The 52,699-nt window shown below is 32.1% G+C and carries 37 protein-coding genes and 2 pseudogenes (1 of these 39 only partly in view); 30 read left to right on the top strand and 9 right to left on the bottom strand.

Annotated elements, in window-relative coordinates:
* Positions 1 to 330: 330 nt before the first annotated feature.
* From QDN89_RS19505 to tnpB, 12 genes and pseudogenes are all read left to right on the top strand, one after another.
* A complete protein-coding gene (locus QDN89_RS19505; protein WP_280771847.1) occupies positions 331 to 675 on the top strand; it encodes an ASCH domain-containing protein in 345 nt (114 codons plus the stop codon).
* An 81-nt stretch (positions 676 to 756) separates the two neighbouring features.
* Entirely contained in the window at positions 757 to 1,185 is a 429-nt protein-coding gene (locus QDN89_RS19500) for an NUDIX hydrolase (protein ID WP_280771846.1), read from the top strand.
* A 102-nt stretch (positions 1,186 to 1,287) separates the two neighbouring features.
* Positions 1,288 to 1,749: a hypothetical protein gene (locus QDN89_RS19495; RefSeq protein WP_280771845.1), complete on the top strand. Its 462-nt coding sequence runs from the start codon at positions 1,288 to 1,290 to the stop codon at positions 1,747 to 1,749.
* A 50-nt stretch (positions 1,750 to 1,799) separates the two neighbouring features.
* Positions 1,800 to 3,144: pseudogene (locus QDN89_RS19490) on the top strand (amidase family protein).
* Positions 3,145 to 3,360: 216 nt separating this feature from the next.
* The gene (locus QDN89_RS19485; RefSeq protein ID WP_280771844.1) at positions 3,361 to 4,077 is read left to right on the top strand and encodes a hypothetical protein; all 717 of its coding nucleotides are present in this window, start codon (positions 3,361 to 3,363) and stop codon (positions 4,075 to 4,077) included.
* 283 nt (positions 4,078 to 4,360) lie between these two features.
* Positions 4,361 to 4,834: a VanZ family protein gene (locus tag QDN89_RS19480; protein ID WP_280771843.1), complete on the top strand. Its 474-nt coding sequence runs from the start codon at positions 4,361 to 4,363 to the stop codon at positions 4,832 to 4,834.
* Positions 4,835 to 5,323: 489 nt separating this feature from the next.
* On the top strand, positions 5,324 to 5,608 hold the full coding sequence (locus tag QDN89_RS19475) for a DUF1871 family protein (RefSeq protein ID WP_280771842.1): 285 nt from the start codon (positions 5,324 to 5,326) through the stop codon (positions 5,606 to 5,608).
* A gap of 420 nt (positions 5,609 to 6,028) precedes the next feature.
* Complete coding sequence (locus QDN89_RS19470) at positions 6,029 to 6,223, top strand: hypothetical protein (RefSeq protein ID WP_280771841.1); 195 nt, start codon at positions 6,029 to 6,031, stop codon at positions 6,221 to 6,223.
* A 290-nt stretch (positions 6,224 to 6,513) separates the two neighbouring features.
* Entirely contained in the window at positions 6,514 to 6,645 is a 132-nt protein-coding gene (locus QDN89_RS19465) for a hypothetical protein (protein WP_280771840.1), read from the top strand.
* Positions 6,646 to 7,899: 1,254 nt separating this feature from the next.
* Positions 7,900 to 9,552: a PIN-like domain-containing protein gene (locus tag QDN89_RS19460; protein WP_280771839.1), complete on the top strand. Its 1,653-nt coding sequence runs from the start codon at positions 7,900 to 7,902 to the stop codon at positions 9,550 to 9,552.
* A 365-nt stretch (positions 9,553 to 9,917) separates the two neighbouring features.
* On the top strand, positions 9,918 to 10,217 hold the full coding sequence (tnpA, locus tag QDN89_RS19455; RefSeq protein ID WP_280771838.1) for an IS66 family insertion sequence element accessory protein TnpA: 300 nt from the start codon (positions 9,918 to 9,920) through the stop codon (positions 10,215 to 10,217).
* Complete coding sequence (tnpB, locus tag QDN89_RS22020; protein ID WP_425335428.1) at positions 10,214 to 10,660, top strand: IS66 family insertion sequence element accessory protein TnpB; 447 nt, start codon at positions 10,214 to 10,216, stop codon at positions 10,658 to 10,660. The genes tnpA and tnpB overlap by 4 nt, the downstream gene beginning before the upstream one ends.
* Here tnpB and QDN89_RS19450 read toward each other — a convergent pair.
* Positions 10,635 to 11,474, bottom strand: coding sequence for a DUF5677 domain-containing protein (locus QDN89_RS19450; RefSeq protein WP_280771837.1), 840 nt, complete (start codon positions 11,472 to 11,474; stop codon positions 10,635 to 10,637). The two genes, tnpB and QDN89_RS19450, sit on opposite strands and share 26 nt — an antisense overlap.
* Before the next feature lie 469 nt (positions 11,475 to 11,943).
* On the opposite strand from QDN89_RS19450, the pseudogene QDN89_RS19445 reads away from it, so the two are divergent.
* The 12 genes and pseudogenes from QDN89_RS19445 to dptH form a co-directional block, all read left to right on the top strand.
* Positions 11,944 to 12,183: pseudogene (locus QDN89_RS19445) on the top strand (IS3 family transposase); the annotation flags it as partial.
* 229 nt (positions 12,184 to 12,412) lie between these two features.
* Positions 12,413 to 12,958: a hypothetical protein gene (locus tag QDN89_RS19440; protein WP_280771836.1), complete on the top strand. Its 546-nt coding sequence runs from the start codon at positions 12,413 to 12,415 to the stop codon at positions 12,956 to 12,958.
* A gap of 190 nt (positions 12,959 to 13,148) precedes the next feature.
* A complete protein-coding gene (locus tag QDN89_RS19435) occupies positions 13,149 to 14,213 on the top strand; it encodes a hypothetical protein (protein ID WP_280771835.1) in 1,065 nt (354 codons plus the stop codon).
* 303 nt (positions 14,214 to 14,516) lie between these two features.
* Positions 14,517 to 14,705 carry a hypothetical protein gene (locus QDN89_RS19430; protein WP_280771834.1) on the top strand — a complete coding sequence of 63 codons (189 nt, stop codon included), beginning with the start codon at positions 14,517 to 14,519 and terminating at the stop codon, positions 14,703 to 14,705.
* 531 nt (positions 14,706 to 15,236) lie between these two features.
* Positions 15,237 to 20,066 (top strand): AAA domain-containing protein, encoded by a 4,830-nt coding sequence (locus tag QDN89_RS19425; RefSeq protein WP_280771833.1) that lies wholly within the window; start codon positions 15,237 to 15,239, stop codon positions 20,064 to 20,066.
* A gap of 133 nt (positions 20,067 to 20,199) precedes the next feature.
* The gene (locus QDN89_RS19420; RefSeq protein WP_280771832.1) at positions 20,200 to 21,600 is read left to right on the top strand and encodes an HNH endonuclease; all 1,401 of its coding nucleotides are present in this window, start codon (positions 20,200 to 20,202) and stop codon (positions 21,598 to 21,600) included.
* A 775-nt stretch (positions 21,601 to 22,375) separates the two neighbouring features.
* Positions 22,376 to 23,710 carry a reverse transcriptase/maturase family protein gene (locus QDN89_RS19415; protein WP_280771831.1) on the top strand — a complete coding sequence of 445 codons (1,335 nt, stop codon included), beginning with the start codon at positions 22,376 to 22,378 and terminating at the stop codon, positions 23,708 to 23,710.
* 459 nt (positions 23,711 to 24,169) lie between these two features.
* Positions 24,170 to 25,105: an NERD domain-containing protein gene (locus QDN89_RS19410; protein WP_280771830.1), complete on the top strand. Its 936-nt coding sequence runs from the start codon at positions 24,170 to 24,172 to the stop codon at positions 25,103 to 25,105.
* Positions 25,106 to 26,104: a hypothetical protein gene (locus tag QDN89_RS19405; protein WP_280771829.1), complete on the top strand. Its 999-nt coding sequence runs from the start codon at positions 25,106 to 25,108 to the stop codon at positions 26,102 to 26,104.
* 992 nt (positions 26,105 to 27,096) lie between these two features.
* Entirely contained in the window at positions 27,097 to 29,472 is a 2,376-nt protein-coding gene (gene dptF / locus QDN89_RS19400; RefSeq protein ID WP_280771828.1) for a DNA phosphorothioation-dependent restriction protein DptF, read from the top strand.
* Between the two features lie 5 nt (positions 29,473 to 29,477).
* Entirely contained in the window at positions 29,478 to 30,899 is a 1,422-nt protein-coding gene (dptG, locus tag QDN89_RS19395; RefSeq protein ID WP_280771827.1) for a DNA phosphorothioation-dependent restriction protein DptG, read from the top strand.
* Positions 30,880 to 36,033, top strand: coding sequence for a DNA phosphorothioation-dependent restriction protein DptH (gene dptH / locus QDN89_RS19390; RefSeq protein ID WP_280771826.1), 5,154 nt, complete (start codon positions 30,880 to 30,882; stop codon positions 36,031 to 36,033). Before dptG ends, dptH begins: the two co-directional genes overlap by 20 nt.
* Before the next feature lie 37 nt (positions 36,034 to 36,070).
* Here dptH and QDN89_RS19385 read toward each other — a convergent pair whose 3' ends face one another.
* From QDN89_RS19385 to QDN89_RS19375, 3 genes are read right to left on the bottom strand one after another with little or no spacing between them, the layout of a single operon-like run.
* Positions 36,071 to 36,445 carry a hypothetical protein gene (locus QDN89_RS19385; RefSeq protein WP_280771825.1) on the bottom strand — a complete coding sequence of 125 codons (375 nt, stop codon included), beginning with the start codon at positions 36,443 to 36,445 and terminating at the stop codon, positions 36,071 to 36,073.
* A 14-nt stretch (positions 36,446 to 36,459) separates the two neighbouring features.
* Positions 36,460 to 38,466: a DNA sulfur modification protein DndD gene (dndD, locus tag QDN89_RS19380; protein WP_280771824.1), complete on the bottom strand. Its 2,007-nt coding sequence runs from the start codon at positions 38,464 to 38,466 to the stop codon at positions 36,460 to 36,462.
* A gap of 7 nt (positions 38,467 to 38,473) precedes the next feature.
* Entirely contained in the window at positions 38,474 to 38,665 is a 192-nt protein-coding gene (locus tag QDN89_RS19375; RefSeq protein ID WP_280771823.1) for a DNA modification system-associated small protein, read from the bottom strand.
* A gap of 97 nt (positions 38,666 to 38,762) precedes the next feature.
* On the opposite strand from QDN89_RS19375, the gene QDN89_RS19370 reads away from it, so the two are divergent.
* From QDN89_RS19370 to QDN89_RS19350, 5 genes are read left to right on the top strand one after another with little or no spacing between them, the layout of a single operon-like run.
* The gene (locus QDN89_RS19370) at positions 38,763 to 40,166 is read left to right on the top strand and encodes a DEAD/DEAH box helicase family protein (RefSeq protein ID WP_280771822.1); all 1,404 of its coding nucleotides are present in this window, start codon (positions 38,763 to 38,765) and stop codon (positions 40,164 to 40,166) included.
* Between the two features lie 23 nt (positions 40,167 to 40,189).
* Positions 40,190 to 40,375, top strand: a complete 186-nt coding sequence (locus tag QDN89_RS19365; RefSeq protein WP_280771821.1) for a hypothetical protein — start codon at positions 40,190 to 40,192, stop codon at positions 40,373 to 40,375.
* Positions 40,365 to 42,368: an AAA family ATPase gene (locus QDN89_RS19360; protein WP_280771820.1), complete on the top strand. Its 2,004-nt coding sequence runs from the start codon at positions 40,365 to 40,367 to the stop codon at positions 42,366 to 42,368. Before QDN89_RS19365 ends, QDN89_RS19360 begins: the two co-directional genes overlap by 11 nt.
* Complete coding sequence (locus QDN89_RS19355) at positions 42,355 to 42,801, top strand: DNA phosphorothioation-associated protein 4 (RefSeq protein WP_280771819.1); 447 nt, start codon at positions 42,355 to 42,357, stop codon at positions 42,799 to 42,801. Before QDN89_RS19360 ends, QDN89_RS19355 begins: the two co-directional genes overlap by 14 nt.
* 14 nt (positions 42,802 to 42,815) lie before the next feature.
* Positions 42,816 to 44,102 (top strand): hypothetical protein, encoded by a 1,287-nt coding sequence (locus QDN89_RS19350; RefSeq protein WP_280771818.1) that lies wholly within the window; start codon positions 42,816 to 42,818, stop codon positions 44,100 to 44,102.
* A 278-nt stretch (positions 44,103 to 44,380) separates the two neighbouring features.
* On the opposite strand, the gene QDN89_RS19345 is transcribed toward QDN89_RS19350, so the two are convergent.
* The 5 genes from QDN89_RS19345 to dndB are packed head-to-tail and all read right to left on the bottom strand — an operon-like array spanning position 44,381 to position 50,519.
* Positions 44,381 to 45,508 (bottom strand): cysteine desulfurase family protein, encoded by a 1,128-nt coding sequence (locus tag QDN89_RS19345; RefSeq protein WP_280771817.1) that lies wholly within the window; start codon positions 45,506 to 45,508, stop codon positions 44,381 to 44,383.
* Positions 45,509 to 45,522: 14 nt separating this feature from the next.
* The gene (gene dndE, locus QDN89_RS19340) at positions 45,523 to 45,897 is read right to left on the bottom strand and encodes a DNA sulfur modification protein DndE (RefSeq protein WP_280771816.1); all 375 of its coding nucleotides are present in this window, start codon (positions 45,895 to 45,897) and stop codon (positions 45,523 to 45,525) included.
* Positions 45,894 to 47,903: a DNA sulfur modification protein DndD gene (dndD, locus tag QDN89_RS19335; RefSeq protein ID WP_280771815.1), complete on the bottom strand. Its 2,010-nt coding sequence runs from the start codon at positions 47,901 to 47,903 to the stop codon at positions 45,894 to 45,896. The genes dndE and dndD (QDN89_RS19335) overlap by 4 nt, the downstream gene beginning before the upstream one ends.
* Before the next feature lie 19 nt (positions 47,904 to 47,922).
* The gene (gene dndC, locus QDN89_RS19330) at positions 47,923 to 49,422 is read right to left on the bottom strand and encodes a DNA phosphorothioation system sulfurtransferase DndC (RefSeq protein WP_280771814.1); all 1,500 of its coding nucleotides are present in this window, start codon (positions 49,420 to 49,422) and stop codon (positions 47,923 to 47,925) included.
* Positions 49,422 to 50,519 (bottom strand): DNA sulfur modification protein DndB, encoded by a 1,098-nt coding sequence (gene dndB / locus QDN89_RS19325; RefSeq protein ID WP_280771813.1) that lies wholly within the window; start codon positions 50,517 to 50,519, stop codon positions 49,422 to 49,424. The genes dndC and dndB overlap by 1 nt, the downstream gene beginning before the upstream one ends.
* A 608-nt stretch (positions 50,520 to 51,127) precedes the next feature.
* Between dndB and QDN89_RS19320 the strand changes: the two genes are divergently transcribed.
* Positions 51,128 to 52,699, top strand: the start of a protein-coding gene (locus QDN89_RS19320; RefSeq protein ID WP_280771812.1) for a DUF3427 domain-containing protein. The gene runs 1,602 nt beyond the window's last position; the window shows 1,572 of its 3,174 coding nt (coding positions 1–1,572); its start codon is at positions 51,128 to 51,130; the stop codon falls past the right edge of the window.

The following is a 52,699-nucleotide window of genomic DNA, read 5'->3' as shown; positions in this document are numbered from 1 at the left end:
GGGGTTGGGTGTTTTTAGCACACCACTGTGTCAACTCCACTAGCGGTTAATCGTCATCTTGAAAGTCGATACCCTAGAAACCCCCACTTCAAATTTCGTTAGAAATTAAGTGGCGGGAGTATTCATAAAGAGTCCATTATTGGACGATCGCATAACGTCACTTACTTTTTGGATCGTTTTCATTTGGTCTATTTATTCCGTGTTCTCTCCATTTGTAAAAGGTGAAATTTAAAGTATTGCACAAGAAGCTGCCGCTGCTCATGTTCCAGTAAAAAGGAGGTTTGCATAAGAATAAGATTAATTGGGGAGTGTAGCAGAGGTGAAATCAGAGTGATACATCAAATGGGGTTGTATGGAGAATATTTCAAATCAATTGAAGAGGGGAAGAAAAAGATTGAAGTACGTTTGAATGATGAAAAAAGAAAAAAGATAAAAGTTGGAGATACGATTGAATTCATTAAGGTGCCTGAACAAGATGAAACATTACAAGTAGAAGTAACAAACCTAAAAATATACGATACATTTCAAGCAATGTATGAGGATATTCCTTTTCAGGATTTTGATTGTGAAGGTTGGACAATGGAAGAAATGATAGATGGAACATATGAAATATACACTCCAGAACAAGAAAAAAATTGGGGAACATTAGCGATTACTATTAAACATTTATGCTGACGCAATATCAATAATGAGGTAGCAATAGATGAGGAGCTGTTGTAATTGCAGTCTTATTGTTATTGAAAGGAGAGATAACAATTGGCACCAATTAAAAAAGCCTATGGTTATGTAACAAGAATAAAAGATGGTAAAACACAGGTATTAGTATTTCAGCATCCAATTGCTGAAGCAGGTATTCAAATACCAAAGGGCACTGTACAACCTGGAGAAGAGACTCACTATGCAGTAAATAGAGAAATTGAAGAAGAGACGGGATTAAGGGATTTTCATGTTGAGCATCTACTTGCTGAAGATTTATGGGAGAATGATGATGATGTAATACATAACAGATTCTTTTATAAAATAGTTGTCTCAAATGTTGAAGAAGAATGGGATTACAAACCAACAGGTGGTGGAGATGAAGATGGGCTAATCTTTCATTTCTTTTGGATTTCATCTGCAAATGAGGTTGAACTTATAAGAGGACATGGAGATTATTTGAACCATATTTTCAAACAATCTAATTAAGTTAACGAGAATCCTTCAATAAGGAGATGCTATTTATGGAAATACCGTTACATATTAAACTAACTGGCAGAAGAACTGAATAAGAGAGAGGGGAGATTATTGATGAATAAATCAGTTCGTGATGAAGAGCTAAAGCGATTAGATTTTTTTATAGGTAAATGGGAAATCGAAGTAATTCTCCCAGATTTCCAAACAAATTTGATTTATGGACAAACGATATTTGATTGGATAGAAAAGGAGAAATTTATGGTTCAACGAACTATAATGAAACAACCCGAATTCCCAAGTAGTACGATTATTTATGACTACGATTCTATTACTGGTAGTTATTTACAACATTATTTTGATTCGCGAGGTATAAATCGTCTATATAACATGAGTTTAGAGAACAGTGTTTGGAAATTGTGGAGGGATACATCTGATTTTTCACAATTAGATTTTTGCCAGCGATTTGTTAGGAATATTAATGAGTCAAGAGATACAATACATAGTTCATGGCAAAATTCAGGTGACGGTTTAAAATGGGAGCACGATTTTAAACTCATATTTAGAAAAATCATTTAGATATAAGACAAAATAAACATAGTAATACGATTAATGATATACAAGTAGCTATGGAAAATGGCGAAGTTAGCTCAAAAGAATTAGTTATGTATTACCTACATAGAATTGCAAAGTATGACCAAGAAGGTCCTAAAATAAATTCTATACTTGAAATAAATCCAGATGCAATTTTCATTGCTGAAGCATTGGATTATGAAAGAAATACAAGAAGTGCTAGGGGACCTTTACACGGTATTCCTGTTTTGATAAAAGACAACATTGAAACATGTGATTCAATGCATACTAGTGCTGGAACTATTGCACTTGAGAATTATAATAGCAGTAGTGATGCCTTTATTGTTGAAAGACTCCGTGAAGCAGGTGCAATAATCTTAGGTAAAACGAATATGACAGAGTTAGCTAATGGGATGTCGAGTGAAATGTGGTCTGGTTATAGTTCTAGAGGGGGGCAAGTACTAAATCCATATGGAGATCCTAACCTATTTGTTGGTGGTTCAAGTTCAGGGTCGGCTGTGGCAGTTGCTGCAAATTTTACGGTTTTATCAGTAGGTACGGAAACCGATGCCTCAATTCTTAGTCCAGCTGTTCAAAATTCAGTAGTTGGAATTAAGCCTACTGTTGGTTTAATTAGCCGTACAGGTATTATTCCTTTTACGTATTCTCAAGATACGCCAGGACCATTTGCAAGAACTGTTACAGATGCATCACTTTTATTAGGAGCTCTCACTGGTGTTGATAAACTTGACCCAGCGACCTATAAAAGTGAAGGAAGGTCAGAGCGGGATTATTCTAAGTATTTAGATTCTAAGGGTTTAAGAGGAGCTAGAATTGGTGTTTTTAGTAATGCTTCTAACGAATTCCTGCAATCTGAGGAGTACGATGAAGGATTATTTAAAGAAGCTATTCAAACCATAAGTTATGAAGGAGCTTGTGTTATAGAGGACATTGACATCCCTTCTTTTCATAGAAAATGGAGTTTGGGAGTGACATTATATGATTTGAAATAAGTTGGAATTAAGAGAAGGACTCACTAATACATTAAGAAATCCTGAATATATTAACGCAAGGTTAGAAGACTTGCATTTTTCCCAGGAACAAGGTATTGATTTTGCTTTGAAAAAATATAACCTTGACGCAATTCTTTTCCCTTCCTATATAGGGTCAACGATTTGTGCTAAAGCTGGGTATCCTTCTATTGCACTACCTGCTGGATATATGAAAAATGGAAGACCCTTTGGCGTAACTTTTGTAGGTGGTGCTTTCAGCGAAGGTGTCTTAATAAAACTAGCTTATGCTTTTGAGCAGGCAACTAAGCATCGACAAAGCCCCAACTTCATGATAAATAAATTTACTTCAATTGATCGAGATATCAAGTTTGTGAAAAGATGTACTTAAACAAACGGGGAGCATTTTGTCCAAAAAGAAATCTCAAAAGGAATAACTATTTACTGTAAAATAAGATTAGATGTATTAATGTTCTATCAATAAGGTTATGAATAAATCGAGGTGTTTCACATAAATAGAAAAAGTAACTTATGAACGATGCAACAATTTGGTAAATAATAATAAATGAATTTTTTACATTATTTAAAGATGAAGGGGCTAATAAAAATGGAAAGTGTAGAGATATTGAAACCTATTGAGAAAAAAATTCAGCAGTGGATATATTACGATAAGAATGAGCCTAAAGTAGTGCCATATAGAGGAAATGAGAAACTGCATGATAGTTATAGAAGAGAAAACGATTTGGATTGTCAATTAACAGATGGCAAGTTAGAAGCAGACACTATAATTTCTTTGTGGTTACCATTAAGACTTTCATTGGTAAGAATTAATGGCTATGCACCTTTAAATAAAATAGGCTTGCGTAATAAAAAAAATAAGATACCTTTTTTAAAAGAATTAATTAAACATGATTTAGAAAAATTTCTCCCAGTTAATAACCCAATAGTTGTAAAGCTATCTGAATTATTTGTACGAGGGATGAAAAGAGAAAATGTTATGATTTTGCCCTATAGAGCAATAAATCGTGAACGCAGTTCAGCACCATATTATGATTATGTTCCACATTTTCTTCATGAGTGTTTCCAAGGTGGTAAATTTGCTGAGTATTTTAGTAATGATAATGGATTGGAAAAATGGATAAAAGATGAAGATTTGGAAATGTTTTTTGAGAATGAAAAAATAAGTAAATTCACTATTAAGGATTTATCTGGAAGTGGAAGTGCGAAGGTAAATGTACCAGGGAACTTAGAGACGATGTTGGATAATTATATTTGTATACTTAAAGCAAGAGAACGTTCACGTAAAGCAAATTCCATTTTGTAGAGATGTGCAATATAATTCAACTTGAGTTATGTTACGTTTTCTTATATAATCTCATTTAACTTTAAAAGCGAGTTTGTGAAACAATGCACTTAAACTATAGGGAGCGATAGTTGAAAAAGCTTTTGTTGCTGTTGTGGCGCTCCCTCAGTTAGATTCATATAGCATAACAAGCTCTTGTTACTGTAATGGTTCTATGGAAAGAATCCGTTAACATAGTATGCAGTTTTCTTATTGAATATTTACTAATAATGGGACATACCCTCGTTCTAAGGGGGTGTGTTAAGTGAGAGTATTTTATTTTAATTTGAAATCAAGGAAATACGTAACAACTGTCTGTTTCTTAATTTACATTTATTTATTATTGTCCGTTAGCTTTCTGGGAGAAAGTATATTCTTCCCTACAAGGCTTTATGGGCATTATGTTGATATATCACATAACCTTATACCGTTTGCAACTATCGGAAATTACTTATTAAATTTTCAGAGTTATAATTTCGATACTTGGTTTTATAATACTTTTGGCAATATAGTAGCGTTTATACCACTAGGAATTTTATTACCACTTATTTTCGATAAAATAAGGAGAATCACTCAAGTCATTTTTATTTCATTTATGGTTAGTCTTATTATTGAAATTACTCAGTATGTTAGTCATCTGGGTGTTTCTGATGTCGATGATATTATTTTAAATACAATGGGTGGTATTTTAGGTTTTATGATTCTATGTTTAATTAAAAGGGAAGCGTTGTTCAACTAAAGGGTGGCGTTAGTTGAAGAAGCCTTAGCTTCTGCTATGGCGCTGACGTGGAGTTTACTTTAACAATTTGAAATGAGTTTCCGCAATCGGATTTTATTGCGGAATGAAATGTGTAAAGCACAAATATGAAGAGATTTAAAATTGGACTAAATTGATAACAGTCATCGACAGAACAAGGGAAGGAGAGTAGATAAGCTTGGTAATTTTTGCAGAAGCCTTGCGTACAATCTCTATTGTAATTCTTATTTTTAGTTCCGCTTTCTATTTACGGCATCTGGAGAAAACTAAAAAGCAAAATAAACTTTCAACTTTTGAATTTACAATGTACATAATCATTCAAATCGCATATATTTTATTTGCAATTAGTTTATTGATTTTTGTATTTGTTGAGTGAATGTTGTTTTAGTAATTAAATCAGTATTAAACAAACGGAGAGCGTTAGTTCAAAAAGGAATTAGTTGTTGTGCAAACTAAAGGAGAGATTTTTTATTGTCAAATAAACATCTTAAAGAAATATATAATGAGACATTTAAAATAGTAAAAAAGATAGTTAATGAATGGGACCCTCTTGAATTACTGCCTTCTGCACCTGACGATGAATATGAGTTTGAAATAGCAAGGATTGTTTCTTTACTAAGTAATGCTGACTCTGTAAATACTCTTTCAGATGGCATTGCACAGATTTTTACTAAAGCTTTTGATTGGAGCTTTTCAGAGGAAGAGTGTTTGCCAGTTGCCCGAAAAATATGGGCAGAAACTAAACAGAAAAAGTAATTTCTTCTTAAACAAACGGAAGCAATACTTTAAGAAGCCTTTGGTGCGTTTGTGGCGCGAAAGGGGAGGTTTGTTAAAATAAGTAATATATGGAACGAAGACCAAAAAAGTACTCATACAGAATTGTAAGTTGAAGTTAGAACAAAAAATGATGGATAAAAATGGTAATGAAAAGGACATATTTCGATCAATAAGTTAGCAGGAGGCAGATGATTTGAACCAAACTGAAAACGCTTCTGAATGAAAAAGATGTTAAATAGTTACAAAAGTGTGTTATTTTGATGAATGGATAAAAAGATAGATGATTCGTAGTATAATAGTCATTGATAGTATGTGTGATAGGCGTTTGAATAAAGAGATAAGATGTAGATGAACCAAAAGCAATGAATGACGAAAATACTTTATTAAAGGATGATTATCATGTATGGACGAAAACGAGGGCTTCTTTACAGCTTTACATGTCAATTCAAATCGTCAGGTGAAAAACCTAATCAAATCAATCAAGAATTCATTAACCAGCTATTGGAAGAGGAAAAAAATAGAGATTTCATGTTAGATGATAATAAAATAAACTTCGATATAAACGATTCTTTGGATGAGGACTTGGATAGATAGCTATTCCTTTTTACATAGAGCGAACAGTTTTTGGCGCTGTTCTTAGTAGGTGTTTATTAGTATATACTGTGTCCAAATAAATAGAAAGATATTTAGAATTGTTCGAACAAACTTGTTAAATAGGCAGATCGTATAATGAAGATATTCGGTTACGCCAAAATTATTTAGAAATCCAGGTTCTATCTCGACAGATTAGGAACTTGCGAAATATGATTGTGAACGTATTTTTCATTAATAACAATTAAGGTTAGTTTTTGATAGACCGAGGATCGGAGGGGGATCATTTGGAAATGTCTATTGAAATGATATCTGATGAGAAAGGCTACTTAGATCGAGAATGCCCACATGAAGAATGTGAGTTCGTTTTTAAGATTCAAATAACCATCGATCTTCTTGCACCAGTTTCTCCTTTAATCGATTAGGAGTTATGGCGCAGGAGAGAAAATTGTTGAATATATATTCGATAGACTAAACATAATTGATAAAAGTCTAGTTCGAAATTTATATATTGATCATGGATCACTTAATAATGAGCTAGAGTTCTTTAGCACTTGGGTAACTACCAGAGCGCATTTGGAGCATAGCAAAATTGACACAAGATACTTAAAGTTGGAGGAATTAATATTTTTAAGTTATCTGGAAAATGAATATATATCTTTAAAGTCTTTAGGCCAAACAATTAGTGTATCTTCAGAACGAGCAAGGTAAATTCTGGCTAATGGAAGAATTAAGGTGAAACATTATACTATCAAGTTCTTTCCAAGATTGGCTGATGAGTTTTAAAGTCATCCTGTCTTAACAATAAGTAACAAAATGTTGAGTAATGATGATTTAGTAATTTATATACTCTATAAGAGCTTTAATAATCTAAGTAGAAAATTATTGATGTATATGTCAGCCGAAAGAGCATATCTTACCGTATCGGATTCGTTAGGCTGACGGTATATAGTCGTATGCGTAATAAAGTCCGTAGCTTTAAATATAGATTCGAATTTACTTTACTGATCTCATATCTTATTAAGTTATCGAATCTGGTTGTGAACTTTATGTAGATTTTATTGATAATTTTATTGAAGTGTTACACCAATAGCTGTGAAGGTGATTTACAGAGAAGATTGGTAGACTTGGATATTGAGGGATTCCCAAAAATATTTATCAAAAAGAATGCTCTTCAGAGGACCTGGAGGGTTTTTGTGGTTAAAGGGCTGTATATTTTTCCACAAAAAGGTTGTTTTAATAAGGTTATTATACGGAAACTGTGATGAATAGTCGTGATAAATTATAGATAATAAATACTTGAAGATGTTTTCCGAATTTCACCAAAAATAGCATACGATCATCAGTCAGGTTTGTTATAATTGATTTAGCATTTACTATATAAAAGCAAGTGTGTAGTGGAAGTACAATACATATATCAAACGATTCCCGATCAGAAAGGCGAGCTGAACTTTGCAAAAGTGGCTGATTCCAAGTATCCCAAATAAGAACAATTATTTGAAAATTAAATAAGTGTGTAACCTTAGATTACGTGGATCGCTATATATTAAATTAAAAAGTGGTTAATTTGCTATTATGTAATATTTAGAGGTTAATTCATCATATGAATTGAGCAGATTTTATTGATTGGTACTTGTATATCATTAGTACAAATTTTTCAAGCTGAAAGAAGGTTTATTATGAGTTACTTGTCTGCATTGAACTACAAATATAAGCACGAAGATTCAGAGGAAACTTTATTTGTCATTGATACTAATTATTTCTTATATGCTTATCAAAGTTACTCCAATGGAGATAGTTATATAAAAGCATTAGAGAATAAAAAGAAGGATATATATATTCCTTTTATAACGTATATAGAGTTCCTATCCAATATAAATTCTGTAACCAATTCCTTAAAAAATGATATTAAGATTCTAGAGAACTATGTTAATTCAGCTGCAGAAGAAGTAGAAATATTTGATATTTCATCAATTAAGCAAAAACTAAAATCTGAGAGTTTTAGTAGCAAATCGAAGAATTATGATCAATTAAATAATTTACTCAAAAAGGATATTGAAGAAATTATTAATAAATATGTTGAAAGTTCTGTAATGGAAATTAAAAATAAGTGTATTGAAATAGAGAATATACTTAATAAAAAATTAAAAGAATTTTCAATTTCAGAAAATAATTTACCTAAGATAGCAGAGTATGAAGAAAAAGTAAGAAAACTTACAGATCGAATTGATGAGTTGTTTGAAACTACAAGTGTTGTTGGCGAAATGTATACTCAAGAAAATATTAATGAATATATATCGGATATGGATGATAGGTATAAAAAGAATATCCCCCCAGGGTTTTGTGATGCAAGTAAAGAAGAAGAAAAGATATTTGGAGACCTAGTTATTCCTGATAAAGCAGGAGATCTTATCTTATGGAAAGATTTAATAAATTTGTTACAAGTTGATGAAGAAAAAATGGAGAAATTCTCTAGAGTTGTAATTGTAACAAATGACGGTTTGTCTGATGAAAAGTCAGATTGGAGAATAAAGTTAGGAAAAGAAAGAGTAGTTCATGATCAATTAAAGTTAGAGTTCTACCAAAAAACAGGGAAATTATTAGATTTAATGAAGGTTGAAGACTTTATTGAATACTTTAGTCTGGAAGACGAAAATATTAAAGTACGCATAGTAAATGAGATTAAAACATTTAATGATGAAAATTTTTCAAACGAAGAAAAAATTGTATTTACTTTGTTTGGTAATGTTCATGCTTTAAATAAACAGAAAGAAATGATGGAAAAAATATTTATTACATTAATTAATATGAAAGGTTTAAGATATAAGGATTTGAGAAACTTGCCATGTATATCAACTAGACATGAAGAACTAAACACAACTTTTGATTCATATAAAGAATTGTTCTTAGATGATGAAACTGAGGTATTATTGGGAACTAGATTAAATAGGAATGATAAATTAAGGTATATTTATAAATTATTTAAAATTGCGGGGCTAGATCCAAGAGAATTAATATTTAATAGTAGAGAGTTTCAAAAAATATGGCAAAATTTTTTCCAAAATAAAGATGGATTATTATTTTCAGATGAAATAATAGTCTCATTAGAGAGACCTGAAAATCTATTTGGAATTTCTGTTATTGGAGATGTAAAATTTTATAATTTAGGAGAGCAAATCGAAAATAATCTAACTAGAAAAATACGAGATAAGTTAATAAATTGTGAATTTCATGATGAGTCAAGAGAGCCAAAAGAACTTGAATTTAAAGATATTATGTGGAACTTAGGATATAATGTTGAGAATCATTTAGTTGATTTTGATGATTTTTAATGTAAATTGTATTCAACTAGCGTCTACCATGCTTCAAATGCTATCTTCAAGAGTCCATTTTTATCCGTCTTAGTCCATAGTGAAAGCCATTAGAATGTTGATAAAAAAGGATTCATATATATTAGCTCTCTTAAAAAACAATAATTCCAGTTCTCAAAGCGTTAATTATCAATACTTCAAAGGCTCTCAACCAATTTTGGTTGGGGGTCTTTTTTGTGCTTAGACCACTAATCATACATCAACGAACTTCTGAAATATTTCTGCGGTCTTCTCTTTCATGTGTAAGCGTCAAATACTACATACGTATGCAACTCAGCAACCAGATGAGATAATCTTCATAGATTAATTCTCGAAGGAGGCTTTTCATGTCAGATAAACAATTAGAATGGCATACAAGAATGGATCAGTGGGGCGAAAGCGGCCTTAGTATGGCTGCTTGGTGTCGTCAGGAAAACATTAATATTCATCAAATGTATTATTGGAAACGTAAGTTTGATCAACAAACAGATAATTCTACTATAGATTGGTTAGACATTAGTCAATCATCTTACATCGGTGATAGTTCATCCATTATTATCAAGATTGATAAGCTATTAGTGGAAGTAAACCCCCAAGTTGATCGCCAACTTTTATCTGATGTACTACATTTACTGAAGTATCAATGATTCATCCATACTATGAGCGGGTTTATTTAGCTTGTGGTCCTACGGACCTTAGAAAGTCAATTGATGGCTTAGCGGTTATAGTAAAAGAAGCGTTTGAACTTGATCCATTCTCACCAGCACTCTTTGTATTCTGTAATCGCAACAAAGATAAACTTAAAATCTTACAGTGGGATAATAATGATTTTTGGTTATATTATAAACGTTTAGAAACGAGCAAGTTGTCTTGGCCTGGTGAGTCATCTAAACAAACAAAAGCCATCTCTCCACGCCAACTTCGCTGGTTACTTGATGGGCTGGGTTCTTTAAACATTTATAAAATTTATGGTAGGTACCGATACGTGGGATTATGTAAACTTAATATTCAAAAGCTATTAAATATGTGCTTCCACCAAAAAATATATCAATTTTTTCTACTCTTTATTCTTTTCCATCAAAAATTCTAATATCAATTTCTGTTGCATTATTAACTAATTCCTTTTGCATCATTTCTTTAAATTTATCAGCTTCATATATTAAATTATTCCATCTATAGTAAGAAATTACGGTTTCCATAATAAAATTACTTATTAAATTTAAACTTATCCCTGATTTTATAAAGAAAAATTCATTAAATTCTTCCTCTGTAAAATCAAAAGTTTCAATTACATCCGAGGAATGAATTTCTTTTGAAAAAGCACGATAGAAATGTTCATATTCTGACTCAAAGTCCATATAAAAACATAGCTGTTCAAAACTCTTTTTATTTTGCTCATCAATATCATACCATTTATCTTTTTCACTTCTTAAAGATAATATATCTTTAAAATTCTCCCTTAATTCTTCTTTGTCTCTCAAGGCTTCCTCTTCAGAATAATTATGCTCTAATTCTTCTATAGTTATATCAGAAAAAAGCCTTCTTAATTTTTCTCCTTTATTGTTCTTAGCTATTCTTGATAAATGTGTTTCAATTTCTCTCATCTTAGATTTAAATAGATAAGATCTCGAAGCCAAGTAATTTTTTTCTTCTTGACTATCTCTATTTAAAATGTATTTTAAATAGAGATAGTTTTCTATAATAGGTCTAGTAATACAATCTAAGCTAACTAAATGATTATTGTTATATAAATGAAAAAAAGTACTTGATTTTTCCAATAACCCATTAAATAAGCCTAGCGTAACCAACTTTTCTTCTTTGAATTCTTTTATTAACTCTTCACTTATATTGACATAGGCTAGCGTGCCCTCTTTTAAACATTTCTCTAAAAATTCATTATTCATTTAAAATCCTCCAAGTATAAATTTATTCTTAATAGAAGTATTTATGCACATTACACTATTTAGTCTATTTATTGTATAAGGTTTTCGATCATAAAAGTACAAATTTAATTTTTGGTCAATTCTTTTATTTAGATATCATCCTATCTTTTCAATTATTTTAAGTATTATGGAATTCATAAAAAATTATTAGCGTTGGTAAAAGTACACCTTTATAAACAAATAAGTGAGAAAATTCATTAATTTATAATCGTTGGCTTTGTATTGAAAAAATTTACATTTACTAGATATATGAGTTAGTAGTGCCGAAATTTGGACGAATGAAAAAAGCAGGTGAAACACACAACTTGTCGAACTTACATATATAGAGGGAATATAATGTCTAAAATTTCTCAACTTTGTATCGGGCTTCATGGCAAAACAAGGAATTGTCTCGAAATATACTGTCGGCACAATTCAAATCATCTAAAACGTCGACACCTTTGGCATTGAAAGATCCTTAAGTGATAAAGGAAAGCCATATGTTGCGGAAGCCACAATTAATTATCAATAAAACAGAATTCGTTCGAGGTGCGGTATTCGCTAACAAACACGAGTTTGACCTTGAACTTTTTGACTATGTTCATTGGTTCAACCATATTTGGACCATGGCTCACTATATTACTTAACACCTACTGAATACATCTATCTAGTGTTGACAAACCACTTTTAGTAATTCTTTATAAGATCTAGGCTAAGATTGTTTAATAAGTTTAGCATCTCGTATACTAACAATTTGAAAAGTTCTTCAATAAAACACCAATAAAAATAGAGCATTATATGGTCTTTTATAAAAAGAAATAATTTATAAATTATTGAAGAAGTAAAACTATATAGAATGTTACATTCCAATAAGCGCCTACATTTTTTCATTATATGATTTAAATTATAGCAGGGCTTTTATGCTACAAACTAATAAAGTTATTAAAAGAAAAATTGAGGAAGCTGTAATCAATTCATTTAAAAGTAATGAAGTTTCAAGACACGATAGATGTAGAGATGTAGCTTTAATTACATCCCAGTTAATGAGTGAACATTTCTCTAAAGAAACTTTGTTAGCGATAGGAAAAGCTTATATAAAAGACTTTCAATATTTGTTTCCTTACAATCCAAAGAAAAATTATTATCATATGTGGGTATATACTGATTCATATGAAATTGTTGATCTTGCAATAAGTACCATTCATAAAAGAGAAGACTTTCCCATTTGTAAATCTGAAGAAAAAATCTCTAATACATGGCAATTGTTATCTTCAAACATTAATGTGCTAAATAAACCTGCAGACTTACTTACAGAACCGATAACTGCCGACAACGGGGGAATATACACTCCCTATGAAGTTGGTAACTGGGAAAAACTAGCTAACTCATTGATCCCCATGGATAAAGAAGACTGTCAAACCTTAGATCAATTGATGAATACAGCAAGCAGAATTTTAAACAAATAATTATTTTTACGGTAATAACCTTGCCAGAATTTTTGTTAAGACTATGTTTGATTTAAAAATACTTTGTTTGGTACCTGGATAATTTGAAAGATTTTCAAAACGGAATATACAGTGAGAATTACCTTTGCAAGAGTTATATTTATTTTTGAGAAAAACATTTATTTTCACCAATATCTTAAGGAGTGAAGTAATGAATAGATGTATTTATTATAAAGACTGTAAAGAATCATTAAATTTCAACGGTGAAGAGCATATATTCCCAGCAGGATTAGGGGGGATAAGAAAACTGCCTAAAGGATATGTAAGTGATGAAGTAAATACAATGTTTTCTAAGTTAGAAGGAAACGTTTTAAAAGATTCCTATTTAGCATTATATAGGATTTTTTTAGGCCCAGGCAAAAGAGGGAAGCTGAATGACAGATACAATACAAAATCAAGGGTAGGAGTAATAAGTGATTTAGAAGAAAAGAGCAGCGACTCCTATCTAGGTTATATCAAAAAAGGAGAACCATGTATTATTGATCAAATTGCCTACACTGATGAAAAAGTTAATTTGATATTTAATTCAAATCAGAAAAATGCTAATGAATATTCTGATGAACTGCTTGATCATCTTAAAAACTTTGAAAGTGCTTCACCTATTGTTTTTTTCGAAAACTCTTATGATGTTAATCAATTTAATGTAGGTATAGTTTTTAAAGGTAAAGAACTTCAATGGTTTGTATTGTGTAATGAGCAAACTACTCTAAAAAATTTAGTTGTTATTCTAAACAATTATATATACAGTAAAATCCAGGAGAAAGAAATCGAAGAAGTTAATTCTAAGACTTTAGTTAGTTTAAATATTAATTCAAAAATTTCTTACTATGAGAGAGTAATGGCTAAGATAGCTTTGAACTTTTTAGCAGATAAATTTGAGAAAGATTTTGTATTTGATTCTCAGTTTGATAGCGCGAGAGATTTCATATTAGGAAAGAGCGATAATACATTTGTAGCCCCTTTGAAAGATAAAGAATCACTGAATTATACAAAGAAAGTAATAGATAGTTTTCAACTTCCTCCTTTATCGCATTTAATATTTGGCTCTTACATTCCCGGTGAGGGAGTTAAAGTCATTATTCAATTTTATGATGATGATTATATTAACGTTATTTATTTTCGAGGAAAGTTTGATTTATGTTCATCAGAAATTTTTGGAACGATTTGCGATTGGCAAAATAGAAAAGAGATGGATCTAATTAAGCATATTTCTTAGTAATTCAGCTTATATAAAATAATAATTATATCCCAGTGAGTACACTCTATTGGGACGGTTTTACATTCATAAATTCACTTAGTTTGCAGAACGCCATATACTCTTACCAAAATTAGACAGTTTTTTCTATATACCAAAAGAACTTTCGTACCCTGACACTCTCTGTCAGGGTTTTTCGCTATAAGATTCCATCCCTTCTTTTTTCCTTATGTATGGTACTAAATCCCTGTAAAGGTTTATAATGAATAGAAGTAAACAAAACGTCTTTCAATTTCCATTGATTGAAAAAAGGTGGGGAACATCGTGACTTATCAATCTGAAGCTCTATTAGAACAAAATATGGCGAAGCAGCTGATCGAACAGGGATACGAACCTGTCAAAATGGTACGAATGGGAGGTTATCCTCCTCAACCGAACCCGTTCAACGATTCATCTGCTTTTAAGATTTACACGTCCATATTCTTTTTACACAAATTTTACACAGCACCCTAATAAAAGCTTATTAAATCAATGATTATTGCTGTATTTCGACCCCGGCCACCGGTATCTTTAGGTCCAGGTTAATTTTTAAAACTTATGATACTCAATAATGTTGATATATCAATGTTCTTGAGTATTATTATTTTGAAACAATATATTTAACACAACATAAAAAAGTCCCTTTGATGATAAACTCCTCTATCATTCAAAAGGATTTTTTTATCGAAAGAAATTCAAAAATATTCTTATAATATTTGTTTAAATTATCTTTTTCAACAAATTTCGACGGTAAATTTATGGGGAGAATGATATAGTGCGAATAGATATGCAATTAATAGTAACTAGTATGGATAGCATTAAATTAGCGGTTTATTGACTAGAATATAGAAGATAGTAAGCAACTTAACGACACGAAATACTGAACGAACCCCTTATGACTTTTTACATATTAATCAAACCCTAGTTAATACTGAATAGATTTCGCTATTGTTGAGTTGAACGAATAATAAAGATGCACGATTTACTTTGTGAGGTGAGAGATGGATGGAAACGAATAATATAGAAAAAGGCACGCGGTTTTTCAAATATTTACTGGAGCTCAATAATCTTGTTGGGAAAGTTGTTCGTGATTATAGAGACTTTGAGACAAATTGGTTTGTAGAAGATTTCTCTTCTCTGAAAGGCTGTAATCTACTAGATGAATGTGAAGATGAGTCAAATTTCATGGAAATACATAAGCCACTAATAAAATCAGAAGAGAAGCAACCTCCAGCACTAGATTCGCTTATAAAGGGTTGGATAGACGGGGACATACATAATGAGAATAGTAGCCCTTCTCCAATGGTAGTCAGGACGATCATAAACGAGGAACAGGAAGAAAAAGACGAGTACTTTGAAGATGAGCCCAAGCGAGAAGAAGCATTCGATCTTTGGAAAGGGCAATGGGATGACTGGGCAAAAAATCTGCGACAAAAGAGAAAAGTTTCGAAGCTATATAGTGACTTTTTTGAATTAGTCTCTCGATTTGAAAAAGAAGGGGAATCGTTAGAATTTATTTTTGGACGTGGCATATTGACGTGGAGAAAAACGGTTAAAAAAGTGGAAAACATACGACACCCTTTATTAACATGCAAATTAGAGCTGGAGTTGGATGCTGAAAAAGGGATCATCGCAGCAAAACAAATTGAGGAAGGGATAACGGTAGAGAGGGAAATGTTATCAGGAATCAATTTGCCTAATATGGAAAAGGTAGAAGGCGTTTTGCAACAGATGAAGCAGAAGAATATTGATGACGAAGATCTATCAGAATTATTCCATCACTATGTTCAGTTAATTAGTCCAGAAGGTCAATATGTCGATGGTGAAAAGCGCGCTGAGATCAAAGATACGCCAATTATCTATGACCAAACACTGTTCTCCCTTCGAAGTAAAAAAGTGAGAGTTCTTCGAGATGATTTGGAAAATATTATTCAGTCGATTGAGTCTCATGACTTGGAGCTATCAGAGTCCGTCATTTCAATCTTTGATGGAAGTAAGGAACAAGAAGTGAAAGCCGATGCTGAAACTGACTATTCATTTAACCTACCAAGAAAGCATTTGTATTTTCCATTACCGTCAAATGAACAGCAAAAGGAAATCGTCAGACGGATCGATAACAATTATGGGGTTACGGTTCAAGGACCTCCTGGTACAGGGAAAACCCATACGATTGCTAATTTAGTATCGCACTTCCTAGCTCAAGGTCAACGGATATTAATTACCTCTCAGAAAGAGAATCCGTTGAAAGTTTTGAAAGATAAGATCCCTGAGGATATTCGCGCGTTGTGTGTCGCAGTCTTAGGCGGCGGCAGGGAATCCATGGCTGATATTGAGAAATCGATAAGAATCCTAAGCGAAAAATTAGGGGAATTAGATGCCGCTACATTGGAAAAAGAAATCGAGCGGAATTTACTGGCGTTAGACACGAATAAGAGACGAGAAGCAGAATTTTATTCCGAGTTAAAAACGTATGCGAAGGAAGAAGGAACGAGGTTAGAGTATAAAGGGGAACAATGGTTTAAATATGATGTAGCAAAATATTTAGTGGAAGAAAACGTCGATTACCGTTGGATCAAAGATGATGTGGCGATGGACGCAGAATTTCCAATCAATAAGTCTCATTTTTTTGAACTATGGAATGCAAGGGATAAATTTGAACAAGAAGATTTAAAGCTATTTAATCGAAAATTACCTCGATTACAAGACGATATCATTAGTAGTCAATCTTTTGAAAAGTTAGTAAAAGCGGGAGAAGAACTAAATGATTTTGAAGAGAAAGGAACACAAATTATAGAGAAATATCAATTGAAGAAAAGTAACGATTTTATTGATCAATTAACGGACGATGTAAATGATGGTATTTCAATGAAAGAGTTGCTTGAAAAAGAGCCCTCTGCATTGATCATAAAAGAAGTGCATGCAGGTGGAGGTCGTGAGAAAAGATGGCGCGATTTTGTCGAAGCACAAAAAGGAAATGTGGATAAAGCATTTGAGTTCTACAATCAGCTTGTTACTCACAGCATAAAGCTGCCTGATAAACCTAAACATGAAATAAAGGTCGATTTGAGCGTTGCAAAAGATCGATTGGTGAGTGGGAAAAAACCTAACTTCTTTTTTTATGCATGGAAGGGAAAACGAGCGAAATACTTATTCGAAGAACCTGTATTAAATGGAAAACCGCTTATGCATGAACAAGACATTGAACCGGTCGAAGCTTACCTTGCTTATGAAGAACTTCGAGAAGAAATAGCGAGAGTGATAAACGGCAATATGAACGAAATAGGTCATCATACCGTAGACGAAAACTCCAACCGGTTTCCTCATGAAGCGGATAGAATCGTAAAAGAAGTTTCATCTGTCGTGGAAACGGTAGATTTTATAAAGAAAATACAACGTCAATTTACGGAGGACCAATTAAAACAAATAGACTTCTACAATATCGATTCATTAAAACGATTCGCTGATGAGTTATTCGTTGTAAAAGGCTATTTAGACCTTGATAAATGGAATGTGGCATACCAGGAAGAATTAACTACTCTTCAGAAAACGAGCATGAAAGAAGACATACATCCAATCATCCTTGAGTTCATAGAAGCATTCGAGAAAAAGGATACGGAGCATTGGAATGACTTAATAGAGAAGCTTTTAGAATTGAGGGGAAAGCAAAAGGAAGTTAAATCATTTTATGACGTTTTAACGACATTTAAAGAGAAGCTCCCGGTAACCGCAGTCGCTATTGAATCATCTGTAGGCAACGAGTGGGGATACCCTGAAAATTATCATCATGCTTTTGAACTCCGTAAGTTACAAACGTGGCTTGATGAGACGAAAGACATGAATGTAGCAAAGATAAAAGATCAGTTGGAAGAGCAACATCAAGAACAAGAAAAATTAATTACAGAGATTGTCACGGCATCGACGTGGAAAGCGCAGTTGGCGAGAATCTCTGATACAGAAAAACGCGCCCTTTCTTCTTGGAAGTCTTATATTAAACGATATGGAAAAGGCAGCGGGAAACATGCTCAAGTGAATTTAGAAGGTGCGAGAGAATCGATGAAGACGGCTCAAGGAGCGATCCCAGTATGGGTGATGCCCGTGAACCAAGTATTAGAGAACTTCCCCGTGACAAATGAAAAATTTGATGTTGTCATATTTGATGAAAGCAGCCAATGTGATTTGTTTTCAACGAATGTTTTGCTAAGAGGAAAAAAGATCATTGTTGTTGGAGATGAAGAACAGATCAGTCCTCAGGCAATAGGGACAAAGCAAGATGATGTTTACGATTTAGTCAATCGCTATTTAAACGATGTTCCAAACGCCAAACTGTTAGATGGAAATATCTCACTATATGAATTGGCAGAACAAACATTTCCTAAAGAAGGCAAGTTAATGCTCCGAGAACATTTTCGCTGTGTCCCAGAAATCATTCAGTTTTCCAATGACTTAAGTTACGGTGGAGAAATGATTCCTCTTCGTTTACCGTTGGAAAATCAGAAGATCGATCCACCAGTAAAGGCGATTAAAGTGAACGACGGCTACAATGATGATGCAGAAAAAGATATTAACCGTCCAGAAGCAGAAAAAATCGCTGCAGATATTTCTGAGATCGTGGCAGATCCAAAATTTACTGAACAAACGATTGGTGTCATAGCCCTTCAAGGGACTAAACAGTCGGCACTGCTTGAGCAATTAATCAGGGAAGAAATTGGCGATGAACAATTTGTTAAACGGAAAATTATTTGTGGCAATGCTTATACTCTTCAAGGTGACGAACGAGATATTATCTGTCTATCCATGGTCGTTGCACCAAATAGAAGATTCCGATCACTGACAAGAAATAGTGAAAAACAACGAATGAATGTTGCAGCAAGCCGAGCTAAAAATCAAATGAGGTTATATCACTCGGTGGACTCAGAAGATTTAAGTGTTGATGATCTACGTTATCGTTTAATTGGCTATTGTAAGCAGCCAAATCGAATCAATGAAGAAATAGAGAATTTAGAAGAATTATGTGATTCACCGTTTGAGATCGATGTCCTTCGCATGATCGTTGCTAAAGGATATAAAGTGACACCTCAAGTGAAAGTAGGACGGTATCGAATTGATCTTGTCGTTGAGGGGATTGGGGATCGTTTAGCTATCGAATGTGATGGCGAAAGATGGCACGGCCCTGAAAAATTCGATGAAGATATGCAGCGACAAGAATCTTTAGAACGATCAGGCTGGAAATTCTGGCGAATACGAGGCAGAGAGTTTTATTTCAATAGAACGAAAGCAATGGAAAGCCTATGGGAAAGACTTAAGAAAATGGGGATACAGTCAGAATTTGAGCAGCCAATAATGTCAGATAATTATTCTAACGAGTTTAAACCAGTAGATCATACTGCAGCAACGACTGAACCGTTTGAAAGGGCTAATCTTGTGAACGGAATTTCAGAACCATTTAAAGATATGGAGCAAGAAAAGGAAAGAGCCGCTAGTGTAGCTGTTCAGACTAAATTGTTTGATATGAAAGATGAGAAATTGACAACGCAAATGGATTTATTCGAGGATGAAATAGAAACTAAAGAAAAAGTTGCGGAAACTCCTGAAGTAAAAGAAGATTCTAAGGATATTCATGAGGATGAAGAAGATTTTTCATTATATGATTATTTGGAACGGAAAGGCTTTGAAGTAGTTGATAAACGGGACAAAGGAGGTTGTATTTGGATAGTTGGTGGCAAAGAATTAGCTGCTGATTTAAAGTATCTTGAAAGTATAGGTTATATATTTATCTTTACATCTAAAGGTAGCAAAGCAATCGATAGAAGACCAGGGTGGTATTATAAAGCTTAGTGTTAATTAAAATAAATTAAGAAACTGAAAACAATATTGTATATTTTTTGGGGCGTTAAATGAGGGCATTTTTTTGTACTAGTACAAAATGATTTTTAGATTTAGATATTTCAATTCAAGAGGGGGATAACTAGTGACTTCAAAAAATCTAGATAATAAAATTGAAGATGCTTACATTATCAAAGAAATTTTACACCTTGTAAAACTTAATGAAATTAAATCTGTACCAGGTTTTGAGGATGTACCGTTATATCTAAATAAACCAGAAGATTTATCTCATTTAAGTACAAATGAGTTAAAAGTACTTTTAGAGATAATAAATAAAGATGCTGTAAAAATGAGTCACGAAAACGAAATTTCAGATACTATTCAGCATAAAATAATGAACAAAATAAAAAACATGGAAATAAATTATATTCCTAATTTTCAAGAATTAAATTTTAAATCAATAATAATACAAGACTTAGAACCCTATACTGAAAAAGAGCTCGAAATCCTTCTTCGCGAATTAAATTTCTACGAAACAACTAGTGTAGTCATTGATCAAATTATGTTTTTAGTAAATAAAATGGATTTAATTGAGCTTCCACAATTAGCTATAAACTTTAATGAAATAACAGATGAAGAAATGCGATATGTAAACACAGCGGATGACCGAGAATTTATTTTAAAAACTTTAAAGGACCTATATGAGGAAAGGTGCAAAGAAGGAAAAGATATAATTAATCCTTTAGAGGTTATTGAAAAATATCGTGATGGAGCAATTAAAAAAACAGAGAAAAAAACACAAAATAATATATGGAGGAAAAATATTCCTAATAATATTAAAAAACATATAAGTGGATGGCAAAGTGATTCACTAGAAGTTTTTTATGAGAAAACAAAAGATTTCATGAATAATTATAGTGGTTATAATATTGAGGAAATAAGAACTTATGTATGTGATTTATCTGAATTAGTGTTCGAAGAGGAGCATGAAGTCGTCGAGGAATTTATTTCTGATGAACAAGATACAGATACTGTCTCTTCTATAATTCTTAGATTAGTTGAAATGATTATTCTCCCTCACCAAGAAGTTTTAGATCGCATTGAAGAAAAAGGGGGCCAGGTTCTTTTTAGTGATATTTGGAATCAAAGTTTTAACGAGTCATTAAAAACAGAAGTAAAAGATCGTGATAACTGGACTTGCGTAATTTGTGATTCTGATAAGGGATTACATGTGCATCATAAAATTCCTAGAAAATATGGTGGAGTCAACCACAAAGATAATCTTGTAACTCTATGCGATCAGTGTCATCCAGCTATTGAGACCGCTAATATAAAACACGCTTATTCTAAGTGTGTAGCTAACTACTGGAGAAATTGTAGTAAGAATATAATTAAACCAGTCCCAGAAAATAAAGATCAATTAAAAAAAGATGTACAAAATAACCTTGATTCCCTTGTAGTTACTCTATCTAACAGGAATGAAAACAAGTTAGTGGAAGATGTTATTGATATCATGAAAGACCTTGATGAAATCTTTTATGATTAATTCATAAGTTTTGTGCGTCGTTCTAGTAAAGTGGACATTTTGCTTCATGTTGATAATAGAAATCCATTTATACAAATAAAAGATATTTATTTACGTAAGCATTACTTAAGTTCAAAAGGAGTGGTAGATGCCCTATATTGCTATTAAGGATTTTCAAGATAAGAGTGTGTTAATAAATTGAAATAAGAACACTTGGCACCTAAAAATTTAAACATTCTAAAATTGATGAGAAGAAAATAAACAACTACTTCAAACGACATCGCCTAATGGAGGGAATAGAATAACTCAATTTTATCGTTTTCAAGTAGTTGGTATTGATTTTTAAGAAAATAGATAATTTAATGGAGATTAATAAACATAATGCTATTACACAGTCGGTAAAGTTTGACAGTTTAGAATTAGCTTTGATAAACCTTACCATATGTAAGTGAAGTTTTATTATGATGCAGAAAATATTAGGAATCATTTTAATTTAAGTTGGTAAATATATCAATTTATGATAGAATTGCAGTGTCTCACAAAAGAAGTTGTGAGGGTTTTAGGTGAATTTCTGTCAAGCATTAACCACTCGTAGATTATCCTTGTTACTACACAGATAACAATTGCGGTGGACATTGTTGAAGAATATTGCATCTGGACTTCAACTCCTCCAGTTGTAATCAACCTTTCAATTATACTAATCAAAGTATAACATGTTCGTGAATGTAGTAGTCCTATTATAGGCTAGCGATTGTCTATAAGTGAAACCAAGTATGCTTGCAAGGGAGGAATTGCGGTGACGCATGATAATAGACTACGATTAGATACTCTTGCAAGCTCTTCAAAAATACAAGAATCAAAGTATAAAACTAAGAGATATGTACATTTCGATAGAAAAGTTGCCTTTAAAAGAGTAAAAAATAAAGTCAATGACCCATGCTGGATAGCGGAGCATGGTTTTTACCCATTCATACATTTTCAGATAAGATTTAATAAATATATAAAAAAGGATAACTTAAAGAAAATTAAAGAACGGGAGATATTTTACGCTTCCCATATAGATAGTTTCATTTACAAGTATTATGGAGATTTATTAAATCATAAATACAATGAGAGAGTAAAGGAGCTCGGAACAGATCAAGTCGCTACAGCTTATAGAAATAATTTAGAAGGTAAGAGTAATATAGATTTTGCTAAAGAGGTAATTGATTTTATAAGGAAACAAGATAATGCTTACGTTTATGTTGCGGACTTCACCAGTTTTTTTGATAACCTGGACCATAAATACTTAAAAGAGAAAATAAAATCAGCTTTAAACGTAAAAACACTTCCTCAAGACTTTTTTGCAGTATTTAAAAATATAACTAAATACAGCTGGATAGAAAAAGCAGACATTGATAGAGAGATGGAAAATAAAGGAAAGGATAATAGTACACAGCTATCACGGTATTTTAGTAACGAAGGAGAATTTAGAGAGTTTAAGAAAATTAATATCCATAATAATAAAAAATCATACGGAATTCCTCAAGGAGCGGGAATAAGTTCTGTTTGCTCAAATATTTATCTTTTGGAATTTGATCGTTTATTAAATAACTATGTTCAAGATTTGAACGGTCTTTATAGAAGGTATTGTGATGATTTAATTATTGTTATTCCAACAGATAATATTGGTGAATTTGACCGTGATTCTCTAACAAATTATGTTGATTTTTTGCGAGATAGTATCCCAGGATTAGAAATTCAGCCCGAGAAGACAGATGAATTTTATTACTCGGATAATGAAATATTGGATTTAGACAATTCCTCCACTAAGTTAGATTATTTAGGTTTTAGTTTTGACGGTTATAATGTAAGAATTAGAGAGAAAAGCCTCTTTAAATATTATAGTAGAGCATACAAGAAAGTTAGGATATGTAATAGACTAACAAAAAAGTCTAACCAGAAAGCTCAAAGGAAAAGTTTATTTAAAAACTATACTCACCTTGGCAAAAAGAGTAAAGGGCATGGTAACTTTTTAAGCTATGCAACTCGAGCACAACAAACATTTGATAAAAACAAAACTACCAATAACCTTATGGAACATCAAGTTAAAAATCATTGGAAGAGGATAAATTTACGCTTAGAAAATTAATAAATATTAATAACCTGACTTTTTATATTTCCTTAAGAGTCAGGATGTTTTTATAGTGATTTATTGGAACTGAAAACTCTTAGTTGTCTGAATAAAAACTATAATAAAGATAAAGTTCAAAATCCACTGGAGATGAGTATTCTCATCTCCAGTGGATTTTTTAGTTTGAAATAAATTATTTGGGACTTTTTTAGATATATTTAGGTGAACTTACCTATACCGACAAATTTCGACGGTATCTTCATAGGGATAATGATATAGTTCAACGTACATACATAGTTAAAAGGGTGTGCCGCGAATGGTGTTGAAGAATATTTTCAAAGCCTTGTCTGATAAAAGGGATATTAAAACAGCTATTTTAAGAAAGAGTTCTCAGAAAGTCCGCAGAATATTACGCAACTAGAGTCATTACTAGAGGATACATCGGGGACCATTGATAAAAAACGAGTGGAGAACGATTTGAAGTTATTCAAAATCGGATTAATTGGCGAATCAAATGTGAACTACGAGTTAAAGAACTCTATGCTGCCGATGATTTGTTTGCATGATGTGCGTTTACAGGTGGAGGATTATACGGCTCAGTTTGATTTCATTGTCGTTACCCACAGTGTTATCTATGTCATTGAAACGAAGAAGTTATATGGAGATATTGAGGTCAATGATTCTGGTGAATTTATTCGGAAAATTAATAACAAGTATGGCAAGGTGGTAAAAAGAGAGGGAATGTATAGCCCTGTTACACAAAGTGAAAGACATTGTCGGATCCTGAAGAAAATGTTAACTGATCAAGGTTTTATAAAGAAAACACCCGTCAAACCGATTGTTGTACTAGCTAATCCTAAATCAATTATCGATAAAAAACGTGCCCCAAAGGCTGTGCAGGATCTTATTATAAAGTCTGATCAACTCGTAAACTATTTATCAGAAGACATGAAACTACATAGAAAAGATCGATATATGCTGGATAATTTCATCATGAATATTATTGATTACATCATGGCCAATAACAAAACAGTAGACGTAGATATTGAGAAATACAAACTAGACGCACCGAAACATAAACCAGCAGCAAAATCAAAAGTAGAGCCAGCCCCTAAACCAAAAACGAAAACAGAACCTAAGCCAGAAGTAAAACCTATTACAATGCCAAAGAAAGAAACTAGTAAAGAAGCACTTTACAAAGAGCTTAAAGAATATCGATTAATGCAAGCAAAGTTAGAAGAAATGAAACCTTACTTGATCTTCTACAATTCAACATTAGATGAAATCATTGTTAAAATGCCGACAAGTATAGATGACCTGCTGAAGGTAAAAGGCTTTGGGAAAGTTAAAGGGGAGAAGTATGGTCCGGCTATTGTTGAGATCGTGGGTAGGTATCGGGGGAAGGGAAATTAAATGAATTATTTCATAGTAATTTTGATATTAATAGGAATTTCAATAGTGATAGTAAAAGAAATTGAAATGGAAAAAAGAATTAAGCCTTATCTTCCGATTTTTCAAGGTGGGTTGCTCGAACGCATGATAAAGCGTCAAAAATATAAAAAAGTTTTAAGAGAATTTGACCAATCTTTTACTTCAAATTATAACTATATGCTTTATAGTCATAGAGATATTTTTAAGTGTCAATATCTCATGGAGGGAACTAGAGCGCCAGAACTAGAAGAAAAATATCAATTAGACAAGAGGTACTATGATCAAGAAGGTCTTAATATTGAGAAAGGTGCTTTAAAACGAATTCATCTTTGTCTTGAAAAGAAGTATGCAGGTGAATCAGGTATTCTTTATTTTAAAAAGCATATAAATTTTGCTATGAGAACGATATCTATTATCGATCAACGTTCTGTTAAATATAAAAAATACTTTCCTTCATTATATAACCAAAGAATGACATACCTTAATCAATTGAAGCAACACTGTGAGAAGTCAGTTAATGAATTGGAGCGAAGGGTTGCTGATTATAATAATGCGATTCGTGAGCTAGAAAAGATAAAAAAACCAACTGGATGGGAACGTGTTAAGAAAGTAGCTACGAATGTAGTTACAGCTCCTTTTCGGCATACATACAATATTGTCGATGGACTGGTTAAAAGGGACAAGAAAAAAGTAATAGTTGGCGGCTCTTTATTAGGAATTGCTTTCCTAGGAGGATCTTTTATAGGTGATGCAATAGAGTCATTAGATTTTATTGGAGGATCCGAATTTTCCGATTACGATCACCTTACTAATGAGGTTGGTGAAGGTGAACATTTTGTACAACCTCATGAAGTTGATGGATATTATCGTGAAGACGGGACGTATGTTGATGGGTATTACAGAGACGGGGATGGAGATACTTCAGTTAATTTAACAGCAGAAGAAGGAGGAGGCTACTATCGGTCAAATCCACGATCATAAAAACAAGACTAAGTAATGTAAAGATCGTCTGTATGTATGGTTATGAAGATCGATTTGAGCTTAGTCAATCAATTCTTATGAAAGGTTTGATATTGAAACAGTGGATATTGAAAAAAATCTCATTATTATTAAAGGAATAGACAAAACGAAAGAAATCGAATTTTGTGAGTTCGAGGATAAAAGCGGAAAGTGGTCTGTTCAATTTCATGGAGGGTAGTTGTATAAATATAACAGAGATAATGTGCAGCGTTTTTCGAACCCAGCTTATTTAACACCTGCCACGACATTGATCTAGTTAACAACCAATTATTGAATTGTATAAATAGGATGATTGATTTTGGAAAGTACTTACGCGGTATTTTTGAAAATGGCTTTAAGAAAGTTTACTCGAAAAAGAGATAACCATCAAATTTGTGGTTCCTGATCCCCCAATACGGTATAACTTTAAAGTGCCGCGGGACAGGAACCTTTTCTTTGTTCTCTCTCTAATGTGGGTGCCTAATTAAACGTACCGAACACCTATTCACTGACAAAGAGTGTCACCTTAATTTTTATAATTGAATTAACTTATAAATCTAAGAGGGTTCTTAAGTCCACTATCAAAGTTACTGATGAGCAATAGTGACTCATAAAAATTTGTTTAAATGTAGGGAAATATTAAGTTATAAGGGTAATTTTACGCATACAATATTACAATTTTAGCATATTTCTATACTTATAAATGTTAAGATTAGAATATAAAGATAGAAGTGAAAATGAAGGATATATAGGAAATTTGACGTGTATAAAAAATAAAGTCGAGTTTTAGTATGATCTAAACTTACTAATTACTAGTTATCATTTAATTAATAAAAATTTACTCTAATAAAATATATAACAAGTAATTATGTATTGAGTAAGGATTAAGATGAGACATTAGAAGCATTAAATAATAGACTATTACTTGGCAATTAATTAACAATTGTTGAATATGTATTAAGGAGTGTAGATTCATGGCAGACTCAAATTACCTATTGGAATTTATTAAAGACCTTAACCCAGCGGCTTCTGAAAATGGTAGAAAACTAGAAAAATTAATCTATGAAGATCCTCAATCTGCTTGTATTAATGGTAGGGTAGCTTTAGAAGCAATAATTGATGATGTAATAAAAAAAGAAAAAATAAATGATGTTAACTTTACAAAGCTCTTTGAGAAAGTTCTTTATTTAGACCGTTATGGATTTCTTACTAAGGATACTAAACAGTATATGGATACTGTTCGCGGTTTAGGCAATAAAGCAGCACATAAAGCTAATTTTGATGATATTGAAAATGCAATTAAAGTTTTTAAAGCTATTTATAAAGTATCTAAATGGTATGTAGAAGTTTATTCATTAGAAACGATTGAAATACCGAAATATAGAAATCCACAACCGCCTTCTCAGAGTAATGATAACAAAGTTAGTGATGAAATGATCAACCAAATCTTAGCCGCAATTCAAGGAAATGTTGCTGAGACTACTTCAAAACCAGCTATCAACACTTCAATAGACAATGGGAATAGTGAAGGAAATGAAAACAAGGTTGAACTGAAATCAGGAGCAGTTAAGCAACTAACAAAGAAAGTTGAACAAAAAGAATCAGAAACAATGACAGATAAATTAACTGATCAGCACAGTTATTTGTTAAGAGAGTTAAAAAAATTACAAGAGTCTTCTCAAGAAGCAGTTGAAAGTCCTGAGGCCTTCAGTAATTTTAAGAAGTATATGCATGTAAAGAGAAAAATTCAAACAGACCTTGAAGGTATTCTTGAAAATGAGCAAAATAAAATTGGTCCTTCATTAATATTATTAAGTGGTAGTGTTGGGGACGGGAAATCTCATATTCTGTCTTATTTAAAAGAAAGTAGACCCGATTTAATAAACGAATATCGTTTATACAATGATGCGACTGAGAGTTTCGATCCTAAGAAAAGTGCAATTGAGACGTTGTCGGAAGAGTTAGATGGATTTTCAGACGAAAATATTGATATTAGTCAAGACCGAATTATCATTGCAATTAATTTGGGAATCTTAAACAATTTTTTAGAAGGTGAAGAACAAAGAAATAAATTTAGTAAACTAAAAGAATTTATAAATAATAGTAATGTTTTTGAAACTAAAGTAACTGCTAAATACAGTGAGGAAGACTTTCATATTATTAGTTTTAGTGACTACCAAATGTTCGAACTTACTGAACAAGGTCCACAATCAATGTTTTTCGCTGAGATTTTTAGCAAAATATTTGAAAAAAACGAAATGAACCCTTTCTATTTAGCTTATAAAAAAGATGAAGATCGAGGTATGAATAGAATTATTCATGAAAACTACCGTTTTTTGATGAATGAAAAGGTTCAAGAACATATTATTCAATTATTGATAAATATCATCATTCAACATAAGCTTGTGATTTCTGCAAGGTCTCTGTTTAATTTCATTGCTGATATCGTTATTCCAGATGGTTATGCAGAAACAGATGACATTGAATGGAGCCCTCTAGAAAAATTAAATTATATTACTCCAACTCTTTTATTTGCTCGTAAGGAGAGGTCATATATCTTAAAAGCGGTGAATGATCTAGATCCAATTGATTTTAGAAGTCCTAGTATAGACCAAATTCTTATTGATTTAAATACGTTAGATGACTGGGAACACACTGTTAAGGAGTTGCTAGACGATGAAGTTTCGTTAGAATGGATGAGGAAATTAATTCACTTAAGAAGAGAATTAAAGGAGCTAGGAGATAAATTTACTTATTCTTCTGAAGAAGATTTTTTTAAATCTCTTATCCGTACAACATACCTGACTTCTAAGGAACTAAATAAAAAAGTAACACCAGAATCCTATAAAGATTATACAACTTACCTTTATAATTTTAGTAAGAAAAATACCAATTCAATTCAAATTTTTTATAACAGTGTAAAGGAAGCCATTTATAGATGGAAAGGAAGTCCTAAAAAAAGTTATATCTATTTAAGTAATAATGGTAAGTTTAAAGTAGCTCAATACTTAGATTTACGCCCTGATATTAGTCATCTAGATCTAAGAAATGAGAGTGTATTGTTTAATTTTAAGACTACATTAACTGTTGCTTATCACGGTGGTAATGCATATGAGAAAGTTGAACTAGATGTAGATTATCACTTATACAGATTAATCTTAGCCGTACTGGATGGGTATTGTCCTAATAAAAAAGATGAAGAAGATGCAATTCAATTTGTTGAGTTTATAGAAAAAGTAATGAGATTTGGTAAAAGCCAAAAAGAGTTAATAGTTCATATACCCAATGAAAAGAAAATGTATAAATTGGAGAAAAATGAATTTGGTGGTTTTATCTTTGAAAAGGAGTAAAAGTTATGCATAAAAAATTAGACGTAGAAACTCTAGATAAACTGATAACTCATCAGCATAAAACAGGGAATATAAGGGGTGTTCTACCTTTTGTTACAAAAGATGTTAAAGCTAGACTTCAAGGTGAAGTTAGAACTGTTTTAGGTGAGTTTTCAAGACAAGTTTGTAGTCAAACTTTAGAGAACGATCAAGATCCTCTGCATCTACATGAAACAAGCGCAACTTATGATATACAAGAGAAAACAATAATTGAGAGAATGACAGCAGATGTTACTTCTGATAATGAAGATGATCGTTACGATTTAGAAAGACTATTGAGTACGTTATTATTTAATAATGAGAAAGATGTACAAGCTATTCATCCTCATATATTTTTGTATTACCCTTTGTCAAAAGGTAAAAGAGGAAATCTAGAAAAAAGGGTAGCCCATTTCTTGAAGGATGTTCTTGTTATAGACCAACCTACAAAAGTCGCAGATGTATTTAATAAGAAGAATGATGAAGATTTACTAGTATCTATGATTCTACATCATTTAGATGAGTTAGAAGATGATACCAAGCCTAAGGGTAAAAATGATTATCAAAGTTTGCTACCCAGTGCTACAGAAATGTTTATTGATGATTTCTTCTTCTTAAGTTCTCGTAGGGATTTCTTTTTAGAGCATTTTGAACTATTCTTGCATCACTATTATTTCTTATATGTATCACAACTTACATTTAAATTTGCAATGTTTACAGACGGTAACTATTCTCATGTAAACCCTCTATATTATTCATTGGATTGGGAGTCACTGAATAAAAGAAGGAAAGCATTTAATGATGTTTACAGTTTTAAAGGATTGAGAGATCGTGCACCTTATGTATTTGTTCATGTACACACACAGTCTCAATTAAGTCATAATTGGTTAAATAATGAAGGAAATACATTCATGACATATAATGACTTGAGTAAAAAGTTAGAAAATGAAGCATCGGATAATGAGAAGGCAGAATTTTTAGATGACTTAAACGAGTGGCTGACTAAGTATGCCTCAAAAATGAATTTTGAGTCACCCCAGAATTCGACATCTATAAAAAGTGCTATTAAAAATCTCTATAACTCATTAAAAGAAGGAATGAGCTCTGAAGTTTGTAAGAATTATGGTAAATTAGTGGAGGATGCAGCGTTTGGAAAGTTTTTAAAAGCTCGTGGTAGTTTAGGTCATACACTAAATATAACGCAAGATTTCTTACTAATGCTGACAGCTCTAGCTGTTAAAAATAGACCTCGTATTGCCTTGAAAGAATTATTTGTTGAATTTGAAAAAAGAGGTATTAAATTGGATAGATATTCGCAGAAAGAAGTGGTTGATTTGTTAGATAGTCTTAATATTATCGAAAAGAAAAGTGATAGTGGTGATGCTCAGTATGTCAAACCCATTCTTTAAATATATTAGTGAAATGTTAGTGAGAAGGTTCCAAGGTCAAATTAATCCAGGTGATCGCTTTTATGTGCAATTAGATAGTAAAAGGGAAGTAGAAGGACTGATTAATGAACTTGAACAACTAAATAGCGTAGAGAACTTCGAGTACAAACATGAGACAGGTACAACTTACCAAACATTTGCTATTAACATTGATCAAGTGAAGTTGGTTGTCGCATCTACTTCTGAAGGAGTAACCCCAGACTTCTTAGTAACCTTAAGAAACCAAGTAGGCGATCAATTAGGTGTTTGGGAAAATACCGCGTTGTTAAGCATAGTATCTGAACAATTAGATAGTATCCAAGGTGGAAGTAGTGATCTGCAAAAAGAAGGTATGCCGTTGCATTCTCAATCTCTTAATGATTATTTAAAAAATGATATTGAAAATAGCGTGTTAAGAAAAGTAGATCAAACGATACTTTTAGAAAACTTAAAACGTTTAATGGAAGATCAGTTTGTGCAACAAGTTTCACTTTTAGATTTCCAGGAAATCTTTAGAACTCTTACAAAAGGATCGCTTGAAGATGAAGATTATAAACGGTTTGGTTTATTTAAAGATCATGATTTACAAAATAAAACCGGAAAAGAACTAACGGAACGATTAAAATCTAACTATGAATTATTTGAACAAGTTCAGAGAATTCATGATTTTGGTGCAGTCGAAGAAGATCTTGAAAAGAAATTCAGTAATAAGGGAGTTCAATTTCTGAAACAAGACAATTGGATAGATACTTCTTTTTCAGTTGTTTATAATGCTGCCGAAGAGAAAGAAAAGGAAAACAAAGATGCAAAAGTAAAACTGCAAGAAATAAAAATACCTAATTTTAAATACTGGGAACGTCCGCAAAAAGAAAATTCAGCGGGTCAAAGAAAAAGACAAATCATTATTTTTAATGATGAAAACAAGGATTCAATCCATGTACAAGCTAAATTTGAAGTCTCAGGTAACACAATTAAAAATCTTTCGGACGAGTTCATTACAATTCCAAATTACTCTAAAGCTTATATTGAATATGATATGGGAAGAAAGAATATAAATTTAAAATTAAAACCTAAAGCAGATGATGTTACTTTTATTAGAGTCAATTATAAGCATGAAAAAAGAGCCGCTCTAGGTGCAGAATTTCATATTGTCATAGTTCCTTTTAGTGAGAAATATTTATATGATATAGAAACTCGCTACACTGTTAATGTTGCAAAAAATTTCATAGAGCTAAATTCTGAAATAGAAGAGTTAAAAATTGGTGCAGGGAAAAACACAAATTCGATTGACGTTATTAAGGACAATCAATTAATAACTGTTGAAGAAGATGAAGGTGTCTTATTAATACCACAAAGTGATGCATTTGATGAACAAGATCTTTTGAACATTAAACTTCAAATTAACAAAGCTACTCTTAATCTTTTATTAAAGAATCAGTTGCCTGAAACAACACCAATAAGAGCTTTAAGAATTTGGCGTTTAAAAAGAGAGATGCAACAAAACTTCATTTATTCAAACAATAGGTTAGTAATCGGAAACCGAGAATTTTATACCCATTCTGAATATAATCAATTTTTGCAATGGGAACTAGAGTGGATCAAAAATGGTTTTTTCGCTTCAAGAGTTGAAGCGGATAAACTGTATGAAGAGGAACTGAAGATCCATGAAGACTTAAGAGAAGCTTATAGTCGATTTCTAACTTATTTTAAGATACACAAGTCAACACCTTCTTTATGTTTTGTAAGTGAGGAATATGAAAAGCGTGCAAAAGATTATATCTTTCAATATATCAAAGAGATAAAAAAAATTAGAAATAGTTCTAGATCTCAGGAACGAATAGATTTAATGAGACTTGGAACTCAAAAAGACGTACAAGGGATTTATCTAACCCCTTTCCATCCTTTAGTTATTTCATATCAACTGAAAGTAAATGAACGTCTGAAAAATAACGAAATAGACCAAAGTATTTTAGAGAGATTAAGCCCAAGTACTCTACTTCCTTTCATTTACGATGAAAATGACGAAAGGTACAGGCCTGATTCAGATATTCCTCTTAAAGAATGGATAAAGTTCAAGCCAGTTAATGAAGTTTCTGTTTCTGATGCTTCTAATTATTTAGCAAAAGTGGTTGAAGATAAATTAAAGCAATTTGAAGAGCATTTTACTTATTTGTTCGTAGAAGGTGCAAAAGCTTCAGTTAAAGTAAATGTCATAAATATTAGTAATGACTTAGAAGTATTACGAGGAATTTTAAAATGGATTGTTACAAGAATCGATAAGAAAGGACCTGATTCTTTAAATCCGATTGAAGTTTCACTATATTTTAAAGATAAACAAGATAGTGTATTCGATCAATTCTCCAAATTAAAAGACCCTGATGAAGTATATCAACTGTTTAATGTAAAGCTTAGTTCTAAGAAGTATGACCCTAATGATATATTAAGGTTTATTAGACAAACACTATTCTATTTTAAACACACTACTGATGAAACACTTGAATATGCACATTTGTCTTTTTATAAAATGATGAGTCAAGAAAATTTTACGATGCAACCTATGGAAGACATGCTCTCAGGAGTTAGTTTAGATGGTATCTTATCTTCCGTACCTGCAATGAAGAGTGATGATTCCTACCGAAGTGGCTTTGGTGTGAGAGCTTATGAAATGAAACCTGAGGATACATTGCTACAGGTAGTTTATTCAGTAAATGAATTAGCGGCTAACGTGAGAAACAAAGGTAGTGATGCATACAGACCTGGAGTGGCAATAATGTCCCGTACTACTACAGATGATGAAGAAACGCTAAATAAAATCTTCCGTTCATCTTATTGGGTTACTTTTGTAGATCCTACTGTTGACTTAGAATACTTCCAATCCTATGATCGAAACTTAGTAGTTATTCATTATAGTGATCAATACACCTCTTCAAGTCGTTATGATGCTATTACAGTTACAGATAAATCAAAGCAATATAATAATGTAATTAAACAATATTTAAAGGGGAAGGGTATATCCGTCAGTGATGAAGATGTGACACAAACAATCAAATCTTTCAATGCTTTTAATGGAGAATGGTTATTAAGAATTATAGGAAGTAAAGGTCATTATGACCGTGAAAAATTGAGTATTTTATCAGCAATTAAGTACACGTTAAGTTACTTTGATCATAAAAATATTGTATGGGTACCAATTTCTTTAGAAGAAATTTTAAGAGTTGCAGGCGCGGTAGGATTAACGAAAAAAGATGGGGTATTCACTGCTAAAAACTTAGGTGTAAGTGGTTCTCATAGTGATGACTTGTTGTTAATTGGTTTAGAGTCAAGAGACGAAGAACTACTTCTTCACTTCTATCCCGTAGAAGTAAAGATCGGCAAAAATAATTCGCCTGTTATTGAAAAAGCGAAAGCTCAATTACGACAAACAAAGAAACTATTTACTGACTATTTGACAAAATATGATGATGAAGGAAACATCAATTTTACCCATCAATTTTATAGACAATTCTTTGTGCAACTATTTATTGCTAACTTTAATAAGTTGGCCCAAAGTGATTTCTGGCCAGAAAAAAAATACGAATTAGCTGATGAAACAAGGTATAAATTGCTTAGCGACAACTTTTCAGTCTCAGAATACCTCGTTCCTTTAATAGGAAAAGGAGCTATTATGTCATTTGAAACCGATAGATATGTCGGTGGTGTTGATTATGATGAAGAAGTCACAACCTTGTACTTAAATGAAGCGGATGGTTCTCGAGGCATCATTGAGTCCGTTCAATCTTTAGCGGATAAAGTAAAAGAAGGCAAAACAGATTTTCCAACAGAGTCGTTAATTCAAAATAATTACCAATCAACTATAAATGAAGAACGAGAAGAACAAGTTCAAGAAGGCAATCCAGAAAGTGAAGATATAGAAGGAGAGAAGCCATCTATAGTTAGTGGAAGCCTAAATGTTGGAACGAAGACTAATGATAACCCTAATGAACCTTCTCAGTTAGAAGATGTTCGCATTTTGATCGGAGAAGCTGATAAGTCTAACCAGCATATTTATTGGGAGTATGGTAACAAGGAGCTAGCGAACAGGCATTTATTGATCTCAGGAAAATCAGGTCAAGGAAAAACTTACTTTATGCAATGTTTGTTACTTGAACAAGCACTTCAAGGGATTTCTAGTATCATTATTGATTATACGGAAGGCTTTTTACCTAACCAATTAGAGGAAGAGTTCGTAGAAACATTGGGAGAAGATAGATTAAAGCAAACGATCGTTTATAATGAGAAGTTCCCAATAAATCCATTCAAGCGAAATGTCCGTAATATAGGTGGAATAGAGATTGAGGAAAATGAGACAGATATTGCTGAACGTATCAAAAGTGTATTTGGTGCTGTTTACCCATCGTTGGGGATACAACAATTAAACGCAATATATGAAGCAACTCAACAAGGCGTTTTAAAATACAGTGACCAAATGACTTTATCTCAATTAAAGAACGAATTAGAAGAACTTGATACTTCTTACGCAAAAAAAACACTATCTCAAATAAGAAACTTAATAGATAGGAACCCCTTTACTAGTTCACAAGAAGAAGTGGATTGGGAAAAAATAATAAATAGTAATGGGACTGTTAACATCATACAACTAACGGCATATCCAAGAGATGTTCAGTTGATGATTACCGAATTTATATTATGGGACCTTTGGAATCATTCTGTCCGAAAAGGTAATAAACATATTCCAATACCCGTGGTTTTAGATGAAGCTCAAAATCTTGATCATCGTGAACACTCTCCATCAGCAAGGATATTAACTGAAGGAAGAAAATTTGGTTGGTCAGGTTGGTATGCAACGCAGTTCTTAAAATCACAATTAGATGGTGACGAATTAGCACGTTTACAAAATTCATCACAAAAAGTTTATTTTTCACCACCAGAACAAGAAATAAGTGGAATCGCGAACAGCTTATCCAAAGAAAAAGAAGACAAAAAATATTGGGAACAAAAACTTTCTTCACTAAGAAAAGGTCAATGTATAGTACATGGTCCAATTTTGCATAATGGTAAGTTAACTGAACCAATTGCACAAGTAGTAAATATTACTGCGATAAACAAGAGAATATAATAATATAAGCTAGGCATGATGCCTAGCTTATTTATTATTATTCTTTTATCAAAGTTGTTTTGTAATCTTCAAGTGCTGAAAGGTTATTAATTTCATCTTCGATTACTCCTAAACCTAGTTCAATAAAGTGAGCCATAGTCTTTTCAAGACCAGAATCTTCAAAAGTGGTATTTGTCTCATTTATAATCAATTGTTTAAATAGAAGGAAATCTTCGCCTTTAATAATATTATCAGGTATAGTCCATTTTTCGCCCGAAATACTACTAAGATTAACTTGTTGTCCCTCATAATTAGCAATCCCTTTTGCTAAGGCAATTTTTAATCCATAAGGCCTCTCACATTCCAGGTGATCACATAAAGAATCTAGTATTTTCTTTGAAGATATAGAAATATACATTTTTTTATTAGACATTATTTAGCTCACCTCTATACATTTATGAAATCAAAATATTGATCACGGATAATGGTATAATTTTTCTCTTCATCGTAATCGAGCATATACTGTTTATAAGAATTGTCTTTCATTAAATCTACATACTCTTTTGTAACCTCAGTATCTGTTGATAATATAATTACTTGTTTACTTAAAAACTTATAGTAATGTTCGATTAAGTGTTTACGATGGTAACTATCCAAACGGCCAAGTGGAGTATCTATGACCACTGGAAGCTCCAAATCAGACGCTTTAGTCAGAGCCCAAATTAATGCAGAAGAGATCATTTGCATTTCGCCAGCTGACCGCTCTTGAACGCTAATTTCCTGATTTTTATCGTTATATATTCGAACTGTATAAGAATCCAAGTCGAAATCAACTTTACCAAACTCATTTTGTTTTCTAAAAAGCTTGTTAAGCATATAAGAAAATTGATCTCTAATATAATGTGCTTTCATTGACGTACTTCGATTAACAAAGTCTTCAGTAGCATTAATAATTCCTGTTATATTATTGTATTTTTCATGTACATCTTCAAGTCCTTCAACTTTTTCAGTCATACGTGTAATCTGGTTTTTTAACTTAGTCTTATCATCTTCAAATTTCAACACACGTTTTTTAAGGGCTTTTTGTCTTAGTTCATTTTCTTTAATACTTCCTGTTACGTCTTCTATTTTTTTATTCTCTTCAGACACGTCCAAGGTATCAGGAGCATTTTCTAATTCTTTCTCTACTTCCTTTAATTCATACTCTAGTTGAGCAATCTTATGAACCGTGCTTTTATATTTTTTTATTGAAGGAGCTTTAAGGGATTGAATCCAGCTCAACTCTTTTGGAGATAAATCATGCAGTTCTTCAACTTTTTGTTTTTTTAGATTCTGGTCTTTTAACCAAATATCTTCACCAAGTTGACGTACTTTTATAAGTTGGTCATCTGTAAGTGGAGGATCAATATTTTTTTCTATAAGTTTATTCATAAAATCATGATAAGGTTTCAAGGATGCCTCAACTCTCAAGAGCTTGTTACGAGAATTTTTTTCAGATTCAACTCTCTTCTGTAATTTTATGATTTTTTTAGAAAGAATGACCTTTAATAAATGTTCTTCAATAAATAAATCTTTTTCTTTTCTTAACTGATTTAATGATGCTTGTTTTTGTTCCACTTTCTTAATGTATCGCTCTCTGGAATGCATGTTTTGTGTTAGCTTTTCTGTTCTTTTCTGTTGCAATTCTTTATAATTAGTATTTAATTGATTATATTGTTCAAATATTTTTTTCAGCTTGTCTTTGTCTCCGGTTAATTGTTCATCTATTTTGGTAATATTAACTTGATATTTATCGATATCTTTACTGTTTGTTAACTTTGACATATCATCTTCCAATTTTTTACTTATAGCTTTTAAATCATCTATTAATAAATTGTAAGTATCCATACCGGTGATTTTATGAATAGATTCTTTCATTTCTTTACTGTTTTGCCTTAAGATTATATCTTTTATTTCCTCACCGTCAAAAATGAAAAAAGGAGCGGCATGATAAGGGATCACTTTGTCAATAAAGCGATCAAAAGCTTGCATATTATCTATGTTTGTATGCCGACCATAAGTTGAACCCGGCTTGTATACAGTAATTTCCCGATTTTCATTAAGAACTCGCTTGTAATTATCAAAACTCCAAGATACTTTTAACTCCCATTCTTCTCCTTTATCCGTTTCAATAGTTAAAGAAATGGAACAATCTCTTCCGCCTTCTTCATAGAAGTTATTATTGATAACGTTAGAAAATTGTTTTTTATATTCCTGCTCTGAAATCCCACGTTTACCAAATAGAACATATACGATCGCTTTAAGAATCGTTGTCTTACCAGCACCATTTAATCCACCAATTAGAATAATATTTTTTTCGCTCTCATTTCTAGTTGTTAAAGGAATGTTTAGGTTAAGTTCTTGCGTACCATAATACGTTTTGTAATTATCTAGTTTTAATTTTTTTAAGAACATAATTTATTCACCTCTTAGCAATCTTAGAGAAATAGACAATATCAGCCATTAATTTTTTTCTTCTAGTGGCGGGGGTGTTATTTTCATATGCTAATTCATCAGCAGTTGTAAGTAATCTGGTTAAAACATCAGGAGAAACTTTATGCTCAGCACATACTTTATTTAATAGCTCTAGTTCTTTTCGTTTAATTTCTTTCACGAGGCATACGCTCCTTAGTGATAATTTATTTAACAATTTAAGGTAAAAAGAAAAGAAATTATGATACACTTATACTAAAATCAGTGTAGGTGATTTGATGCATAGTGATGAACGAAATATTGAGAATGCTGTCTTTCCTTGTCCAATTATACCAGATTACCTAGAACTTAGAAATTATCAAAAAGATGCTTTTATAAAATGGAAAAATAATAGTTTTAGTGGAATTTTTGAAATGGCGACAGGTACTGGGAAAACGATTACATCATTATATTGTCTGACTGAACTTTGGACTTTGAAAAAGCGATTGGCTGTGATTATTGTTTGCCCTTTTATTCATTTAGCAGACCAATGGAAAAAAGATATTCATGATTTTAACATTAATCCAATTACTTGTTACGGTTCAAGAAATATGTGGGAAAGTGAATTGCGTACGACAATTTCGGCTTTTAATTCTAAAGTCATTAATCATTTTTGTTTAATTACTACAAATGCTTCTTTTATAGGTGACACCTTACAAGAATTATTAAATAAGTTAGGTAGCGATGTTCTTTTTATTGCAGATGAGGCTCATTATTTAGGATCGGAAGAATGTAGAAAACGACTTTTGAAATATGTTGATTATAAGATTGGATTAACAGCTACACCAGTAAGACATCAGGATGAAAAAGGAACTAATGAGTTACTTCATTACTTTAACGGAATTACATATAAATTACCTTTAGAAGAAGCAATTGGAGATTTTTTAACGGAGTATTATTATTATCCTCATATTGTATATTTAACAAATGAAGAATCTGAAAAATATTATAGTATCACAAAAAAAATATCGAAATTCTACTATAAGAAAGACCAAACGAAAGACGAAGAAGAATCTTTAAAACATTTACTAATAAAAAGAGCTCGTATTAGTGCAAATGCCAGTAATAAAATTCAAACCCTTAGGCAACTTATTTATAATCATCAGCGAAAAGAAAAAGTTAAGAACACGATTGTATATTGTGGAAGTGGCGAAATGGATGGAGAAAGGTTTATTGAACGTACTATTAAAATGTTAAGTAGTGAACTAAATGTAAAAGTACATTCGTTTACTTCTAGGGAATCGGGAAAAGAGAGGAAAGAATTAATAAAGCGTTTTCAAAATGAAGATTTAGAAGCCTTGGTTGCAATAAAATGCCTAGATGAAGGAGTTAATATTCCAGCAATAAAAAATGCTTATATTATGTCTAGTAGTACTAATCCTAAAGAGTTTATTCAACGAAGAGGAAGAGTTTTAAGAAAGTATCCAGGTAAGAATTATGCGAAAATTTTTGATTTTATTGTTTTACCGAGAAATATAAAAGATATTCAATTAATTGATTCAGATTTATTTAATGTTGAAAGAAAACTGGTTAAAAAAGAACTAGAGAGATTTGTGGAGTTTAGTAAATTAGCGATTAATGGACCAGAAGCTTATGAAGATTTCTTGCCGATTATTAAAGATTATAACCTATTAGACATATAAAGTATAAATGGAGGTTTTTACTTATGAATGAGGAAGAGAAAGATGAGATTGTAGCTATTTTAAAAAAATTGAAACCTGAAGAAGTGAGCATTTTACAACAAGTATTATATAAAGAGAAGGATTTATTACATCGAGTTGACTTAAGAGGTTCAAGTATTGTCAAAGATATCGTCGATATAGTAAAGGAGCGAGTTAAAAATGTTAATTAAATCAATAGCTTTAGTTAACTTTCGGCAGTTTTATGAGAAACAATACATCTCCTTTGCTGAATCTAGCATTAAAAATGTCACCGTCATTCATGGGGATAATGGTTCAGGAAAGACAGCTTTGTTACATGCTTTTAATTGGTGCTTGTACGGTGAATTAAATTTACCGAATCCTAAAAATATCATAAATGAGCACTATGTTGCTGAGTCTTCAGTTGGGGATACAGTTCAAGCACATGTTAATATACAAATGGAGAAGCAGGGAGTAGTATATTCCATCACCAGAACTGTAAAAGCGCATAAAGAATCGGAACATAAGGTAATTTACTATGCACCAGAATTATCAATGGAGTATAGGGAAAATGGGCAATCAGAAATCAAATATGATGCTCAGTTACAGATTGATCGTTTATTACCAAGCGATTTAAAATCTTACTTCTTTTTTGATGGAGAGAGAATTGACAATTTATCAAAACACGACTCAAATAGTGATATTCAGATGGCTATTAAAAGAATGATGAATTTGGAAATCATTGAACGTGCTATCGACCATACAAATAAAGCAGCAAGACATTTTAGAAGTGAAATAAAAACAGCAGGTGATCAAAAAACTGTCGCTTTAATAGAAGAGTTAGAAAATAAAGAAGAAGTAAAGCATAATGAAGAAGCAAGAGTAAAACAATATGAAAAGAATATTTTAGCAATAGACAGCCAGATTAATGAACTCGAATCAAGATTAAAGTCTATTGAAGAAGTTAGAAGTTTACAAATTAAAATTGAGACAAACAAAGCAAAAATATCAAAAATAAATGAAGAAATAACAAATAACCGTTCAGAACAAAATAAAAAAATAAGTCAAAGAGGTTACTTGGCTTTTACATCAAGCTTAGCAGAAGATATCGATAAATATTTAAAGGAGAAGGGTCAGGATTCTTATTCTACGAATATTAGCAAAGAGTTTATTCGTGAAATAAGAGATGGACAAGAATGTATATGTGGAACAAAGTTTGATAGGACCTCTCAAATAAATGAGCATTTATTAACATTGGAAAATAATTTAAAAAACCATAATAATCAAACTAATATTTTATTGAATCTCTCATCTAATATCTCATTAGTAAACACGGAAAGACAGGATTTCTTTCATGGTTTAAAGACCTATAAAGGAGACGAGTTAGAACTAGCTTCATTTTTAAGGAAGTATAAAGAGGAAAACAATGAGGTTAGTAATGAAATTTCTAACAAAGATATTGAAGAGGTCGATAGTTTATTAAGTAAGAAAAGTGAATTGCACAAGCAAAGAGATCACTATATTGAAAGAAAGTCTATCACCAGTAAAGAAATTAATGATTTAGATAACAAGATAAAACAATTACAAAAAGATCGTGAGAAGGCAGAAGCTTTTGAGGAAAAATCTCAGTTAGCACAGTTGAGAGAAAAAACCTGCTATGAAGTTGAAGATGCTATGAAGGAAATTCTGAAGTTAAGAGAGATTATTGTACGAACTGAATTACAAGAAAGAATTTCGGAGGTATATAATAGTTTCTTGAGAAAAGGTTATAAAATACATCTTACAGAAGATTATAATTTAAGGGTTAATAATCTTTCTGGAAACGAAGTTGGTTTATCTCAAGGAGAAAGACAAATAACAAGTCTTTCTTTTATAGGCGCTATTGTTAATTTGACACGAGAACAATTTAACAAAGAAAATAAAAACTTCTTAGAAGAAGGAGGAATCTATCCTCTAGTAATGGATTCTCCTTTTGGAGCACTTGATACTGATCATAGAAGAAGGGTAGCTGAAGGAATTCATTTACTAGCTGACCAAGTAGTTATAATTGTATCCCCATCCCAGTGGAGTGGAGAGGTAGAATCAGAAATTAAGAAAAAGGTCGGAAAAGAATATATCTTAAAATATAATGATCCTCGTCATGAAAATAGTGAGCCTTATGAATATACTCAAATAATTGAGGTGAATAATGATGCGCAGAGTTAGAAGGCCAAAAGACCAAGAAGCTTATTATACGATGCTAGTAGACAAAGAGGAATACGGCATATTTTCAACTTATAAAGATATTTTTATGTTGGCAGGTCTGATTGGATTCTTTTATAAAAGAAAAAAATCTTTTGACAATTCAACTGAAGGAATCTCTTGGAATGTGTTTAATCTGAATACGGATGAAATCGTTATAGATATGGTAGCTATAAAAGATACAAAAGACCTTGATATTATAAATCCTGATAGGTTTGATGACAAAATCACTATATTCGAAGAATATGCTGCAGGAGGATTAGAGAGAATAATGCAAGTCTACAACGATTCTCCTTCAAACTTCACGGACAACCTTTATGATTTTTTATTAGAAATGGAAGGAATTAAAGATTCCTCTCAGAAAGAATTCAATGATATTACTAAGTTATTATATTAAGAGGGATGTTAATTATGGACATTATAAAACTGATTGACGATTATATGAAAAAGCCCAAAAATAAAATTCAAGCAGAATTAGAAGATAGTGAAATTATAAGTGAATCTGAGACTGAAAATGCAAGTGAACGTGAACGAGAACGAGAACGAAATTTAATTGAGAATGAGTCTAAAATCGAAAAAAATGAACATTACACTTCAACAGCTTCTACTCATAAAACTTCGGCTCAGCCACATGAATCTAAAATTCTTATACCAACAGCTTCAGAACTAAAAGTTATACTAAATGAAGTGGAAGACAAACAAGAGTTAACTGATAGATTAAAGCTAGATAGAGAAACAATATCTAAACTAATCGCAGAATACAATCTTATCTACCATTCCTTTATCGATCATTGGTCAACCGTAAAAGAGGAGGAATTAATTAATGAAATAGTAGCAGACCTTAAAAGTGGTATAACTCTTTATGACTTATCTAAAGAGTTTGCTATAAATAGAAAAAAACGCACTTCTTTTGTTATTAATTTAGAGAGTAAATTGAAAGAGATAGGTTACCATTATGACAATAAAAATCGTAATTTAACTAAAAAAAATGATATTGTTAGCAAAGAAGTCATTCAAGAGGAAACTAAGGATAATAAACAAGTTAAGGAAGAAGTACCTGATAGTAATAGTCAGTTGGACGAAGCACGGATTATTTCTGAGGTAAAGTTGACCAAGTCAGTAAGTAAAGTGGCAAAGAAATATAAGACGACTGCGTTTAAAATTAGAAGGATTCTAGATAAAGAGAATATCAGGTATGATTCCTACTTTGGAATGTGGACAGAAATTTCACGTGAAAGCCTTTTGAGAGAAGTAGCAGAGCGTATAAACAAGGGAGAAATAAGTTATTTAGATGCAAGTTTAGAGTATGGCATCAATTCCAATACACTAAATGACCAGTTAAGAAAACACGGGGTGATACTACCAACTCCTTCTTCTGATCAAGAGGAAAAAGACAGACCGGTGCTGCACAATGAATCTGATGAAGTAACGCAGAAAGAAGAAGATAATTTAAATAAAGTAGATGATTCAATTAATGAATCGATGGCTTTATCAGTTGAAGATATAGGTAAGATTAGGAAGTTTATGAAGGAGTTAGAGGATAGAGAGGAGAATACAAGAAAAATAAAGAGTACAATTTTCATCTCTGAATCTATTTATCAAAACTTAGATATATATGCTGAAAAAAACGACAGTAGCAAATCTAGAGTTATTGAAGAAGCTTTAAAAGAATACTTAAATAAAACTGGTGATGCATAGTTAATAAATTGCCAGAGGATGTTCCTTCCCACAAAAGAAGTAGTGCACAAGTAGGTCAAGAAATATTGAAAGATCACTATAAGATTATTTTAAAAATAATGATTATTAAATATGAATATCAAAAAAGTAGATGGATAAGCTGTAAGATTAATTGAGCGTACAATTTTATTTAATGTATTTTGATTTTACTGATAGTGATTCTTTTGTGTTCTGCTTAATTTCCTAAGAGGTTTTATAAATATTTAAAAATAAAAGAAATGGTCAGTTGACCATTTCTTTTATATGTCTTTTATTATTTTAGATAGTTGCTCCATATCTACTTGTTGCGATAAAGTTATTCTTAAAGTACTTCTTACTTCATTAATATCTTTACCAATAGCCGCTAATACGTGGCTTGGCTTTGTTGAACTGCATGCAGAACCAGTAGATATTGCTAAACGATCAGCAACTTTTCGAATGAAAAGTTCATTATTAACACTTCTAAGTTGTAAACTAATCAAACCTGGAATTTTATTGGTTTCATCATTATTGAAATAAATATCATTGCCGAATTTCTCAATTAGTAGTGATTTAGTTTGGCTTTCAAAGTCGTGTAATCTATGACTATTTTGTTCAAGGTTATCTTTAGCCAACTCGGCAGCTTTACCGAACCCAACTATATTATGAACTGCTAGAGTTCCGCTACGATAATCATTTTCTTGCCCACCACCGTGAAGTAGGGGGGTAATTTTCGTTTTTAACCCTAGCTTGTTTTTACGGATAACACAAGCCCCCACACCTTTAGGTCCATGGACTTTATGAGCTGAACAAGATAAAAAAGTAATACCTGGAGTAGAGTCAATATTTACATCTACTTTTCCCATAACTTGAGTAGCATCTGTATGGAAAAAGACGTTGTATTCATGACAAAGTTTTGAAATAGACTCTATGTTATTTAATGATCCAATTTCATTATTACCCCAAATAATACTTAATAGTATTGGTTTATCATCTGAGGAAAGTAACGATTCAAGGTCATCAATGTTTACTCTTCCATATTGGTCAACATCTAAATACGTTACTTTGAACCCCTTTGTTTCTAGATATTTACATGTTTCTATGGTTGAAGGGTGTTCGACTTTAGACGTTATAATATGATTCCCTTTGTTACTATAGAAATCGGACACTCCCTTAAGAATCATATTGTTACTTTCTGTAGCCCCACTAGTAAATATTACTTCATCTTCTTCACAACCGATAAGATTAGCTACTTTTTGTCTAGCATCAGCAACTGCTTTTTTGGCATTCTCAGCTAGACTGTAATATTTACTTGAAGGGTTACCATACTCTTCTTTTAAGTATGGAAGCATAACGTCTAACACTTCAGGTGCGATGGCTGTTGTTGCACTATTATCCAAATAGATCATAAAAACAACTCCAATTAGTGATCTTTAATTAAGTTTGTAATTAATTTTTCGTAATTTCCAGCATATTGATATTCATTAGATAACATGCGAATACCTCGTTCGAGATGTGCATTAAATAATCCTGGAAAGTATTCTTCATCTTTAACTTCTCGCTTTGCATGTTGTGCTATGAGAGTGTTATATACATAATCATATTCCCCAGTTAGCGTATTTCGATTAAACTCTTGACCATTTGCATTTGGGACGGAATCGGCCGTTACTTCACTTTGGTCATTTAGAGATAAAGAAACTGCAATTCGAGATAAAATATTTGGTGTAATTCCGGTTGCTGCTTGAAGCTGTTTAAGTTTTTCTTCTGCATACTTTGATGTTTTTAGTCTGAAGTTCATTTGCTCCACTCCGTTTCACTTAAATCGAAGTATTTACCTTTTTGAATTTGCACTTTTTGATTTTCTTCATCAAAGTTCAAGGTATATGTCTTTGATAGGATAGGTTCAATTAACTCAAAATGCTCTTTATCAATTTCAGAATCAGTAGAGAGTATTATGATTTGTTCCCCGAAATTAGGAATTAACTTGGTTAATAACCGTTCTCTATGTGTTTTATCTAACCTTCCTAATAACGTATCAAATATAAATGGCATGCGACTACCGGAGGTTTTAAACATTGCCCAAATTACTGATAGAAGTAGGAGTTCTTTTTCTCCTGCAGAGATCTTATGCTGGTCTATTTCTTCTTGTTGTGATGAAAGAAGAGTAATTTCGAATGTCTCAGAATCGATTTTCACTTGGTGGATAAAGTTTTCCTTACTAAAAAGTTGATTAATCATATCTGTCGCTTCAAATTCTACTTGTTGAAGTTTCTTTTTTAATTGAAGACTTCTAAATTTTTTACTAACTTCTGAAATTTTAAGAGAAAGAGACAAGGTAGTCTCTGATTTTGTAGATTCAATCAGCTTAGTTTTTATGCGTTCATGATCGGTATTTAGTTTTGTAATAACTTCATTTAAATTAATCAATTGCTGGTCAATTTTATCGACTTTTACATTTGATTGTTCTATTTGTTGATTCAATTCTTGCATTTTATCAAACAATTCTTTGAAATCTTGGTTTTTATCATTATCTTCGACTTGATTTTTTAGTTTCTTTAGTTTGGATAAAAGGGATTGATTTTCAGAGTATAAGTCAATGTACTTATGTTTATCTAGTTTTTTTAACTCATTTAAGATTGTTTCAATTTCTGTTCTTTGATTAAATGAAGCTCGATGAATAAATGAACTGTCGTCGGGTTTAATAGCAGTTAAAAATTCATCTAATAAAAGTTGCTCCAAAGACTTTTCGTTATTTATTTCTGCACTTAAACCTGAGGCTTTAAGTTTAGAAGCTAAATTAGTTAACTGATTTGTATCTACGGATTTTGAAACAAAATCGTAGCTTTCTATTTCTTTTTCACTTATCATTTGCTGTTGAACATCTGTCAATAAATTCCTTACTAGATAGATAGGGAGGAGTCCTGTTATAAACGAACGAATACTTTCACTATTTATCTTTCTGCGGTATTCTATTTCATTTATTTTTTTTAGTAATTGGTCCCGTTCATCTTTTACTAAACCACCATGAATTTCAAATTCCTTTTTTAAATGATCTACTTCATTTTGTTTCATTTCAATAGAATCGTAAAGAGAAGATCTTTCATTATGGAGGTTGTTATATTCATTTTGTTTAATAGTTAAATCTTTTTCAAATTGCTCTAACTCATTTTCATGTTCAGATTTTTTTCCTTCAGCAGAGGTTTGTTTCATGTATTGATTGATATCTTGCTCTAAATTTTCAAATAGGTCTAAACTAAATAAAACTCTAGCAGAATTCCGAATATAATCTGATAATTTTTGATCTGTAATTATTCTAGAAATTTCTTCTCCATCAAATAAACAAAGCTCGTATAATTGAGGTGGTGTTTCTTCACGTAGTCTTGATTGAAATATTTCACTTTCTCTTTCATTAAGGTGCATGCCATCTTTGAGAACTTCGAAAGTTTCTTTAATCTTATTTTTATCTATTCTCCAGCTTCTTTTAATGGTGTAAGAATTTCTTTGATAATCCTCTACACGATCAAATTCTAAAATAATTCGATATAAATTTTCATTAGTATTAACTGCGGTCTTGTTTAACATAGGTTTTATTTTGTTGAAATATTGTTCGTTCTCTGTGCGAAAACCATAAGTATAAGGACCGAATAGAGCTAATCGAATGGAATCTAATAATGTAGTTTTCCCAGCGCCATTCTTCCCACCAAAAAGAATTAATTTTCTTTTTGGACTGTCAATTGATAAGTCTATTTCATAATGTCCGTGATATGCTCCAATATTACTAAGAATTACTTTATTAAGTCTCATAATTAATTAAATCCTTTCATTACAAATGCAACCAATCTTGCTTTAATGTCTTCTCTATATCTTGGTGAAGTCCTCTTCTAACTTTGTAGCCTGAGTATTTTTTCTCAATAGAAATTAATTTTTTCAAAAGTTGAAGGTTGAGGCCATAATCTTGTGATAATATTTCCAAATCTGTCAGTTGCTCTTCTTCAATAAGAGGACGGTCATTATATTCCCAATCAAGATCTTTACCAGTAACCTCTTTATAAATCTTTGGTACTCGATCATCCCAATCACCATCTGTAAGCCAATATTTACGAATCATTTGTAAATCATCTTCTCTAATCAGTTCGAATTCAGGATCATCTGGATGCTGTTCTTGAACTTTCATTTGTGTTTCTAATAGAAATCTTAATATTTCTTCGCGGGCTTTCAAAGTGAAGGGACCAAGGCCAAGTTTTTTATGGTTTCCTTCTTTATCTTTAACTAACAGGTTAAGTTCTTCGACAGTTGCTAGATTAATTTGATTTTTCTCTATATAATTAGAAAGTTCTTCTTCTTCAATAATTGTATATTTATCTTCTTCATCAATGTCTTCTAAATTTACAGGTAACATATAAACTTGACCATTCATTCTGTGCTTTTGTCGATACTTAGGTATATCTCGAATATCTGAAAGCCAATTTCTGAATTCCAGTAATGGAACCATCCAATCTTCACCATTTTCGATAAAGCCAATTAATGCTTTATCTTTTTTAACGACTGTACATACCCAGCAACCAAATCTACTGTTTCCGCAAGATCCAGCACTTTCTTTAATATCTTTGTCTACAATAAGTGGACATTCACTGTTTGAATTTTGATACAAAGATAATAACTCATGATTATCATTACCCCAAGGTGAAGGGTATGTTAACAAGTAATCCCAAACGTCATCGACAGAAAATTGACGTATAGGTGCAAATACAAAAGCATTGGATAAGGAAGAGTGTCTCATTAAAACTTTTCCTTCAATAGTGTGAGATTTCATGACTTGATCTCTTGTTTGACTTTCATTATCGCGCACACCTAATACCATATTGACTTCGCCGAACTTTGACACTTTATCTAAAATAAACTTGTTTGCAGGGTCAATTTTTAAACGGTCTGTACACCAGCGGAACTTTTGCCGTGGTGATGGATAACCTTTGCCGATCAACGAAGCCCAAAACGACTTACTAGCATCTGGACGAACTTTATGAGTTTCGATTGGAAGACCTATCTCCAATGCTTTATCTTGAATCCTCATTAAAGTTGTATTAATAGAGGAAATAATAAGCGGAGTTTCAACTAAAGTATCAGAAGAAATGACATATACTTTCTTTTTTAGTTGCTCCGATTTCAATTCTCTTAATGCTTCGAATACAAGTTGAACCACAACAGTGGAATCTTTTCCACCACTGTATCCGACTACCCATGGACGATCATCCATTAAATATACATCTTGAATATGTTTCTTAGTTGTCTCTATCATTTCTGCATTAATAAACTTAGTTGACATTAAATATCACCAGACCTTAGTTTTTCTTCCATTTCGATTTCATGCTCTAGTAATGGAAGAGATAATTTTTGTTTGATTAAATTAGCGGTTAATTGAATCGTTTGATTGTTTTTGTTAATCCTTCCAGTTGAACCAAAAGCTCGTCCCATCCAATCTTTTTTGTTTGAACGGTTCCAGTCTACCTTAGATAATTTTTTTATATATTCTTTCCAATTGGTTGGATAATTTTGATATAAATAATAACCAACAACACCCACTGCTTCTAAAAAAACACCATGAGCAACTATATAGTTAGATCTCAATTGAGTAGGGGTTAATTCTTTTCGAATGACTTGTTGCCATTCTGTAATAGATTCAGATATTAATAGCCAAAATTCCATAATAAACTCTTTTTCTTGTTGAGAAATAAGTTCGCCTTTTCTCTTATTCAGCAATTTGCAGTTTGTATTAAAAATATTATTTAACGAGAAAAGCTTTGGCGATAACTTAGAAATTGAAACCCTCTCTTTATCAGTGTATCGTTCTAATAATGGAATATCGTTGACTACCTCTTTTGTTAAAGTTGCCATCTGATCTCGGTGGTCATAAAGAATACCAATTGAAGATGTAGTATTAACAGCATGACGGTTCAAATCAGCGAACATTTGTTGTGACTTTCTTAAGCCCTTATCGTTGTAAAAAACAACAGAGATAGTTTCATTACCGAGCTCAGGTGCCATTTTTAATGCCTCTTCAATAGCAGCACGGCGATGCTGACCGTCATTAATAAGAAACTTAGAATCTAATGAGATTACTAGTTTTCCTAAATCTTTAAAATGTTCTTCATCTGAATAAGGCTGAAATTCCATTTTACCATCAACTGAAGCTGTAAGCGAAGAGAACACGTAATCTTTAATATTCTCAAGTATATAATTTGTAATCTCCGGAACTCTATTTTTGTTTAATATCCGTTGTGAGCGATGTTCAGGTGGGATTTCTTCCTCATCAAATAAAAATATTCTAGGGATTAATCTTAAGGGACACATAACAACATAGTATTCTCTATTTGCCTGTTTCCCCCGAAGAGCAGGAAAAGAGTAAGAAAAATTTGCTTCCATAATTATAACTCCTCTCTATTACGTACGTAATCTTATAATATTATCATATTAGAAGTGCATAAATTTGGCAAGAGATTTAGTTTAGAAATTTTGTTAGTTTCTAGTGCCTGGTCCGCATGCTGTAAAGCAGGGGCGACAGGCACTTTTTTCGGATTAATATGTAAATACGTTTAAGAAATTTTGGCTGAGTAAATATAAGTACATAGCAATAATTATTTCAAGATTATAAATGGTACATCTCTCTTCTCGTTTTCTTTCAGATTAAACTATTCGGTTATTCCGAATAGTTGAAGTTTCTTATAGTTTAACTTCACTATTAATGTTTGCTCTTATAATATTTTTAATTGAATCTGTTATTAGATACTATTAAAGTTAAAGTTTCGAATGTGTGTTTTCCTTATATCATTTTTTATTATTCGCCATTAGCCAGGCTATTTTATGACACTTGCTAGACTGGTTTAGTAATGAAGAAGTTATAATATTATCAATTGAGCAGGAAATAACTAAATTCCCGTCGAAGGGTGTTTTAGAATGTAATATTATTCCACAAACTCATTTGTTCAAAACTCTCTACCCACAATTAAAAATACAATCTAGGAAGTGATCCTTTGCGGGACGGAATTTATGAGCAAGTCATTACGGATGATTTGCGACGACAGTTAAAGGAACTTGGAGACGATGAATTTTATTTAGAAGAGTCCGCCTTAGATGTAGAGGAGGCGCGGAAGATGCTTGCTTCTTATGTATCTACCGTTACTCGCAGAGCTCTTCGCTTTGTACGTGAACGAGAGGGTAACAACGATGGACAAGCGTTGCTCAAGCAAATTCAAATGTGTAATCAAGTGATTGCCAAACTTAGTTCGGAATTAGATGATGAGGCGTCTCTCGCGATTTCAGAAGAAGGACGTGTGCTAGAAGCGGTTTATGCAAAGTTGAATACGGAACGAGCGATTACTCATCAGAAATCGACGAGACCTGTGACACCTATTTCGGAAAGTTCCTTGTTCACAGGATCTCATTATGAGCCGAATATGCTCAGTGAAATGAAGAAGGAAATCTTGACTTCCGATCGAGTAGACATGCTTGTATCGTTTATTAAGTGGAGCGGGATTCGTTGTATTATCGATGAACTGAGACGTTTTACGAGCAGAGAGGGGACACATCTGCGGATTATTACGACTTCTTATATGGAAGCGACCGATTATAAAGCGATTGTAGAGTTAAGTAAGTTGCCGAATACGGAAATTCAAGTTTCATATGACGTGAAACGAACAAGATTACATGCAAAAGCATATCTTTTTCACAGAGAAACGGGTTTTACAACGGCATACATAGGTTCTTCGAATTTATCCAATCCTGCTTTGACGTCAGGACTTGAATGGAATATGAAAGTAACGGAAAAAGACTCCTTTGATATTATCAATAAATTTAATGCGACATTTGAAAGCTATTGGAATGATCAGGAATATCAACTTTTTGACGCAAGGGAAGAAAGCGATCATGACCGATTAAAACAAGCTTTATCGAAAAAAGAATCTACATATGAAAATGACATCCATTTTATGTTGGATATTCAGCCTTACCATTACCAGCAAGAGATTTTAGAAAAACTTCAAGCAGAGCGAGACATTTTCGGAAGGCATAAAAACCTCATTGTCGCAGCAACAGGTGTTGGAAAAACGGTTGTATCTGCATTTGACTATAAACGGTTTGCAGAGAAACAAACGAGATCTCAGCGACCAAGATTGCTGTTCGTTGCACATAGAGAAGAAATATTAAAACAAAGTCGCGATACGTTTCGAGCGATTTTAAAGGATTTCAACTTCGGAGATCTTTTTGTTGGAAGACATACACCTGAAGAGATTGACCATTTATTTATCAGCATTCAAACGTTCAATAGTATCAAACTTTATGAGAAAACATCTGCTGATTTTTACGATTATATTATTGTCGATGAATTTCATCACGCAGCTGCTAAGTCGTATCAAACGTTGTTAAATTACTACGAACCTTCTATTTTACTTGGATTAACCGCAACGCCTGAGCGAATGGATGGCGAAGATATTCTCCAATACTTTGATTATCGAATTGCGTCTGAAATGCGATTGACGGAGGCTGTTGACCGCAAACTATTAAGTCCGTTTCATTATTTTTGTGTCAGTGATACCGAAGACTTATCA

The organism is Salipaludibacillus daqingensis, from assembly GCF_029891575.1.
In the GTDB taxonomy this organism is placed as follows: Bacteria; Bacillota; Bacilli; order Bacillales; family Salisediminibacteriaceae; genus Salipaludibacillus; species Salipaludibacillus daqingensis.
Note: the sequence above shows the minus strand (reverse complement) of the source record. Positions and strands in the feature narration are given on the sequence as shown.

Bases quoted from the DNA above. Each gene is read 5' to 3' on its own strand.
- tnpA (WP_280771838.1), top strand. From the start codon at position 9,918: ATGTCAGATAAACAATTAGAATGGCATACAAGAATGGATCAGTGGGGC.
- QDN89_RS19365 (WP_280771821.1), top strand. From the start codon at position 40,190: ATGAATGAGGAAGAGAAAGATGAGATTGTAGCTATTTTAAAAAAATTG.
- dndD (WP_280771815.1), bottom strand. From the start codon at position 47,903: ATGAGACTTAATAAAGTAATTCTTAGTAATATTGGAGCATATCACGGA.
- QDN89_RS19485 (WP_280771844.1), top strand. From the start codon at position 3,361: ATGGAAAGTGTAGAGATATTGAAACCTATTGAGAAAAAAATTCAGCAG.
- dndD (WP_280771824.1), bottom strand. From the start codon at position 38,466: ATGTTCTTAAAAAAATTAAAACTAGATAATTACAAAACGTATTATGGT.
- dndE (WP_280771816.1), bottom strand. From the start codon at position 45,897: ATGAACTTCAGACTAAAAACATCAAAGTATGCAGAAGAAAAACTTAAA.
- QDN89_RS19370 (WP_280771822.1), top strand. From the start codon at position 38,763: ATGCATAGTGATGAACGAAATATTGAGAATGCTGTCTTTCCTTGTCCA.
- QDN89_RS19470 (WP_280771841.1), top strand. From the start codon at position 6,029: ATGTATGGACGAAAACGAGGGCTTCTTTACAGCTTTACATGTCAATTC.
- QDN89_RS19350 (WP_280771818.1), top strand. From the start codon at position 42,816: ATGGACATTATAAAACTGATTGACGATTATATGAAAAAGCCCAAAAAT.
- dptH (WP_280771826.1), top strand. From the start codon at position 30,880: ATGTCAAACCCATTCTTTAAATATATTAGTGAAATGTTAGTGAGAAGG.
- QDN89_RS19435 (WP_280771835.1), top strand. From the start codon at position 13,149: ATGAATAGATGTATTTATTATAAAGACTGTAAAGAATCATTAAATTTC.
- QDN89_RS19360 (WP_280771820.1), top strand. From the start codon at position 40,365: ATGTTAATTAAATCAATAGCTTTAGTTAACTTTCGGCAGTTTTATGAG.
- dndC (WP_280771814.1), bottom strand. From the start codon at position 49,422: ATGTCAACTAAGTTTATTAATGCAGAAATGATAGAGACAACTAAGAAA.
- QDN89_RS19465 (WP_280771840.1), top strand. From the start codon at position 6,514: ATGTCTATTGAAATGATATCTGATGAGAAAGGCTACTTAGATCGAGAA.
- dndB (WP_280771813.1), bottom strand. From the start codon at position 50,519: ATGGAAGCAAATTTTTCTTACTCTTTTCCTGCTCTTCGGGGGAAACAG.
- QDN89_RS19405 (WP_280771829.1), top strand. From the start codon at position 25,106: ATGAATTATTTCATAGTAATTTTGATATTAATAGGAATTTCAATAGTG.
- QDN89_RS19450 (WP_280771837.1), bottom strand. From the start codon at position 11,474: ATGAATAATGAATTTTTAGAGAAATGTTTAAAAGAGGGCACGCTAGCC.
- QDN89_RS19495 (WP_280771845.1), top strand. From the start codon at position 1,288: ATGAATAAATCAGTTCGTGATGAAGAGCTAAAGCGATTAGATTTTTTT.
- dptF (WP_280771828.1), top strand. From the start codon at position 27,097: ATGGCAGACTCAAATTACCTATTGGAATTTATTAAAGACCTTAACCCA.
- QDN89_RS19425 (WP_280771833.1), top strand. From the start codon at position 15,237: ATGGAAACGAATAATATAGAAAAAGGCACGCGGTTTTTCAAATATTTA.
- tnpB (WP_425335428.1), top strand. From the start codon at position 10,214: ATGATTCATCCATACTATGAGCGGGTTTATTTAGCTTGTGGTCCTACG.
- QDN89_RS19355 (WP_280771819.1), top strand. From the start codon at position 42,355: ATGCGCAGAGTTAGAAGGCCAAAAGACCAAGAAGCTTATTATACGATG.
- QDN89_RS19440 (WP_280771836.1), top strand. From the start codon at position 12,413: ATGCTACAAACTAATAAAGTTATTAAAAGAAAAATTGAGGAAGCTGTA.
- QDN89_RS19385 (WP_280771825.1), bottom strand. From the start codon at position 36,445: ATGTCTAATAAAAAAATGTATATTTCTATATCTTCAAAGAAAATACTA.
- QDN89_RS19345 (WP_280771817.1), bottom strand. From the start codon at position 45,508: ATGATCTATTTGGATAATAGTGCAACAACAGCCATCGCACCTGAAGTG.
- dptG (WP_280771827.1), top strand. From the start codon at position 29,478: ATGCATAAAAAATTAGACGTAGAAACTCTAGATAAACTGATAACTCAT.
- QDN89_RS19460 (WP_280771839.1), top strand. From the start codon at position 7,900: ATGAGTTACTTGTCTGCATTGAACTACAAATATAAGCACGAAGATTCA.